Source organism: Thermanaerothrix sp. (assembly GCF_056331585.1).
Map to the genome: position 1 here is coordinate 1 of NZ_JBWGPQ010000010.1, position 57,671 is coordinate 57,671.

Genomic DNA, 57,671 nt, shown 5'->3' on the forward strand with positions numbered 1-57,671 from the left:
GTTTTGGGAGTGGCTAGGGGCTAATGGTTCAACGAATGGTTGAACACGTAGTCAACCAAACTGCGTAATTCCTCAACTGACATGTTGAGATCATTATTGTGCTTTTTTGAACTGGAATACAACTGCGGTGGGTACACGCTTTTTTGGATTGCGGGTTGGTCACTTATTGCGCCGCTTCTCCCCAATTTCGGAAATGTTTATCCATCTCCACGTGTGCCAATGATCAAAGGACTGCTTCAAGCGCTAATGTCATTTGTCCGTCCAATTTGCTTTTTTGTAAAGTGATTGTAAAAACTCAGTGTTTAGGGGATGGATATAATAATCACAGAGTCCTTGGGTGAGACGAAGGTCCCCACTATTATCTCCGAGATGAGGTCGTATATGGTGTCTAAACGCGGTGTTTATCACCAGGAAAGTTCCCTTTCTGATAAGGGTGGTCAATTTTCAACCGGAATTGCCGTAGGGACATTGGCGCTTGGAGCGATTGGGGTCATGCGAGCCGATTGGTGGTTCACCACATATATACCAAGCCAGTGGCCTAGAGCGGATTGGATAGTGCTCCTGATCGGGGCTTTAGCAGGGGCTACATTATGGACACTTGCCTATTATGTTATTGCCTGTTGGGTTGGTACAGCGGGTAATGATTACCAAATGGCCATTCGTCATTTCAATACCCCTCTTGGCTTTGCTGGGTCATTCGTGCTCATGGCTTCTTCAGCTCTTTTTGTGGGAGGGGTTGTCATTGCTTTCTTCCGGAGTTGGTTGCCAGGTTTATTGCGAACAGCGGCTCTAGTGTTACCTCAATACGGGTTGGATTCTCTTTCTGAAGCCGTCCAAGCACCTCAATTAGCCATACTGTTGGGGGTTATTGTTATTCTTGTGGCTTTCCTAACGGTATTGTTCTCGCCGCGAGGCATGAAAGTTTTAATGGTGATGGGCATGGTGTTGGTGGTTGTTTGGGGTATAGCGTGGACGGTTTCTCTTTTTGTGACTCCCACCGGGAAGTTTGCACAAACGTATGAAGGGTTATATGGGAGCGGAATCATTGATCGGCAGATCAATTTGGCGGTTTCGTTTGGGTTGATTCTGACTCGGAGCCCTTGGTCATCTTTTCTACTTGGAATGGGATTTAGTGTCTGGCTGTTTCAAGGGATAGTGGTCCCTCTTTCAGGACTGAGTCTCAACCGTGTGAAGTCCTCTTCGTTATTAGGATGGCTTATTGGGGAGCTGATGCTTATTGCAATGGTGATTGGGGTAACCGTTTTATTTTTACAAAGGAGTCTACCCCCTAATCTTTTAGCGGCCCACGGTTGGTTGTACCTTCGGCAAGCGACTCAACCCGAATTCTTCTTGCCTTGGGCCGTGTTTTATTTTGTTATCACCCATCCTTCCCTTCTGTTGGTCATTGGCATTGTCCTTACGTGGAGTGTGTGGCTTATTAATTTAGTCCAGGCCTATTTTTTTGCGATTGCTCAGGGGATTGCAGCATGGGCAAAAGATGGTCTGGTATCGTCCAGTTGGGGCTACCAGCAACGTGGGCAACAAGTACCCGCGGTGGGGCTGTTTGGAGCGGCCCTTCTGGCGCTGTTGGGAATGGCAATTAGTTTAGGTGGTAGTTGGATACATCTTGTGCTTTATTATCCTTATGCCTTTGCCATGGCAAGCATTGGGCCGTTGATTGGTTTGATCCGATACGCGTGGTATCAACGTAAGGGAACCGGCACCTCCTCGAAGGAAATTCAAAACAGTAGGGGGTGGATATGGGCTTTTCTCGTTGGAATAGCGGCATTAGCAATTATGATTGGAGTTATTGGAAGCGCATGGGGGTTGCCGCGAGAAATGCAAATCTCTCGCCAGTTCGGGGCTGGTCTCATTTTACTGTGGGTGATCGCTTTGGGATGGTATTGGCGTCGGGTAAACTTCTGGCGCCAGCGAGGCGTCAATCTGAATGAAACCTTGCACAAAGCATCGAGCCATTCCGGGGGGTAATTTTCTCCCACTAGGGTTGACCAGCAGTGTAACCCAATAAGGTTATGACTCAAAACCCGCGTGAGAGGCGGGTTTTGATATAATTGCGTGGGTTTGAATATGCCAAAGTGAGGGCTTACGTTATGGAAAAACAAGAGTACTTAGACCTTTATTACCAAATGGTAGTCATTCGCCGTTTGGAAGAACGCGCTGCTGAACTCTACCAGCAAGGAAAGATCGGTGGATTCTTGCATCTCTACATTGGACAGGAAGCCGTAAGCACGGGGATCATTTCGGCGCGGCGTCCAGAGGATCGCGTCATTACAGCCTACCGTGATCATGGCGTGGCCATTAACTGCGGGGTTTCGGCCAAAGAAGTGATGGCGGAGTTGTTAGGAAAAGCTACAGGTTGCTCCAAGGGGAAGGGCGGTTCCATGCACTTGGCGGATGTCTCCAAGAATTTTTGGGGCGGTCACGCGATTGTGGGTGCGCATTTACCTATTGCCGCAGGATTGGCTCTAGGGGATGTTTACCAGAATCAAAAGGCAGTGACAATTTGCATGTTTGGCGATGGGGCAACCAATATCGGCTTTTTCCATGAGGCACTCAACCTTTCAAAGGTCTGGAACCTCCCTGTGTTGTGGGTGTGTGAGAACAATAAGTATGGTATGGGCACGGCAGTGGAACGCGCTTCTGCGGTGCCCGAGATTGCGCTCAAAGCCGAGGGCTACAAGATGAAGTATGCCCAAGTGGATGGTATGGATCTCATGAAAGTGCGTGAGGTGGCGGCTCAAATGATTGAAGAGATTCGCTCCGGTAGTGGGCCGCAATTCTTAGAGGCATTTACATATCGGTTTAGAGGGCATTCTATGGGTGACCCAGAGCGCTACCGTACCTCAGATGAGGTGCGTAAGTGGCAGCAGGACGACCCAATTGGAATTTATCATAACTTCCTCCTACAGCAGGGAATTGCTACTGAAGAGGAATTACAACGGGTTATTCAAGAGGCGGAAGAAGAGGTGGAAGAGGCCGTACGTTTTGCTGAGGCCAGTCCAGAACCAGCGCCCGAGGATCTTTACAAACATGTTTACGTCTCAGAAACTTGCTGATCAGGGGATGATACTATGGCTAGACTGACAATGCGAGAAGCCATTTCCCAGGCCTTGTGGGAAGAGATGGAACGAGATCCCAAGGTCTTTATCATGGGTGAAGAGGTGGGCGTTTGGGGGGGAACTTACGCTGTCACCCGTGGTTTTTATGACCATTTTGGGCCTGATCGTGTGCGTGATACCCCTATCTCGGAAGCCGCAATCGTGGGTGCGGCCATCGGTGCGGCTCTGGTGGGGTTGCGTCCGGTGGCTGAAATCATGACCATCAACTTTGCCTTTGTGGCTATGGATCATATTGTCAACCAGGCGGCAAAACTGCACTATATGTTCGGTGGGCAGATGGTCTTGCCGCTAGTCATCCGCACCGTAGGTGGAGGTGGGCGGCAGCTGGGAGCGACTCATTCCCAAACTCCCGATGCGATTTTTGCCCATTTTCCTGGGTTGAAAGTAGTGGCACCGGGCACACCGGCGGATGCGAAAGGGTTGCTCAAGGCGGCGATTCGATGTGATGATCCGGTGTTGTTTATCGAGCATGCTACCCTCTATCAATTGCGGGGCGAGGTACCTGAAGGTGACTACACCGTTCCTATTGGACAATCCAAAGTGCAGCGCGAAGGTCGTGATGTGACGGTTGTGACCTATAGCAAGATGCTGGACACCTCATTGAAGGCAGCCGAGGAACTTGCGCGTGAAGGGATCGAAATTGAAGTCGTAGATTTGCGCACCTTGCGCCCTCTTGATGTGGGGCCTGTTTTAGAGTCGGTTAAAAAGACCAACCGCGCAGTTGTCGTCGAAGAAGGTTGGAGATCTTACGGTGTAGGGGCGGAAGTCGCATCACGGATCTACGAAGAGGCGTTTGATTATTTGGATGCACCGGTCAAACGTGTTGCCCAAGTTGAAGTGCCTTTGCCTTATAACCGAACCTTAGAGCAGATGGCCCTGCCTCAGGTTAAGGATGTGATCCAGGCGGTAAAGGAGGTGCTCTAATGGCAGAAGTTATTACTATGCCCAAGCTGGGCTTCGATATGGCCGAAGGCACGCTGGTACGTTGGTTAAAAGGCGAAGGTGAAGCCGTCACCAAAGGTGAGATCCTCGCCGAAATAGAAACGGACAAAGCTACGGTTGAAGTTGAATCTACTCACAGCGGCGTAGTACGGCGTTTATTGGTGGAAGCTGGCGCTGTGGTACCGGTGGGCACACCGATTGCGATCATCGGTGCGCCAGATGAGAGCATCGAGGATGTTCTCCCAGGGGAGAAAAAGGGCGAACAGGCTGAAGAGAAAACCCCTACGCCGGCGGTATCTTCTGAGACTGCCGAACTGACACCTGTGCCAGTTTCCGAATCGGGTGTTCCCATTGCAGAAGGGCGAATTAAAGCCTCGCCATTGGCGCGACGAATGGCACGGGAACATCAGTTAGACCTGCGTCAGATCCGCGGTAGCGGGCCGGGTGGACGGATTGTGCGCCGTGATATCGAAGCCGCATTGGCGGCACAACCTGAAGTTGTGACACCACCAGCGGTCAGTGCTAAGCCCAGTGAGGTGGTTCCGCCAACATCAGTTGCGTCGGCTTGGAAACCAGTGGGGGAGGTGCCAGAAGACCAGCGTATTCCTGTGGATCGCCTGCGCAGCATTATCGCCCGCCGTATGGTGGAAGCCAAACAGCAGGTGCCCCATTTCTATATTACCCGCGAGTATGATATGGGGGCATTGATGGAACTCCGCAAGGCGCTCAATGCCGAGTTACTGGAGGAGCAGAGACTCTCGGTGAATGATTTTGTCATTAAGGCTGTAGCACTCACCTTACGCCAGTTCCCGGCTCTCAACGCCGCTCTGGTGGGCAACGAGATTGTCCGCTATGGGCATGTAAATGTCGGAGTAGCGGTGGCACTGGAAAGTGGGCTGATGACAGTCGTTTGCCGGGATGCGGACTTGAAACCGTTGCGTCTTATCTCTCAGGAGATGAAAGACCTGAGTGCCCGGGCGCGCCAGGGCAAGGTGCGTCCCGAAGATATCGAAGGTTCTACGTTTTCGATCAGCAATTTGGGCATGTTTGGGGTGGAACACTTTGTGGCGATCATTAATCCACCTGAGGCAGCCATCTTAGCCGTAGGGGCAGTGCGAGAGGTGCCCGTGGTGCAAAATGGCGCGTTAGGAATTGGCCTGCGCATGAAGGCAACGCTCTCAGCCGATCATCGCGTAACTGATGGCGCAGAAGCCGCGCGCTTTATGCAACTCTTGGCTGACTTTTTGGAGCACCCATACCGTTTAGTGCTTTGAATGGAATGCGCTAATTAAGGGCAAAATAAGGTTGGGCGAAGGCTTAAGTAAGCCTTCGCCTTGTTTTTCACGGTTTGCGCTCATAGATCCGAGTGTAAAGTTCGAGGAACTCGGCAACTTGACGGATGTAATTTTGCGTTTCGGGGAAACGAATGATTTCGAGGAAGAGATCGGGATCACCCCCAGCCAGATCAAGCCAAATTTTGGCGTTGCCGGGGCCGGCATTATAGGCGGCTAAAGCGGCGTACCAGTTGCCATTGAAATAATCACGCTGCAAAGCCAGATAGCGTGCCCCTAGGCGGATATTGACTCCCGGGTTGAGTAAATCTTGTTCCTGAAAATCCGGTGGCCAACCATAGCGGTTGGCAAGATCAGCCGCGGTGGCGGGCATCAGTTGCATCAGTCCGTAGGCACCGGCTGAGGATTGGATAAAACTCTCGAAGAACGACTCTTGACGAATAAGGCTGAACAGCAAGAGGGGGTGTAGGTTCTCCCGAGTTGCAGCTTCCATGATCAAGGGTTTGTAGTAGAGACCAAAACGAATATGATTGAAAAAAGAGGGGGCCTCCAGGGTTTGGGCTGGGGTTAGGCCCGCTAGATCTAATAAACGCCGGGCTGCAAAAATAGCTGTGCGATAAGCACCTAGTTCAAGTGTGTGATTCATCAGACGATAAAGATTGACCGGATCATTTTCAAGCGACTGCCGCAGCGCTTCAAACTCACTTCGGGCTTCAATGAAATACCCGAGCCGCCAGAGAAGATCAGCCCGTTGGAATTGAGGCGAATTAGCCAATTCGCCCAGATCCTTTAGATCAATTTCAGAGGCAATTCCGAACTTCTCGCGCAACCAAGCCTCGGCCGAGGGGCGTTCTTGTTCTAGGTCATAGCCGAGGTCGTAATTGGTGGGTCCGGTAAAAGGAGGGGCATCGTTAAGAAGTTGTTGAGCGCGGATGCCGTAATATTCAAGCGCATCTACAGCCGCGGCTTCCTGCCAGGCCTTATGGGCTTCTTCTAGGTTGCCGTTTGCAAAATGACATTTTCCAATCCAGAGCCAGGCGGCTGCCCGGTCAGCAGGTGCATCTCCTAAAACTAAATAGCGCTGAAGCGCTGTAAGTGCCTGAGCATACTTTTGGGCTCGATAGTAAGTAATTCCTGCCAAGTAGAGCGCGCGGTAACTAAGGTCTGAGGAGGGGTAGTCGCTAATCAGGTTTTCCCATAGCGTTGCTGCTTCGGTGAGGTAGCCTCCGCGCTCCAGGATGCGGGCTGTTTCAAAGCGGATCTCGATAGCATCGGCAGCTGTGGGGACTTGCTGAAGGTAGGCTTTTAGGGTATTCGCAGCGGCTTCGTAGTTCTCCAGGTAAGCCCACTGCGTATAGGCAAGTTCGCGCCAGGCATTAGGCCAAAGCGGATCGTTGGGATGGGTCTGGATTAGATTTTGGAGTTCTTGCACGGCTTCTGGGATCTTCCCCAGTGCGCGCCAAGAGAGGGCACGATAATAATGAGCCCTACCGTCATGGTCAGGAGTACTGTTTATATAGCGCGTGAAGGCCTCAACGGCGTAACCGTATTGTCCAGCGTAGTAATCCACCAGTCCACGCTGAAGCTCGCTTACGGGCTGACCTGCATTGACTAATGCCACTAAACCTGAATAAGAATCATAAGAACGGGGAAAGTTATTAACGGAATCAAGAAACCGTGCATAAGCCTGTTCGGGATACCCGAGCTGGAGATAAATTTGCCCAATGCGCAGATTCATTTGGGCTTTAATGTAATCGTTGGTAGAACCTTCATATACGCCTAGGAATTGAGTTAGGGCATTAGAATAATCGTTAGCCGCGGCGTAAGCTTCTCCGATTTTAATTTGTAATGCTGTGGTATCCCCTGTTGTTGCCTGAATCGCCGCCTGAAAGGCTTGAATGGCTTCCGAATAGTTCCCTGCCTTCATTAAGGCATCCCCGCGCAAGGTTTGAGCGAGGTCATCGATGATTCCGGGCTTGTGTTCCAAAAAGCGGGCGTAGGCTTCAGCAGCATTAGTATAGTTACCCTGGGCATCATAGACGCGTCCTAACCAAAAGTAGGCTTCAGGGAGAACTGTTGAGGGTGGGTGTTCTTCAATGATAGTACGGAACGTCTCTATGGCCTCAGTCAAGTTGTTTTCTTGATAGTAACTTTGGCCTATTCCTAAGAGGGCTCGGGCTTGTATCTCTACATCAGAGGTATTTAGGGCGACCTGGCGAAATTCTTCCCGTGCCTGTGCGTAGTCGCCTAGAAGCATTAAGGACATCGCATTGCGGAGGTGCTCGGAAGGTTGGGGAGTAGATGTTGATGTTGGCATAGGAATGGGATTACCAGAAAACGCCCCCGATTGAGCTGGGGCTCCGTGTTGAGGCATGCCAGGTGTGGATTCTAAGGCGCTGAGGGGAAGATTACAGGCCAACGCAATTCCAAGGAGTAGTTCAATGATTATAAGAAATATGCGATTTTTATGCATAGCAACTGCCCTTATACTTGAGGATTGCGCTTATGTCAACCATTAACTTGAAGCTTGCTTAGCGAGATTGACGGTAGAATTAATTTCAAGGGGTGATACTCGTTAGTGAACATTAGCGGTTAGTTTTAAGCGAAAAATCAGTTGTTCGTTCGATGAAAATTGAGGATCATAACGATGATTCTCTTTTGGTAAGGGAGACAGCATGGACAATCAAGCCCTCTTACTTTCACAATGGCAGTTTGCGATCACTTCGGTTTATCATTTCTTTTTTGTTCCGTTGACCTTAGGTCTTTCGGTCTTAGTTGCGCTTATGGAGACTATTTATGTGCGTACCGGAAACGACCTTTATTTGCGAATGACGAAGTTTTGGGGAAAGTTATTTGTCATCAATTTTGCAATGGGGGTGGTTACCGGCATTGTGCAGGAATTCCAATTCGGGATGAACTGGTCCGAATATGCCCGCTACGTTGGTGATGTATTTGGGGCGCCATTAGCCATTGAGGCGCTATTGGCTTTCTTTATTGAGTCCACCTTTTTAGGCGTGTGGATTTTTGGTTGGGATCGCCTTTCAAAGAGTATGCATGCTCTGTCCATGTGGTTAGTCGCTTTGGCATCGAATCTCTCGGCTTTTTGGATCTTGGTGGCCAATTCTTTTATGCAGGCGCCGGTAGGCTATGCAGAACAAAGTAACCGGTTGATTTTGAAGGATTTTGCCGCATTGTTGACCAACCGCTATGTGTGGGGGCAATTCCCCCATACTGTGTTCTCCGGTTTTACTACGGCGGCATTTTTTGTGCTTGGGATTAGCGCTTATCATTTGCTACGTAAGCGTCATGACGAAGTATTCAGACATTCGTTCCAGATCGCCACAGTGTTCGGGATTATTTCCATTTTCATGGTGATTCTTATTGGGCATACCCAAGCCCAGCGGATGGTTGAGTTTCAACCCATGAAGATAGCAGCGGCGGAGGCCTTGCTTCGAACCGAGAACCCGGCTTCATTCTCGCTCTTGAGCCTGGTGGATCAATCCAACATGCGGGAGATTATTTCTATACGGATACCACGTGTACTCAGTCTGTTGGCTTACAATCGCCTTGATGGCGAAGTGAAAGGGGTGATTGATCTTCAGAAAGAATACCAAGCCCGTTTTGGCCCGGGGTACTATGTGCCGGATATCACGGTGACCTATTGGTCGTTTCGACTTATGGTGGGAAGCGGATTCCTGATGTTCTTTCTGGCGGCTTACGCGCTTTGGCGAGTCATGCGCCGGGAGATAATGCAATCTAGATTCAAACTCTTGAATGTTTATCCTTTGGCTTTGTTCCTTCCATATTTGGCGAATATCAGCGGTTGGTTGCTGACTGAGATGGGCCGTCAACCCTGGGTTGTTTACGGAAAGATGCGTACAGTGGATGCAGTATCCCCCAATCTGAGTGGTAGTATGGTGCTGACGACACTAATCGGTTTTACTCTGGTTTACGGTTTACTGATGCTGGCCGATATTTACCTGCTTGCCAAGTATGCCAAAGCAGGTCCGGAGCCTAAGGCAGCTGGTCATCCACTTGAAGAACAGGTTTATTGGGAGTAAGGTGAAAGGAGGTGGCGCATGGACCTAAATACGCTATGGTTTGTCCTCATCGCAATTTTATTTATCGGCTACTTTGTGTTGGACGGCTTTGACCTTGGGGTTGGAATTCTTTTGCCTTTCCTGGGTAAGAATGACACCGAACGACGGATGATCATTAATGCAATTGGGCCACATTGGGATGGAAATGAGGTTTGGCTGATTACCGCCGGGGGAGCGATGTTCGCGGCTTTTCCTCTTTGGTATGCTACGTTTTTTAGCGGATTTTATCTGGCCCTCTTTTTGCTCTTATTAGGGTTGATTGTTCGTGGTGTGGGTTTGGAGTTTCGAAGTAAGGATGAAAATCCCCTCTGGCGGCGCTTTTGGGATTGGGCCATTTGTATAGGCAGTTTTTTACCGGCACTGCTGTGGGGGATAGCATTGGCTAATTTTGTGCGTGGTGTTCCGATCAATGCAATGAAGTATTTTGTGGGCGAGTTTGCCGATTTGCTTAATCCGTATGCTTTGTTAGGTGGGGTGGTCTCGCTTTTAGGGTTTACCTTACACGGGGCTTTGTTTCTGGCCCTTAAAGCAGGTGAGCCCATACTTAACCGTGCACGCCAAGCGGCACGAAGGATGTGGTGGCCGACTGTAGTAGTTGTGGTGAGTTTTGCTATAGCGACTTATGCCTTTACGGACATTTATCAGCGATTGGGTGTCAACCCCGGCCTGGTGCCTATTGGTGCTGTTTTGTCGTTAATGGTAGCGGGATGGTTTATTTATCAGAAGCAAGACGGTTGGGGATTTGCCATGACCACAATAACTATTATCCTCGCGGTCAGTACGATTTTTATAACCTTGTACCCGCGGGTGCTTGTTTCCAGTCTGGATCCCAATTTCAGCCTCACGATTTATAACAGCGCCTCGGGAGTCACCACCTTGCGCATTATGACCATGGTTGCCCTTCTATTGGTGCCATTTGTATTGGTTTATCAGGGGTGGAGCTATTGGGTCTTTCGGCGCCGGATTACAGGGCGGCAGGAGGAATTGCACTATTAGCCTGGTTACTAGATGTATGATGACTTATGCGTAACCTTTACCAATTGCCCCTGGTGGCGTAGAATTATGCAGGCACTTCGCGACTGATGAGGTGAAGTATGAGTTATTGGAGTAAACAACCAGTTATTGCCAGCAATGCACCCAAGGCAATAGGTCCTTATTCTGTGGCCGTTAAGGCGGGGCCGTTTTTGTTTGTTTCGGGTCAGTTGGGTCTTGATCCGGCCACCGGAGATTTGGTCACCGGGGGGGTGGCGGCAGAAACACGCCAGGCGTTGTCCAATCTCAAAGCAATTTTAGAAGCCGCCGGGTGTGGCCTGGATGCGGTGGTCAAGACCACGGTTTTTCTGCGCGATATGGGTGAATTTTCTACCATGAATCAGGTATATAACGAATTTTTTTCCCAAACCCCCCCCGCACGGTCGGCGATTCAAGCCGCTGCTTTGCCCCGAGGTGCGGCGGTTGAAATTGAAGCCATTGCCTTACTTCCAGAAGGCGGGGCATGAGGTCACGGTTGAACGCGAGAACGTGCAAGTTCTATCTCTCAGATAAGAGATAGAGGCGCGGGTTGAATGAAGTCCGTGTCGGTGATTGTCCCTTGCTATAACGAAGAAGCGCATATTGGAAATCTTTTAGAAGCGCTAACTTGCCAAACATATCCTCTGGAATTTTTGGAAGTAATTATTGCTGATGGTATGTCTACCGACCGCACGCGGGAGGTAATTCACCAATTTGTCCAAAATCACCCGCAGTTGCGGCTCAAGATTGTGGATAATCCTAGGCGAATCATTCCCGCTGCTTTGAATGTCGGTTTAACTGTGGCTCAAGGGGATTACATTGTGCGGTTAGACGCGCACTCAATCCCCGCCGCGGACTACATAGACCGCTGTGTGAACGACCTAGAGGCAGGGCTGGGTGATAATGTGGGGGGCATCTGGCTTATTCGGCCTTCACGGCCGCATTGGATTGCGCGTGCCATCGCCATTGCTGCCGCTCATCCCTTAGGGGTTGGGGACGCGCGCTATCGTCATGGCAAAACCCCGGGCCTCGTAGATACTGTGCCTTTTGGCGCGTTCCGGCGCGAGTTGTTCGATCAGGTAGGAGGGTTTGACGAAACACTCCTAACCAATGAGGATTACGAGTTTAATGCCCGGCTACGTAAAGAAGGGAAACGAGTTTATCTCGATCCAGCGATCCGCTCAGAGTATATCGCGCGTCCAACGCTGAGAGCGCTGGCCCGTCAATACTGGCGCTATGGGTATTGGAAGTTCCGTATGCTGCGGCGTTATCCTAAAACGCTGCGTTGGCGCCAGGCTCTGCCTCCAGTGTTTGTGCTGGGTATAACTGGATTATTGATAATGAGCTTTTTCTGGTCTTGGTCTCTCTATCTTTTGCTAAGAATCTTAATGATTTACCTGGTAATGTTGTTTATAGGGGCGATTCCTGCGGTCTGGAAGAACAAGGATGCCCGTTTGCTAATCGGAGTTCCATTGGCCATTACCACAATGCATTGGGCCTGGGGGGCAGGGTTTTTATGGAGTCTGATAACTTGGTTAGGAAAAAGGGAACCCTGAACAATGAGCACAGAGCCTGATTTAGTTTCAATACAACCCAAATGGCGTCTACGCCCCTCAGAACGGCGCTCAACGCTTTTTATTGGTGATCTGCTCATTGCCGTGGGATCTTTAGTCTTTGCATTATATTTCTGGGCTTCAGGGGGGGAGTTCCTATCTTTTTCGACCGACTTTTTACGTTATCGCGTTCCGTTTTGGTTCTATCTGCTACCGGTTGTGTGGTTGCTGATGTTGGTTGAATCTTATAACCCTAGTCGGGTGAATATTCGATCTGAAGCCTATCGTGAAGTAACGGTTGCCGCTATTGCTGGCTTTGCTTTCTATTTGATCGTCTTTTTCTTCTCAGAGCCCAATTCTCTTCCCCGCCGTGGCGTAGCGGCATTCTTTGCCTCAGCCTATGTGCTGACTTTGCTCTGGCGGTTTATTTATATCAAATTGTTTACCCTTCCGCTATTTATGCGACGGGTGCTCATCATTGGTGCAGGGAGAGCAGGATCTCACCTGGCGCAGATCATTCGGGATATGTGGCCCCCTCCGTTCTATCTGGTGGGACTGGTGGATGACGATCCGGAAAAAATCGGTACAGAGATCGCAGGATTCCGCGTTTTGGGGAGTGGAAATGATCTCTTTCGCCTGATTCGTGAGCATCAGGTAACCGACTTGGTGATTGCGATCTCGGGTGAGATGAATCCCCAATTATTTGCCACCCTTTTGGAAGCCGAAGAGCAGGGGATCGAAGTGACCACCATGCCCACCTTATACGAGGAGCTTTTAGGTCGTGTTCCTATCTTTTTGCTTCAGTCGGATTGGGTGCTGCGTTCATTTGTTGACCAAGCTCACATGGGGGGCTTTTTTGAACTCTCTAAACGATTACTAGATATCCTTGGCGGCCTTATCGGAACTTTGCTCATGTTAATGCTGTTTCCTCTTATTGCGCTGGCCATTTATCTGGAGTCGGGGCGTCCCATCTTTTATACCCAAACCCGTTTGGGTAAGAATGGACGCCCTTATAAGATTATAAAGTTTCGGACGATGGTCCAAGATGCTGAAAAAGATGGCATTCCGCGTACCACAGCCGAGAACGATCAACGCACCACCAAAGTGGGGCGATTCCTGCGCCGCAGCCACTTGGATGAATTGCCCCAGTTTATAAATGTGTTGCGTGGTGAAATGAGTTTAGTGGGCCCACGATCTGAACGGCCGGAGATTGTCCAAGAATATCAAAAAGCGCTTCCGTTTTATCGTGCCCGATTGTTTGTAAAACCCGGTATTACCGGATGGGCGCAGGTTAACTTTGGTTATGCCGAGGACGTGCGGTCAAATGCCATAAAACTTGAATATGATTTATACTACATCAAGCATCGCAGTCTGACCCTGGATCTGCTTATTTTAATCCGCACTGTTGGCACGGTAATCGGATTGAAAGGACGCTAAGTTGTGAAAAATAAACCCTCTCTGAGTAATCGCTATGTTTTGGTGGGGGATTTGATTCTCGTTGTTATTTCGGTACTGGGTTCCTATGCCTTGCGACTAGAACTTGGGCCTCAGTTTTTTGATTACATGCCCTCGGCGTTGTGGATGATCGGGCTAGCCTTTATCATCAAGCCCGTGGTTTATTACCTCTTTGGTCTATATCAGCGGATATGGATCTATGCCAGTGTTGAGGAATTGAAACTTATTGTGGCTGCTGTTACAGCAGCCTCCGTTTTGTTGGCCGGGGGTATGGTCGTTGCACTCTCTTTAGGTGCTTTTGTTGGGCTACCCCGATCTGTTTTGGTTATTGATTGGTTATTGTCATTGATTCTTGTGGGGGGCCTGCGTTTCTCATTTCGGTTGATGGCCGAGAGCCATGGACCGGCAGCAATCTTGGTTACTCAACCGCGACGTGTGCTAATTGTGGGCGCAGGCGATGCAGGGGCATTGGTCGTCCGTGAAATGCAAAAAAATCCCCAACTCAATCTGCAACCCATTGGTTTTCTGGATGATAATCCGGCCAAACAAAAACAGCAAATTCATGGTGTACCTGTTATTGGTACTTTAAGCGATTTACCTCAGGTATTGGAACGACAAAACGTAGATGAGGTTGTCATTGCCATTCCCAGTGCACCCGGGCGTGTTGTGCGGGTAATTGCCGATATCGCGCGGCTAAAAGGTGTACCTTTCCGCACGATGCCGGGGATCTATGAACTTTTAGGCGGTAAGGTAAGTGTGAGTCGCCTGCGCGAGGTGGACATTAGCGATTTACTGCGCCGCGAGCCTCTGCAGGTGAATGAAGGGATTGTGGGAGAGGCGCTGAGCGGCCGTGTGGTCCTGGTGACGGGAGCTGGTGGCTCCATCGGACGCGAATTGTGTCGGCAAATTGCCCGTTGGGGGCCGAAATTGTTGATCCTGCTTGGGCATGGAGAAAATAGTATTTTTGAAACTCTGCTCGAATTGCGTGAAAGTTTTCCTACCCTCAATCTGCAACCGATCATCGCGGATGTTCGGGATCGGCCTCGGTTAGAGGTTGTCTTTAACGATTTTCGTCCTGAAGTCGTGTTTCACACTGCGGCACATAAACATGTACCACTCATGGAGCTCAATGTTGAAGAAGCGATAACCAACAATGTTTTGGGAACGCTAAATCTGGTTGAGGTTTCATTGACCTACCTCGTGGAACGGTTTGTATTTATCTCTACAGACAAAGCTATTCGCCCAGTTAATGTCTATGGTGCTACAAAGCGTCTGGCTGAAATGATTGTCTTAAACGCTGCGCAACGTTCGGGTGGGCGTTATTCGGTGGTACGGTTTGGAAATGTTTTGGGTAGCCGTGGCAGTGTCGTTCCGATCTTCAAGCGCCAGATTGCGCAGGGAGGACCGATAACAATTACCCATCCAGATATGAAACGCTATTTTATGACCATTCCCGAAGCTGCCCATCTGGTTTTGCAGGTGGCTGGCATGGGGCGGGGTGGAGATACGTATTTGCTCAATATGGGGCAGCAGATAAGGATTCTTGACCTGGCCGAAGACCTCATTCGCCTTTCGGGTTTGGAGCCGGGGCGGGATATCGAGATCGTTTTTACCGGGATCCGGCCAGGGGAAAAACTGAGCGAAGATTTATGGGATGAGGGGGTCTCTTTGCGGGTAACGGATCATCCGGATATCTTCCGAGTTGAACATCAGGAAGTTTTAGAGGGGGAAGCACTTTACCGGGTAGTAACCGAGTTAATAAAATTGGCTCGGGAGGGGGAACGCGAGCGGATTGTCGCCTTGTTAGATGATGTTATTCCTGGCTCTGCAATTCGTAGCACTCCTCCACCAGAACTGACCTCGGTGGTCTGATGGCTTGGTTGAACCGCGCTGAATGGGATGGGTTTCTTCAACATCACCCTGAAGCCCACCTTTTGCAAACCTCAATGTGGGGAAATTTCAAAGCCGAATTCGGCTGGAAGGTGGCCTGGGTGGTTGCTGGAAAAGCAGGTGCGCAGGTACTGTTGCGGCAGCTACCCCTGGGATTTAACATTGCCTATGTTCCCAAAGGACCAGTGGGAGAGGATTGGCGGGCGCTGTGGCCGGAGGTTGAGAGGTTTTGCCGCCGTTCACGGGCTATTTTCTTGAAAGTGGAGCCAGATGCTTGGGAGCCGATGGCATTTGATCCTGAGGTTGAACTGCCCGGTTTTAGACCCTCAGAAACCATCCAACCTCGCCGTACCATTGAGATCAGTTTAGAGGGGGATGAAGAGGCTTGGCTAGAGCGCATGAAGCAAAAGACGCGCTATAACATCCGCCTTGCCCAGAAAAAAGGGGTTGTCGTCCGTGAATCCCAGGACCTGGGGGTTTTTTATGAACTGATGCAAGTCACTGCTCAACGCGATGGGTTTGGTATCCATGCGCCTGAGTATTACGAACGGGTTTATCACTGGTTCGCGCCCGAGGGGCATTGCGTGCTTCTCATGGCAGAGTACGATGGCCAGCCATTGGCGGGGTTAATGGCATTTGCATGGGGAGACCGGGCCTGGTACTTCTACGGGGCATCAAGTGATCAAGAGCGGCAACGAATGCCTACGTATTTATTACAATGGGAAGCGATGCGTTGGGCAGCGCGGCGGGGCTGTCGTGTTTATGATTTATGGGGAATTCCCGATGTTGATGAAGCGATTCTAGAGGCCGAGTTCGCTCAGCGTAATACAGGTTTGTGGGGTGTTTACCGCTTTAAGCGCGGGTTTGGAGGGGTCATTCGAAGATCTGTAGGGGCATGGGATCGGATTTTCCTGCCAAACCTGTATCGCATTTATCACTGGGTGAGGCGATTACGTCACCGTGAGGAACCAGCATGATGATTGTTGAGCGCATTCAGCGAGGTGAAGAATGGAATCGTGAGCTGATGCAGCTTCCAAAGGCAAATATCTTGCAAACTTGGGAATGGGGAGAGGTAAAGTCAGCCTATGGGTGGCAGCCCTACCCGCTGGTATGGCGTGAAGGCAATGGGCAGATACGCGCAATGGCGTTGATCTTACGCCGTTCATTGAGTATTAGAAATAAGCCGACATCATTCAGCGTTATGTATATACCACGCGGGCCTGTCATGGATTGGGGGGATACTGACTTAAGACGGCATGTCCTGGATGATTTGAAACGCTTGGCGCAAGCAGAAGGGGCAATTTTTTTAAAGATAGATCCCGATGTGGAGTTGGGTTGGGGTTTACCGGAGGAGCCCGAGGCGCGGGGAAATCCTATTGCGGGTGATGTGATGCAGGACTTACACATCAGAGGCTGGTTTTTATCTCCTGAACAGGTGCAATTTCGAAACACATTTATCTTGTCCCTCGAAGGTGATGAAGAGGTTTGGTTAGGCCGTATGAAACAGAAAACCCGCTATAACATACGCCTGGCTCAGCGTAAGGGGGTTACCGTACGGCGGGCAGCTTCTGAGGATTTTCCACTTCTTTATCGCATGTATGCGGAGACCTCGGTGCGTGATGGCTTTGTTATTCGCCCAGAATCTTACTATCATCATGTGTGGGGAACTTTCTTGCGCGCGGGTATGGCTGAGCCTCTGATTGCAGAGGTTGAGGGGACGCCGGTAGCAGGTTTAGTGATGTTTGTGTTTGCCGGGCGTGCCTGGTATTTTTATGGTATGTCGCGTCAGTTGCATCGCGAAAAGATGCCCAATTATCTTCTGCAATGGGAGGCCATGCGGCTGGCCCGCTTGCGTGGATGCCAGGTTTATGATTTATGGGGGGCACCGGATGAGTTCCGAGAAGACGACCCAATGTGGGGTGTGTTTCGCTTCAAGCAAGGATTGGGGGGACAGGTGGTGCGTTGGATTGGAGCCTGGGATCTGCCGGTGCGCAAAAATTGGTATACTTTGTACACGCGGGTTATTCCTCGTCTATTGGCATGGATGCGACGGCATAGCCAAGCCAGACTTCGCCGAGAGGTGACAGTATGATCCCTCGAATTCGTATTGCCCATTTACCGACGCCTATCGAGCCATTACCTCGGCTTAGTGCCGTTCTAGGTGGTCCACAACTCTGGGTTAAGCGAGATGATCAGACCGGGTTGGCGCTGGGTGGTAACAAGACTCGAAAATTGGAATTTGTAATGGCGGAAGCGCAAGCCCATGGCGCTCAAACGCTAATTACGGTGGGCGCGGTGCAATCGAATCATTGTCGACAAACCGCAGCGCTGGCAGCTCGGTTTGGCCTGAAGTGCACCTTGGTGCTTTTCGGGGATGTGCCTCAGACTCCCAGTGGAAATTATTTGCTGGACCGCCTTTTCGGGGCTGAGGTTGTGTGGACTAAGCGTGAAGACTATGAAGAGGTTTTGCAAGAGGTCTTCCATAAAGCCTGGTCAGAGGGAAAGCGGCCTTTTCTCATTCCTCTAGGGGCTTCAACCGCAACCGGTGCGGTAGCTTATACCTATGCGTTCAAAGAGTTTATCGAGCAGGGAGGAGAGGCTGATTGGATGGTATTGGCTTCGTCTTCAGCGGGGACCCAGGCCGGTTTAGTGTTGGGAGCACGATTGAGTGGATGGCATGGACGCATATTGGGGATTAGTGTTGATCATCCGGCGGATTGGGTCAAGGCGCGGGTGGCCGAACTGGCAACCCAGGCTGCGGAGCGCTTGGGTAAAGCGATACACTTTTCTGCTGATGAGATTGACGTCAACGATGATTATATCGGTGCGGGGTATGGTGTGCTGGGAGAAAGAGAAATCGAGGCTATTCATCTTTTTGCGCGCTACGAAGGCCTTTTATTGGATCCTGTCTATACCGGTCGCGCTGCCGCGGGTTTGATTGATCTAATCCGACGTGGTTTTTTTAAATCGAAGGATCGTATTTTGTTCTGGCATACCGGAGGGGTACCGGCTCTATTTGCTGAACGCTATGCGCCTTACCTGCTTTAATATCGGGTTGTTTTAAGGATATGGTTGACGAAGAGGAGGACGCCAGGCAGCCCCAAAGTCGAAGTCCTTGTCGGTGGTTAGACGAATGCGGTTGCCACCATTGATGGTCATGAGATAGATATCGTGATTGGTGCCATCGGGCCAGGATTCAAACGCTAACCACATCCCATCGGGGGACAAACTAACCTTTGAGACCGGACCGACATCAGGTTCATTTTTAGGGGGAATGCGTACTTCGTTGGGAGTATTGCGGTCCTCATAGCGCAGGCTCATCAGCCAGGGCACATTAGATGAGGGTTTCATCTGGCTGTAAAAAATCACACTTCCATCCAGACTCCACGCAGGCCACAGATTATTGAATTCACCACTCATAGTAAACCGCTGGGGGTATTGACCAGTATCCGACATAAGCCAGATTTGACCATAAGGTGCTTCGCGGACGAAGGCAATCTGAGTGCCAGTAGGGGACCAGGCGGGTTGTTTCTCCACATAGCGTGTATCAGTGAGGCGGAGCAAGATGCCATTTTCAAGATTATAGACGTAAATATCCGGCTGACCCCCTCGTAAAGAAGTGAATGCAATTCTACGACCATCAGGGGACCAGGCGGGATCAAAATCGGCGGCTGGGCTGGGGGGCAAGGGAAGTGGTTCGGGTGTTCCACCGTCAGCAAGATCCAAGATATAAATTTTGGTACCCTCATAGAGGTTGCGTTTTTCGCGACAGGGTGAGATAAATGCTAAGCGTTGACCGTCTGGTGACCATGCGGGTTGGCAAGCGCCATCGGGTAAACTGGTGATGGGTCGCTGATTGGTGCCATCGGCATTCATTAGCCAAATTTGCATGATACCGGTGCGGTTTGATGCAAAAGCAATCTCGCCGCTCCCACCGAAAGGAGTCGGGGATGAAGTTGGGGTTTCGGTGACCCAAAATGAAGTGGGAGAAGGCGTGATACCCTCAGGCGAAGGGGTAAAGAAGGGAGGGGTGGTGGTTGTGGTGGGGATATCTTGAGCAACGGAGAAGACACTGGTCTGTGATGGTTCAAGTGGTTGAGTGGGCTGGGGGTAAGTTGGCGCGGGCGGCGTGAGGAAGGTTAACCCGTTCGGAAGCACTAGAATTTGGCCTCGTACCCATTGTGGAATCGCTGGGACCAAGAAAAATAAAAGGGTGATTAGGATAACCATTCCGATTGTCCCAAGCACGCGCCAGATACGACGACGATTTTTTCGAAGAACGGGCCGTGGTGTTGAGTGGTAAATAGGACTTGAGGTGGGGATGGGTTGGGTAAGGATCTTCTCCCCTTGCTGAGCAGGGCTCGCAACGGGAAGAACAGGCACAACCTGAGGCGGGGGAACAACGGTCAATTCGTCCAAGAGAGGGGGTAAGTTGCTGGCATCCATCAGGGCCCGTTTGAATTCTGTTGCGGTTTGAAAGCGACTTTCAGGTTCTATAGCCAGCGCTTTTTCTATCGTGTTGGCTAAGCGGCGTGACACTTTGGGTGCTAATTGTCGAATTGGGGTTAGCTCAGCGTGGCTAGTGAGGCGGGCCAAGCCATCTTCGGGGATAACACCTGTCAGAGCCGCATATAAAGTTGCCCCGAGGGAGTAAATATCAGTTCGAGCATCGGTGGGAGCAACCCCATATTGTTCAGGAGGTGAGTAGCCTGGCGTCATGGCACGAGCACCCGCGGTTGTGCGCTGATCTTCCAACATGAGTTTGGCCAGGCCAAAATCAACCAATACCACTTTCCCTTCGGGGGTGATCTTTATATTTCCGGGCTTGATGTCGCGGTGGATGATGGGGGGCTTGCGTGAGTGGAGGTATTCTAAAGCGTTGCAAATGGCGATGCCGATCAGGACGACTTCGTTTTCATTCAACGTGCCCAAACGTTCAATGCGTTGGCGTAAATCTTCACCCTCAATGTAGTCCATAACCAGGTATTGACCCTGGTTGGGTATAGAAAAATAGTCTATAACCCGAGGGAGATTAGGGTGACGCAAGCTGGCAAGAATATTGGCTTCGCGCTGGAATTGGCGCGCATATTCTTCAGCCAAGAACAGATTTTCCTTAACGGCTACTTGAATTCCTAAGTTTTCGTCAACAGCGTGATAGATGGCCCCCATTCCCCCTTGGGCTAAGATTGAGGTTATCCGGTAGCGTCGGTTGAGTAGCGTGCCTGGAGTCAGTGCCATCGTTTCAATTTTAACGGTTTCCTGGCAAACCTCACAATAAACTTGAGATTAAGTTTATCGGTTCTGCTAGGGGTTTAAGAATGCTTTTCAACCCATGCTATAATCGAAAAGCCATTTTAGGAGATCATTCGCCTATGTCCCTTGATATGCCTATGTCCCTTGATATTCGTTCTGCTGTTCAAACCGTCCTTTTCCTGTTGGTGTTGGGTCTGATCTTAAGTTTCTGGCTAGGGGTGCGCACGATCAAAGGCGCACGTCGTTTGACCTATTTCCGCATTCGCCGTGCGCGGGTGGCGCTAGGGTGGCGACTCATCTTTCTGGCTTTGGCTTTAGGGGGCATGGCTTTCTTGACCAACCGATACGCGGAGCCCGCCCTTTATCGCGTATTTCCTCCCTCGCCAACGGTTACGCTTACCCCAACGATTACGTTGACTCCTACGATTACCTTGACCCCAACCATCACCTTAACCCCTACAATTACGGATACTCCTTCGATTACGCCTACACCCTTCTTACCCGAAGATATTGCAACTCAAATCCAGAACACCATTACGCCGAATCCGGGCGCGGTGTTCAGTCCATTGCAGTTTGCCCGTGCGGTAGATGATGCTTTTCAACCAGTCAATCCTCGGGTGGAGTTTCAACAACCCATTAAAACGCTCTATGGCACATTTTCGTATGATCAAATGGTGCCGGGTTCACAGTGGACGGCTATTTGGTATCGTCTTAGTGATGGGCAGCGAATCTGCTATGAGACGAAACCCTGGGATGGTGGAACCGGGGGGTTCGGCTACACCGATTGCTCACCGCAGCCGGAGGATTGGCAGGCTGGTGATTATGAGGTCCAGATTTTTGTGGGTTCGCAATGGAAGACTTCGGGTCGCTTTACAGTGATTGGAAACCCACCCACCTCGACGCCAACTCGTTCTCCCACACCAACGGTGAGTGTTACACCAACGATAACACTCACTCCGACCTCAACCCGAACTCCATTACCTTCGCCGACTCCGACCGTTACACCAACACCACGGCCTTCGCTGACACCGACGGCAACGCGGACGCTTCCCCCAACCTCCACACCCCGACCGACTTTAACACCACGCCCGACCGATACCCGCTGGCCAACGGCTACGTTTGTTAGCCCTTAGGTTAGTGGATTAGTTGTATTTTGATCTAGGCACTATAGAGGGGGCGCGGTGTGTAAAGAGAATGTGCAATCTGGGCGGCCAATTGGGCATTATTTTTAAGCAGGGCCAAATTGGCTTTCAGGCTCTCGCCCCCGCTGAGTTCACTGACCCGTGCCAGCAAGAAGGGGGTGACTTCAGCACCGCGGATGCCTCGGTCTAAAGCCTCGTGGACGGCCCGTTGGATGATTGCTTCAATAGCCGCTCGAGGAAGGGCGGTTTCGTGTGGGGGTGGATTGACCACAAGAATGGCGTTGTTCAACTGACACTCCCACTGCGCTTTAGCGATTGCGGCAATGTCCTTTGGATCTTCCACGCGCACGTTGACGGGTAAACCGCTTTCACGGGAATAGAAAGCCGGGAACTCATCTGTTTGATAGCCGATGATCGGCACCCCCATGGTTTCTAATACTTCAAGAGTGGCTGGCAGATCTAAAATCGCCTTTGCCCCTGCCGAAACAACAACCAGGGGTGTTTTGGCGAGGGTGGGGAGATCGGCTGATACGTCAAACGGGGCTTCACGGTGGACACCACCGATGCCACCGGTGGCAAAGACTTTGATGCCACTCTGGTGGGCGATATGGAGGGTCGCGGCAACTGTGGTTCCGCCGGCTTCTTTGCGCGTCAGGGCAATGCCGATATCGCGAATACTGATCTTGCGTTTTGGGGTGGCGGTGGCTAAGCGCTCCCGTTCTTCGGCGCTTAAGCCAACCTGAATGAACCCATCCAAAAGGGCAATGGTCGCTGGGATGGCCCCTTCTTTGCGAATGGTTTGCTCTAGTTCCTCAGCAAGTTGAACGTTTTCGGGATAGGGGAGCCCGTGAGTGATAACGGCGGACTCTAATGCTACAACAGGTTGTCCATACTCGAGGGCGTGGCGGATCTCAGGATGGATACGGAGATAATTTTTCATAATTAGATGATTAACCTTTCATAGAGACTTTCAAGCGAAAGTTGAGGGGAAACTGATCCCGGGTGACTGAGGGTTAAACTGGCGGCAGAAACCCCCAAACGGACAGCTTCATCAATATCCATCCCGTTGGTCAGTCCGAAGATGATGGCTGCGGTCATGGCATCACCGGCACCGGTTGGGTCAATGACACGTGTACGGATGGCCGGCACGTGCCCACTGGTTTCAGAGGTGGCATAGCATACCCCAAACTCGGCCAAGGCGATGATGGCAATTTGTACTCCCATACGAATGAATGTCCGTGCGGCCTCAAGGGCTGAGAAACGATCGTTAACCTCAATAGCACCCTGTAGAAGCGCAGTGGCTTCTAACCGGTTAGCGGTGAGGAAGGTAAGGCGAGGTAAAAATGGGAGTAGTTTCGGGGCGAGAGATACTGAAGTTGCATCTGCGAAGATGGGTAATTTTGCCCGTCGAGCCAATTGAAAGACGGCTCGTAATGCCGGTGTAGAAAGGTTGGCGTCTACGAATATAAGACTGGCGCTTTGGAAAAGGGCTGCCTGGGATTTTATATATTCTGCGCTCAGGCAGGAAAGGATGCGCATATCATCCAATCCATACCGCAGGTCACCTTCTTTACCCAGCAGGGCGACATAGGATGCTGTTCCATAATCCCTTACCCTGAGGCATGCCGAGGTGTCCACACCTATCTTGGCGGTGTATTCTAATAACTGTCGCCCGATTGGGTCATCCCCAACAGCGCTGATCAGACTTACCGGCAAGCCCAATCGGGCCAGATTTTCGGCGACATTGCGGGCCACTCCTCCAAAGGATGGCCGAACTTGACCGGGAACCGACGTCCCGGGTTGTAAATTCTCAAAAGAGCGGCCAACCGTATCCAAAGTGGCTGCTCCTAAGACAAGTAGGCGTTTATCCATCGAGAGAGTCTGATTCATGATAAAAATCGAACCTGTCCATGTTGATCCATATAAGCATCCAAACACTTTTTTATCATATCCAGAGCGTTACGAACCTCAGGAGGAATTGATGCCTGATTATAGCGTTCGAGGGTATTTTTGAGGAGGCCATAATAGAGGCTCAATAGTTGAAACAAGCGCTCCTCGGGCTCAGCAGTAGGTTGACTTAAGACTGCAGAAATCATAATGAGGGTTTCGCGGAGGTGGTGGGCGAGGGCTTGATTGGTATTCTGCTCTCTCCATTTGCGTAATGCAACGGGATTTCCCAGACGCAAATTCTCGCGGGTGATTTTCAGCGCTTCGAGGTGTTGTTCCCAGATAATCGGTTCAGGGGTATTCCAGGCTCCAACGTTGATCCATTCTAACCGTACACCTTTGTTAAGAGCCATTTGAGAGAATTCAAGTGCAAAATCATCAAAGAAGCGTGTGAGGTCGGGGCGCGTCAGACGGTTGGGAATGGAGATGGGCGGGGACAATTCAGCATCGTAGATGAAGCGGAGGGGACGCTTCAGTGGATTAGCCCATTGAATTTGGGTGATCCGGGTTTGCAGCTCAACAAATTGGCGAATTTCGGGCTGACCAATTCCGGCAAACAGCTCCCCAAAGGGGCGTGACTGGATCTGTTTCTGGATTTGGCGCATGACGAGGTGGCGCATTGAATTGGTCCAAGGGCCGGGTAATTGCCAGAATGTGAGTCGGTAAAGATTTTGGTAATAAGTCGGGAAAGGATTTTGAAGATTGTGAGGTTGGGGAAAGCGGCGCCAGATACAGAATAAAGCTCGCACATCTTGGAGTGAGATACGAATCCCATCTCGGCTGCGCCCTTGAATGTCCTCGTATTGGCATACATGATCTCTCAAATCAAAGGTTTGACGCAAGCGTTCAAAAGGTGCAATCTTCACCCTTGTACCTGGAAGGATAAAATGAGGTGTGCCGTCGGGACGTTCAAAGACAGCAGCCATTTCAGCAGAACAGGTTACTACACCGGGGCCTCCTATCAACAGTATTGGGTTTTGCTTGTGATGTGTGCTGGGCTCTTCACTATTGATATTTAAAGATGGTGGAGGCGCAAGACCAAGGCTAGTATAGAGTAAAAAGTGGCGACTAATACCCGGCTGAGGCAGAGAAAAGATTTCGCTTTGGTAATGAGCCGCCCATTCCAATCCTAGCCAAAACGGCAGGAAGACCACCACCAATACATGAGGTGCGAACATGGAAGTCACTAAAAGGCGCATGGTTTGGTGCAGGGGATCTTGCCCTATTCCCAAAGGAGAGGATAGTAAATTAATCCACGCAACGCCCAACCAAAAGCAGAGCCATATGGGTATCAGAAGCAGAAAGCGGCGAATGGGTGGGGTGATTCTCATAGGTATCGGGCTTCAAGGAGCATGATTAATTCTTTAATTTGATTTTCCTCATCATAGGTTAAGGCCTTTAGGTTTGGACGGTCATGAAGGAGGGTAAGGTGACCGTGCAAGAGACAGAGTAAGGTTGAACGCATGGTCTCGGTAAGGTTAGCATTGAAATTGGAACCGTGGGGTGAAGCGAGTAAGGGAACGGGGGAAGATGGTAATATCTCATCGGCAAAGTTGCGAGTTGCAGATTCGATAAAAATATTCCAGGCCTGATTGCGGGCTTCTTCGACCAGGGTTCGACGCAGGATGTCAATTTGCTCGCGCTCCTGGCGGGCGTAGGTAAGCCATTCTGCACTCCAGCGATTGACGAGTTCTCGGTCTGTTTCAGGGCGCAATTTTACGTTAAGAAGGTTAACCGAAAACACCTTAATCCCTCGATTTGCGAGGATTTGATATTCTCGACTGGGCACTTTACCATTTTTTTGATTACCAGTGACATCAAGGTCCAATACTTCCGGTTGGGTAAGACGCTCATTGATTATTTGAACCACGTTTGCTAAGCCCTGAACCCGTTGTTTTTTGAGGGTGAGGGGAAAAAGGTCATCCAGGGTCAAGCGTGCAACTAGGTCACGCCATACCTCAGCTGCTAATTGTGCCGGCAGTTGATCCCAGCGGATCAATCGGTTGGGGGTATCAAGAGGAAGGTTGGCATTGACAACTTGCCCAAGGATAGCCCGCTCAACCGCTAAAGGGTCATAACCAAACTCAGAATTACCCAAGCCCGGACGAGTATCGAGGCGGAAAATCACCTCAATTTGGGGAATTATTTCGAAGTTATCTCGTGTGACGGCGCGCGTTTCATTGCTGCGGCGTACACGGCTTTCGTATTCTGCCTGGCTTTCTTCTGGTTGACGGGGGGCAAAAGGATCTTCATTAGGTCTGGGGCCAATTATTTGACCGCAGAGCCGCAAATCCACCACATCGGCAATTTGTTCTCTGGGTTGAGTGAAAACGACGCCGGGACCCACTGCCCGAGTAAAACGCTGGTTTGTACGTAAAAGTGCTGCACTGGCCGTATCCAATACCAACAATCCTGGGCCATTTGATCTTTTCGAGACCGGACGAGGATTTTGACCGTTTTCGATAAATGCAATTGGACCATGAATACCAGTAACATAGTATATGAGGTGCAGAAATGCGTTGATCCGGTCTTGGAGACCCCGAACAGGAAGCGTAAATTGAGAGAAGAAAGCCAGCCAAAGAACTGTTCCTATCCCTAAAAGGGTCAGGTTAAAAATAAATCTCAAAGACCTCTGTATAAGTCCCTCAGGGGCAAGTAGAAATGACCCAAGCAAAATTACGAGTCCAAAAATTATGGGTAAAAAAATAGTTTTATAGCGCTTGAATCCGCTTCTCATGCCCTATCCCTGTCTTCGATATAGATTTTATCAAATTAGAATTGAACAGGCGGTTCAAAAACCGAGGAATTTTGTCACTGGGCAGCGGTAAGAATTGGTCATACAATGATAAAGGCAACGCTTAGAAAATCGCTTCGCCATCAAAATGAATTCCCGATAGAAAAGAGGATCAATGTATGCTGCGTGCATTGTTGATTTCCCTTTCGAAAGCCGAATGGGCCAAACGCTTAGTGACGCGTTGGAAAGTGGCTTGGAAGGTTGCTTCTCGCTTTATTGCGGGGGAGACCTTGGAAGAAGCTATGCAGGTTATTCAGAACCTCAATGCAGCAGGGCTGAACGCAACGGTAGATTACTTGGGAGAGCATACAACGGATGCCGAAGAGGCTCACCGAGCGACCGAGGCGACGCTAGCCATCCTTGAGGACATTGCCAGCAGAAATTTGCACGCTAATGTATCGGTCAAGTTGAGCGCCATCGGTCTGACGGTTGATCGGGCTCTCTGCCGTCAAAACCTAGAGCGTATTGTTTCCCACGCCAAGTCTTTAGGGAATTTTGTACGCGTTGATATGGAGGATTCTTCCTTGGTGGATGCCACACTCGACCTGATCCATTGGTGCTATGATCAAGGATATACCAATGTGGGAGTAGCTATTCAGTCCTATCTTTACCGTAGTGAACGGGATACCCGACGCTTAGTCGAAAGGCGGGTTCCCATTCGTTTGGTCAAAGGGGCCTATAAAGAGCCTCCCGAAATTGCCTATCCACGTAAGCAGGATGTGGATGCTAATTTCGATCGTTTGACCGATGTGTTACTCCAAGGTGTTGTGGAAGCAGGTGTTCCTCAAATCAGTGCCGATGGACGTATTCCTCCCATTCCAGCACTGGCTACCCATGATGAAGCCCGAATTCGCTATGCTCAACAGCGCGCGGAACGCCTGGGATTACCTAAAACCGCTTTGGAATTTCAAATGCTTTATGGCATTCGGCGTGATTTGCAGCAGGAATTGGTTCGCGCGGGCTACCCGGTGCGCATTTATGTGCCCTTTGGTACCCATTGGTATCCCTATTTTATGCGCCGATTAGCTGAGCGACCGGCTAACTTATGGTTTTTTGTCTCTAACTTTTTCCGCCGCTGAGGTAGCGATATGGCAGCGCCATCGTCTTACCCTTTAGCCTTGATCTTAGGGGCTTCGGGAACCCTGGGAAGGACGATTGCGCAGGCATTGGCGGAACATGGGTATGCGATGGCGTTGCATTATTTTCGCTCTCGGGAAAACGCATTGACGTTGGCCACCCAAATTGAGAAACAGGGGCGGCCAACTTTTTTGGTCTCGGCCGACCTTAGAGAGGAAGAGCAAATTGGATTGTTGTTTGAACGGGTGCAGTCTTGGGGATATCCGTTGCAAGTCTTGGTTTACGCCGCTGGCCTTATTTCGCGAGGAACACTATTAGAAACCTCTTGTGAAACATGGGAGGATGTGTTTTCACTTAACTTGCGCGGGGCATGGCTATGTGCTCGCGCAGCAGTTCCATTGATGCAAGCATCGGGTGGGGTTATTATTAACCTTACCGATTGTGGCGCGCAACGCTTGTGGACGACATATGGGGCGTATGTGCTCTCTAAAGGTGCTTTAGATCACCTCACTCGGTTGCTGGCCAAAACTCTAGCGCCAGGAATACGGGTCAATGCGGTTGCTCCTGGAATGATTACACCTGGAGTTGAGATGTCCAGTGAGGAATGGGATCGGTTGAAGCAACGTTTACCCTTGGGTCAGCCTGTTCGTCCGGAGGCTGTAGCGCAGGCAGTGTTGTTCTTAATCGAGAACCCGCAAATCACAGGCCAAACCCTATATGTAGATAGCGGCTACCATTTACTCTAAGGGACACCCATGCGCAGATTCCTCGCTTCTCCGTTATGGCAATGGATTCGTGTTGTTAATCCTCTTGCCTTAATGGCTGGGATTTTGTTCTTTGCGTTAGGTGCCGGGATCGTTAATTTTCGTAACCAGCCCTTTTCGGGGGTTGATTATTGGTTGGGTCAGGCCTGCATCACGTTACTACAGATGAGCAGTGCCTTATTGAAGGCGTTTTATGATCGAGCTAGCGAGAACGAGTCTTTACTTTCATCTCGACAACCTAATAACAAGAAAGAAAGTGAAGAAGAGCAAGAGAAGATCCCGGAGGAGGCTGTATTGCCCCGGTCGGTTTTCCTGCAAACCGGATTAACGACCCTCAGTATCGGGGCGGTAATAACCGTTTTACTCTTAACGCGGGGGGCCCTTAATGTCTCGGCCATGTTACTTCTGGGGGTGGCGTTTGGGGTAACGTTCTTTTACAGTGTTCCCCCTTTACGCCTGGCATACAGCGGGTATGGGGAACTGTTGATGGCTTTTTTTCTGGCCAATCTAACCCCGGCGTTTGCGTTTGCCCTGCTTTCAGGCGAGATAGATGCGCATTTACTGGGTTTGCTTACCTTCCCTCTAACGTTATTGTGTTTAGCCACGATGATGGCGCTATCGCTGGAGCATTATTACCGCGATCTAAAGCAGGGGTATACGACTATGATGGTGCGGTTAGGATGGCAACGAGGTATGTTGGTGCATAATATCTTGGTACCGTTAGCCTATCTCTTATTGGGAATCTCTGCCTTGATGGGCCTTTCCTGGTCGGTGCTTTGGCCTACCATGCTGACTTTGCCATTGGGTGCCTTTCAGGCGTGGCAGATGTGGCAGATTGGCAATGGAGCACCGACGCGTTGGCCTTTACTGCGACTCACCGCCTATGCGACGGTGGGCTTGACGGTTTACTTATTGACCTTTTCTCTTTGGATGGGGTAACCGATGAGAGAGTTTCTCACCTTGCTTTCCCCTCAGGCTGCGCTGGAACGTTGGTTGAATGCTCTTTCTGACTCTGAACCGGACGGAGAAGACATTCCAACCACAGAGGCATTGGGTCGGGTGACTATCGCGGGTATTCGTGTGCCAGAGCCGATGCCGTCTTTTCCGCGTAGCACTGTGGATGGGTATGCAGTGCGCGCCGCGGATACCTTTGGGGCGAGCGATAGCCTGCCGACCTACCTGAGGCTGGTGGGTGAAGTAGGGATGGGAAAGGCGCCTGATTTCGTCCTGCAACCTGGGCAAGCCGCCTTGATTTATACCGGCGGAATGTTGCCGGAAGGGGCGGATGCAGTGGTCATGCTTGAGCATACCCAAGTGACACTGCCGGGTGAGATCGAGGTCTTGCGCGCAGTGGCGGTGGGTGAAAACGTGCTCAAAGTGGGCGAGGATGTTCAGGTAGGCGACGAGGTGATCCCGGCGGGGGTGCGTTTACGCCCGGCGGAAATTGGAGGCCTGATGGGGTTAGGAATCACAAAATTGCGCGTAGCCAAGAGACCTCGGGTGGGAATTATTTCTAGCGGCGATGAGGTGATCCCGCCCGATCAACCTCTGGGTATGGCACAGGTACGGGATATCAATAGCTATTCTATCGGTGCTTTGGTAGACATGCTTGGAGGAATTCCCCAGCGCTATGGTATCGTCCCTGATCGCGAAGAAGCATTGCGGGAGGCATTGAACCGTGCTCTAAGTGAAAGTCAAATGGTCATCATCTCCGCGGGCTCTTCTATTGGTACGCGCGACCTGACCGCACGGGTAATGGATGAAATGGGGCCGCCGGGGGTTTTAGTACACGGTATCAATATCCGGCCCGGAAAGCCCACGATATTAGCCGTCTGCAACAGGAAGCCTGTGTTGGGACTGTCTGGCAATCCGGTAAGCGCCTTAGTCGTGGCCAGTTTATTTCTTCCGGCGGTGTTGGATAAACTGTCGGGGGTTAAACTACGGCGACCGCGAGCCCGGGTGCAGGCTCGGTTGACCATTAACCTTCCCTCCCAAGCCGGGAGAGAGGATTATGTCCCGGTGCGGTTAATTGAAACTCATGAAGGTTATCTGGCCGAACCCATTTTTTACAAAAGCAACTTAATTTTCTCTCTCGTGCGTGCAGATGGAGTGCTGCGTATCCCCGCGGATGCCACTGGGTTGGGGTTGGGCGCTGCCGCTGAGGTGTGGTTGTTATAAGCTTGTATTTATAGAAGAGGAACTTCGCAATGGCGGTCTATCTTTATGATATTCCATTAACCGAAGCCCAAAGGCGTATTCGTGAGGCTCTCCAATCGGCAGGATTGTGGGGGGTCTTGGGGAAGGAAACTTTGCCTTTATCCGAAGCCCTGGTGGGGCGGGTAACTGCTGAACCCATTTGGGCTCGCCTTTCCTCCCCTCATTATCATTCCGCAGCCATGGATGGGTTTGCCATTCGTGCTGAAGACACTGCTGGGGCTATGCCAACAGCACCAATTACCTTGCTGGTTAGTTCCCAAGCCGCTTATGTGGATACGGGAGACATTTTACCGCAATGGGCGAATGCGGTGGTGCCGATTGAGCAGGTAGAAGCCTTAAACAGCGCGGGGCAGCCGGCAGATGATCCACGTCATCCTTATATGATCCGTCTTAGGGCTGCCCTGACACCCTGGAGCCACGTGCGCCCGATGGGTGAGGATATTGTGGCAACTCAGTTGGTCCTTCCAGCCGGGCATGTTTTACGAGCGGTAGATTTAGGGGCAATTGCCGCGTGTGGGCATACAAAGGTGACCGTTACCCGCAAACCACGGGTTGCGATTATTCCAACCGGGGATGAACTCATCCCGATTGGGCAGCCAGTGAAGCCGGGTGACATTATTGAGTTTAATTCCTTGGTTCTGGCCGCTCAGGTGACCACCTGGGGAGGGGAGCCAATTCATTTTCCGATCACCCCGGATGACGAGGAATTGATCCTGGAACAAGTGCAGGAAGCGGCTCGTGAGAGTGATTTGATTTTGCTCAATGCGGGTTCTTCGGCGGGTTCCGAGGATTTCTCGGCACGGGTAATTGAACGATTGGGGGAATTGCTTTTCCATGGTGTAGCCGTTCGTCCCGGTCATCCGGTGATTTTCGGCATGCTCTCTCGCCCCGGCGCGCCACCGGGAGATAAAGTCCCAATTTTTGGTGTGCCTGGCTATCCGGTCTCAGCGGCTCTGACGGGTGAAATCTTCATTGAACCGCTGCTTGCTCTGTGGACGGGACGTTCCCCTGCCCAACCTGAAGAGATTGAAGCCATATTGACACGAAAGATTACCTCCCCTGCAGGTGATGAGGATTATGTGCGCGTGGTTGTTGGCGAGGTCGGGGGACGAGTCGTGGCGGCACCGTTAGCACGAGGGGCTGGTGTTATCACCTCATTGGTGCGCGCCGATGGTTTACTGGTGATACCATCAGGCGTTCAGGGCATCGAGGCGGGGGAAAAAGTGTGGGTACGGTTATATACCTGTAGCCGTAATCTGAATCGCACCCTTTTTGCGATTGGCTCTCATGATATGTCGCTTGATCTCTTAGCCCAGTTTTTAGCCGAGCGAGGGTTGCGACTGGTCTCGGCCAATGTGGGTAGTCTAGGCGGGTTGGTGGCTTTGCGGCGTGGCGAAGCCCATCTGGCTGGTTCTCATTTATTAGATCCGGAGACGGGGATTTATAACATACGTTATGTGCAACAATATCTACCGAATGAGAAGGTGATGATTGTGCGGTGGGTGGAACGCGAGCAAGGGTTGATCGTCCAGTCGGGCAATCCCAAGGGCATCCGGGGTTTAGAAGACTTAACGCGTCCCGACGTGACATTTGTCAATCGGCAACGCGGGGCAGGAACGCGTGTGTTACTAGACTATCATTTAGGTCGTCTTGGGATCAATCCCGAGGTCATTCGGGGCTACCAGCAAGAAGAATATACTCACCTGGCGGTGGCTGCCGCTGTGGCCTCGGGACGTGCAGATTGTGGGTTAGGGGTAACAGCGGCGGCAAAAGCGCTGGATTTAGATTTCATTCCTCTATTTCAAGAAGCCTATGATTTGATTATCCCCTGCAAGTATGCCGATGAGGAGCGCATTCGCGCTATTTTCGATTTGATGGGTGATTCGCGTTTTCGCCACGCCGTAGCCCAACTGCCCGGTTACAACGTTGGACAAATGGGTGTCATTGTGCAAGCCTGCTGATAAGATTATTAACCGATCAACCGATAAACTTGATGGAGGTGCCTAATGACTTTAGACGTGAACATGCCCGCGCCCGATTTTACGTTACCGGATGAGACGGGAACGCTACGTTCACTCCAAGAATTCCGCGGTAAACCCGTGGTGCTCTATTTCTACCCTAAAGATGATACCCCGGGGTGCACCAAGGAAGCCTGTTCTTTTCGAGATGATTATCAGGTCTATGCCGAGGCAGGGGTAGTGATCCTCGGGGTAAGCCCGGATTCGCCGGCTTCCCATGCTCGGTTCAAGCAAAAATATAATCTGCCCTTTACACTGCTTTCTGACAAGGATCACCAAGTGTCCCGTTTGTATGAGGTATGGGGAAAGAAAAAGTTCATGGGGCGAGAATACGAAGGCGTCCTTCGCACCACGTTTTTAATCGATGAGAACGGTCTTATCAAGAAAATCTTTCCTAACGTGAAACCCGAGGGACACAGCGCCGAGGTTCTCGCTGCTCTGCGCGCTTGAGTGTTTGTAAAGCCCTGAAGAATGAAAGCGGCTCTAATCGATAGTAAAACCGCTGTTTTCTATCGTTGTGTTTGCAACTTGGGTTATACAGAGGTCGTGGGTTGGCAGGTTTCAAGCGAGATATTGAGCATCTGAATCTCTTGGAGGATGCTCTGAGGCGATTGCCTGGCGAGGTCATTCAGGGTTAGACATTCTAAGGTTTCGTTAATGGATTTTTGTAGGCTGGCCCAAATGGGCATGAACAAGCAGGTATCCTGGCGCGGACATACCGAGGAATCTTCTAGACATGGTGAAAGTCGAATGGGCCCTTCCAAGGCTTCCATGATTTCCCGCATGGATATCGTATTAGGGGCACGGTTCAGACGAATGCCACCGTGCGGGCCGGGGGTGGTTCGAATGAGCCCCTTTTGCATTAATGTATGGATAATCTGGTGCATGAATGGAAGAGGGATATCCAACTGCCGAGAAAGGGTGGCTGTGGCAATGGGCCGCCGATCAGCAGTTGAAGCCAATGCCAGCATGACCTGTAAACCATAATCAAAGCGTCGGCTGATTTTTAGCATGTTCAATCCTCTAAGTGGAATTTATCGAAAATCTTTACCAAAATAGTATGTTTTACGCGTTTTAGGTAGTGACGAATTCACAAATTTGACACGAATAATGTCTTAATCATGATTAAGGTTGATCTAGAATTCACCCTTCCTCTCCTCTTTTTCTTAATTGAACAAAGGATATAATCAATATGTAAGTGAAATCGTTCACCTGTCCAAAGGAGGACCTATGAAAAAATTTGCCTTTGTGGTGATCTTGTTGATGTTCAGTGCGCTTGTATTGGCAGCTTGCGGTGGCAGCGGGGGTGGTGGGGAAGCACAGGAGAGTCGTCCAACGCCTCCGCCCGAGTATGCCGGAAAAACCAGCCCCTATACTACCAATGATGCCAACGCAGTGGCGGCGGGAAAGACCATCTATGAGCAGCGCTGTGCTTCTTGCCACGGTGAGAAAGGGCTAGGGGATGGACCTGCGGGGCAGGCTCTGGATCCACATCCCGGCAATTTGGCCGAATTGGTCAAGGTGGCTAAGGATGATTACATGTTCTGGCGCATTTCTGAGGGCGGCGCAATGGCACCTTTTAACTCATCTATGCCGGCCCAGAAAGGCATCTTGACCGAAGACGAAATCTGGCAGGTTATTACTTACATCAAGACCTTCAAATAAACCAAAGTTCTTTACGAGAGTTAGCCCGGCATGATGATGTGCCGGGCTAACTTTATATAAAGGATCGTCAGAATACGATAAGTGGGATTAAAATAGAAGCATGTCAAATCTAGGTAAGAGGACTAAATTAGTCCGAATACACCAAAACACATGGATTGGCTTGTTTGTCTTGGGTGCCCTTCTGACCGCCCTAAGCTTTCTGAGTTTGTTGGGGTTTCTTGAACTACCAGCGATAGGTTTGTTGCTGGGGGTGGGTTCGGGTGTTGTGTCGTTATGGTTTTGGCGGCATCGCGAGAAGAGTCCAAGTTTGAGTCTTAGGGATGATGAAGTTCAATTAAAGACGTGTGAAACTTTTCTGCAGAATATAAATCACCTGCTCAGTTTGGAGGATGAAGAGCGTTTTGTTCGTTCCGCATTGGAGCAGGCAACTGCGCTCAGTGGGGCTAAAGGCGCAACGTTTATTCCGTTAGATGAATGGAATCATCCGCTGCGTGTCTATGCTGTAGGAATAGAAACGGAACTAGAACGGGAGAGCTGGGAAAAGTCTCTGGCTCGAGGGCAGATCCGCGTCACCTGTAAACAGTGTCAGGTATATCGAGCAGGTTTGGAACAAGGGTGTTTCCTGCTCCAAGGGGGAGTACCCGGAGCCAAGGTGGTTGAGTGTATTCCTTTGAAGCAAAATGGACGGATGGCAGCCGTTGTCAACCTTTATATGACGGAAACAAACTCTGAGGTATCGGAGAGTTTGAAATATTGGCTGGAAGGCCTTTTTACTATTGTGATGACCGGTTTGGAGTTGCGTCGCCTGAAAGCCCGTGAAGCAGCTGTCTATGCTCAGGTTCTCGGTTCCCGAGTGGGTCATCCCGATGTGGAGAGTGTGCTTAGGCCGATTTTATGGCGCATGATGCAGACGGTGGAATGTGAAGGTGTTGCTCTCTACCTCGGCCAGGGCGGGATGCCAACATTTCCTGTTTTTCTCACTCTGGGACAGTTACCATTTACAGTCCCCGAGGTTATGAGTCGAATCCATGCGCAAATACATAGTGATACTTTGGGAGCATCTAATCATCTCCAACCGATAGCTTTAGACATAAAAGGAACTTCTGGATGGGCGCTCCCACTTGTTGGCTCAGAGGGGAAAGTAATTGGAACATTGCTACTTTACCCCGCTAAGGATTCTTCTTGGGATCCGTCCATCAATCAGGTGATGGAGCTCTTATTAGAAACTTTGGTTCGCATCATTGAGAACGAGCGATTGCATTACGATCTGGCGTTTCGGGTCGTGATGATGGAGCGTTCGCGTCTGGCACGAGAGATCCATGACGGTTTAGCCCAAACCTTGGCCTATCTCAAACTAAATACGGCGCAGATGCTCAACCTATTGAATCGGGAAGACTTTACACGCTTAGAAACCGTGCTTCAGCAGCATTACCAAGCTCTAGCCGAGATTTATCTTGAGACTCGACAAGTCATGGATAACCTGCGCTTTAACCCTCAAGATGATATGAATGCTTGGATTCGTCAAGTGGCGACCAGCATGGCCGAGCGTTCTAATCTTCAAATTGAATGTTATCTTCCCGAGGAGTCCCCTGAACTTCCTCTCGAAGTCCAGGCACAACTCTTACGAATCGTTCAAGAGGCTTTGAATAATATTCGCAAGCACGCTCATGCCTCGCGGGCTTGGATCTCGCTTAGCCTCTGGAATAATGAGTGGATCTTAGAAATCGGAGATAATGGGATTGGGTTTTCCCCGGATGAGGTTCCTCATTTTTCACAGCATGGGTTGCGAGGTATGCGCGAACGGGCAGAATTGATTGGGGCTGAATTTCAGATTATCAGTCGGCCTTATCAAGGCACCGTTATTCGTTTACAGGTACCATCTCGAGTAGAGGAGTCACTGGTATGAGTACGCGAGCAGTTCGTGTTGTAGTTGTGGATGATCACGCGCTTTTCCGGCGTGGGTTAATTGAGCTTTTACGCGATATGCCGGAACTTAAAGTCGTAGGTGAAGCCGGCAATGGGCAGGAGGCGCTCGAAGTTATTCGCCATGCCATGCCAGATGTCGTTCTACTGGATATTAATATGCCCCATATGGATGGCTTACGTACATTGGAGGTGTTGCGCAAAATTCCATCTTCGCCGAAAGTCCTGATGCTTACGGTTTCACAGCATGAGGAAGACCTTATACAAGCCATCCGCAGTGGTGCAGATGGATATTTGCTCAAGAATGTGGAACCAGAAGAATTGCGTAAGGCGATTTTGCGTGTTTATCAGGGAGAAGGTGCTCTTTCTCCTGAAGTTACCGCGCCGGTGCTCCGTGCAATCGCCTATCAATCCGAGATCGCGAATCGCCAGATCCTCAGCGATAGAGAACTGGAAGTGCTGGAGTGCCTGGCAGATGGTCAAACGACGGGTCAGATTGCAGCCAAACTGTATATTTCGGATAACACTGTGAAGACTCATGTTCGTCATATCTTAGAAAAACTTGAGGCGTCTAACCGCACCGAGGCGGTGAGTAAAGCCATCGCGTTGGGTTTGATCCGCCGCCGCGAGGGCTAAATCAAAACCCGTATCTGAGTCGTAAGTGGTGATAAAAATATCCCCCATTTAGGGGGATATTTTTAACCCACTTTAATGTCTATCAAATCTCGACATTATTGGGGGAAATTGTGTATTTTATTAGTGGGTAGGTACAAAAGGTTCGGGTTAGAGGTCTTCGGAGTAATGAGTTTTCATCAGGTAGATGGAGTGCGCAGGGTATTGATTGCTTCAGCCAATCCGCTCTTCGGGCGGGGGCTAGAACGTTTGATTCATCAGCAGTGGAAGGGTCGCCAATTTGAGATTCGGGTTGTGGCAACGATGGAGGAAACTCTGCTTCTTCTCGAGTCTTGGTTGCCCGACCTAGTCATCCTTGATTACGATGACCGCTCGCTAGACCGCAAACGCTTTATGGATCTATTTATCAGTGGCAATCGGGCGATGCAGGTGATGTTGGTTTCATTACACGAGGGCGGGTCGGTCGTTGTTTATGATCGCCGCATCCTTACCCCTTCCCAGGCAGAAAATTGGCTTTCGTTACCGGGTAGTCTAGACTCACAGCCTCGAACTTCAGGAAAGGAGCGCGTTTCGACGATGAAACATTTCGCGATTGCCGGGTTTTTGGTCATTGTGTCTACATTCGTGATGAATTACTTGTTAAATACGATTCGCATTCTCCCTCTCCAGGCCAGTGCCCAAGCTCAGCCAATTGATCGCCTCTTCAATTTGCAGTTTATGCTAATCGCTTTCTTCTTTTCGCTGATTGTGGTTTTCCTGGGCTACAGTTTGGTGGTATTCCGCCAACGGAATAAAGATGGTGAAGAGGAAGGGGCTTATCTTAAGGGCTCTACCGGCCTGGAAGTGGTGTGGACAATTATCCCGATTGGAATCGTGATTTATCTCTCTTATCTTGGTTCTCTGGCATTGGCCGAGACGCGGCGGGTGGATCCGCAAGCTGTTGAGGTCAAAGTGGTGGCCGGCCAATGGTTTTGGCGCTTTGAGTATCCGCAATATGGTATTGTCTCCAATGCATTGTACTTACCGGTTAATCGTCAGGCGCATTTACGTTTGACCTCGTTGGATGTCATTCACTCATTTTGGGTACCCGAATTTCGGGTGAAGCAGGATGCGCTCCCTGGCGAGAACCTCGAACGGGAATTGCGTGTTACCCCAACGATGATCGGCGAGTTCAAGGTGCGTTGTGCGGAACTTTGTGGCACCTCGCACGCTTACATGGAAAGCCCGGTCGTAGTGGTTTCCCAAGCGGATTTTGAGGCTTGGATCAGTGAACAATTGGCTGCTATTGGCACCGACCCGGCGACACGCGGGGCAAAGTGGGCGCAAACCAATGGCTGTCTTTCATGTCATTCGGTGGACGGTTCACCAGGGGTTGGACCTACCTGGAAAGGACTTTTTGGCCGTACCGATCATGAATTAGCGGATGGCTCCGTGGTTGCCGTGGATGAGGCTTATCTGAAAACCGCTATTGTCAATCCCAATGCACAAATTGTTAAAGGATTCCCGGCGAATGTCATGCCAGGCAACTATCAGTCACTCCTTTCCGAACAACAGATCAACGACATTATTGAATATATCAAGACACTGCGCTGATTTCGACACTTGATGGAGGTCATTATGAGACGTTTATGGGCAATTGGGCTCGTTCGAGGGTTGATTGGTCAGGTGATAGGCTTTCTTCTTGGTGTGGGATTGCTGAGTGCCGTGCGGATGGCATTGGGGTTGCCGTGGAAGGCTGAACCGGCCTGGGTGGTAGGTGGGTTTGGAGGCGTTTTGGGCTTTATGATTGCGCTTGGCGCCTTTAGGGATTGGTATGCCTGGGCTTTAGGACGCGAAACACCTGATATTGAGGATATTGAAGAGACTCCGGGCTGGCAACGCTACCTGGGCTATAGTTTGGATCATAAGGTGATTGGAGTTCAGTACGGTGTGCTCTCTCTACTATTACTTGCGATTGGGGGTACATTTGCGCTGATCTTTCGCACCGAATTGGCTCAATCCGGGATGCAGTTTCTCTCGCTGGATTTCTTCAACACCCTGATCGGGATGCACGGTATGGTGCTGATCATCTCGATCTTACTAGGTTTCGCGGCCATGGCCAACTTCTTAGTACCGCTCTTGATTGGGGCTAGGGATATGGCCTTCCCGCGTCTGAATGCTTTCTCTTTTTGGATCGCGGTTCCGGCATCTATTACGTTGCTGAGTGCCATTTTCTTGGGGGGTTTTGATACCGGTTGGACGGCTTACCCTCCGTTGAGTATTCGGGCTCCGTTGGGGATGCAGATGTTTTTTGTGGGTGTGTTCTTCAATGGTTGGTCATCCATTTTGGGGGCTTTGAATCTGATTACTACGATCATCCGGTTGCGGGCGCCGGGGATGACTCTCTTCCGGATGCCTATTTTCGCCTGGGCAACCCTGGCCACCTCGATAATTGCGCTGACGGCGACGCAGTTGATCGGCCTTTCATTTCAGATGGTGATGTTTGAGCGTTTATTTGGTATGGGGTTCTTTGAACCAGCCAAAGGTGGAAATCCGATTTTGTTCCAACATCTCTTCTGGTTTTACTCTCATCCAGCGGTATATATCTTTGTATTGCCAGGACTGGGGGTAATCAGTGAGTTACTGCCAGTATTTGTGCGTAAGCCGCTCTTCGGTTACCGTTGGGTAGCGATGTCTTCGTTAGGGATTGCGTTGGTGGGCTTTCTGGTATGGGGGCACCATATGTTCACCTCTGGCATGGAAGAGTACCTGCGGGTGCCGTTTATGTACAGCACGCTTTTGGTCGCCGTACCCACCGGAATCAAGTTTTTCAGCTGGGTGGCTACCTTATGGCAGGGGCGGATTCGCACGCCAGTACCAATGTTGTTTGTCCTGGGTGCGATTGTAGTGTTCCTCATGGGGGGATTAAGTGGCCCGCCTAATGGGGTAGTCGCGACTGATTTGCACTTGCATGACACCTATTTCGTGGTCGGCCATTTTCACGACACGATGTTTGGAGGGTATATCTTCCCTCTGTTTGCAGCGATCTACTATTGGTTTCCTAAGGTGAGTGGGCGCAAATTAAACGAGACTCTGGGGCGGCTGCATTTTTGGTTGATGACTCCTTCGTTTCTGGTTATGACATTTGGTCAAATGTGGGTGGGTATGATGGGCATGCGCCGCCGCATTGCCGATTATGACCCAGCACAAGGGTTTGATACCGCACATTTAGTGATCACGATTGCCGGTTTCTTGATTGGTTTATCGGTGTTGATTTTCTTTATCAACTTGGTGATGAGTCTGCGCCGCGGAGAAGTGGCGGTAGGAAATATCTGGCAATCGCGTTCACCGGAATGGCAGTTATTACCCTCGCCGGCACCGATGCACAATTATCCTCAGCCGTTCCGTGTGGTGGGTGACCCTTACGACTATGGTCTAAAGGGGTCGCGTTATGTTGAACCCTTAACGCAACCGGCAGGAGATTGAGGAGGTTGGCGATGAAAACATCTTCAAAGGCAATTTCTGAAGTACGTCGCGGTGTGGTGGTGTTCATCGTTTTGGCCGTCTTAACCGGTATTGAGTATTATATTGGAATTCACGAAGCACCGAGTGTCATTCTGTGGGCTATTGCCCTGCTCAAAGCGGCGGTGGTGATTCAGTTTTACATGCATCTAATGCGCATTTTCCGCTCACAGGAGGAGCACTGATGAGTACCCATGAGATGAGCCTTGAGGCCTATCGGCAACGTGTTGCCACTAACCGCATCGGTTTATGGTTGTTTATCATTTCGGATGCTTTCATGTTCGGCGCGTTGCTCGTTACTCGGTTCTATTTGCTGGGAGGTCGTCGCCCCGAACTGGATCAGACATTGGGCTTAATCGTGACCTCGGTGCTGTTAACCAGCAGTTTCTTTATGAATCGGGCTGAAGCGATGATTGCGGCCGGAAATCGGCGTGGTTTCCTGTCCAGTACCTTGATCACTATGGTGCTGGGAATAGCGTTTTTAGTAGGGGTGATCGGGTTTGAATGGCGTCTGGCTCCGTTTGGGCCGGCAGATGGTGCCGAAGGTGCCGTCTTCTATATGATGACCGGAATGCATGCCTTCCATGTTTTGACCGGTGTCATCTTTCTGTTTGTTGTTTTTCGAAATGGCTTGAAAGGGCATTACTCTCCCGAACGCCACTGGGCGGTGGAAGCGTGCGCTAACTACTGGCACTTTGTCGACGTGGTTTGGATTTTCTTCTATCCCGCTCTCTATCTTATCGGAACGCTCTAGGTGGGGCATGCGCCAATATAGTCTCTTGATGGGGATTGGCATTGTAGCGGTGACCTTGGTTGCTGTGGGGCTTTTGCTCCCCCCCCAAGGTCAGTTCCGCGGATCATTGCTTGATCCCCCGATCCCTGCGCCTGATTTTTCTCTCACTCAGGCGAATGGGGAAAACTTTACTTTGAGTGCGCAAAAAGAAAACGTGGTTTTGCTGTTCTTTGGTTACACTTATTGCCCTGACGTTTGTCCTACGACATTGGCTGATCTTGCTCAGGCTATGAAACGCCTTGGTCGCCAGTCAGAGCGGGTCAGGGTGGTCTTTATTTCGGTTGATCCCCAGCGAGACACCCCGGAACGTGCTCAGTCCTATGCTGCTGCATTTGACCCGTCTTTTATTGGGCTTTCAGGCACCGAGGCTGACTTGCAACCAGTATGGAATGCCTATGGTGTTTATCGGTTGGTGCGGGACAGTGAAAGTCGTGGAAGCGATTATTTAGTGGATCACTCGGCACGGGTTTACCTGATAGATGGCAAGGGAAATTTGCGCTTGACGTATTCCTTTGGCACTCCGGTGGAAGATCTGGAAAATGACTTGCGTCTCATCTTAAGGGAGAAATAACGTATGACCGCGACAACCAAAGCGGTACTTGTTCGCCTTGGGGTTACTCTTCTGTTGGGATTACTGGTAGGTGTTTTGGTCGGTGAGGGGGCTTACTGGTTGTTGCGCGGAGAAAGCGAGAATGAACCACGTGTTATTGAAATTGTCATTCCTGCCGGTACGGCGCGACAAATTGCTATGGGGGAGCCAGGCCCGGCCCTCCCCTCCATGATTTTTACTGTGGGTGATGTTTTGATGGTGCGAAATGAAGACGAGGTTAGTCATCAGTTGGGGCCGCTGTGGATTCCACCCGGAAGCACCGCCTCGCTAAATCTGGATCGTCCTAGTGCGTATAGCATGGCATGTACGTTTCAATCCTCACAGGTATTAGGGTTGGACGTGCGTCCGCGCATCCGTCCGATAGACCGTGTGCAGGGAATCCTGGCAGTGATGATCCCAACGTGGATGTTGTTGTGGGTCTACTCATTGGTGGCAGTTCCCCTACCGGAAAGCGGTCCAACTGCTTCATCAGTCCACCATCGTTCTTGAGAGCGAGATGCGCACGCGGGGGTTTTTACATTGGGTCTTAACCACCCTATTTGTACTTGCGGCAATAGCCGTGATGGTTCGCCTTGGTTTCTGGCAGTTAGATCGCTTGGCGCAGCGGCGAGCGTTTAACGCTCGCGTTCTGGCGGCTCAGGCTATGCCGGTTTTGAACTTAAATGAGAACCTACCCCTAAGCGATCTCGCAGCTATGGAATATCGTGAAGTGGTTGTCGAAGGGACGTTTTTATTTGAGGATGAGGTACTACTGCGGAACCAGGTTTGGGAGGGACGGTTGGGGTTTCATGTGTTGACGCCGTTGCAAATTCGAGGTTCGACCTGGGCGGTGCTGGTAGATCGCGGCTGGATACCTTATGAAGAAGCCCAACTTCCAGCCCGCCGCCTTGCCTTTCAGGAGCAGGGGATGGTAACCGTAAGGGGGATCATTCGTCGCGGTCAGGAACACCCAGATTTTGGTGGTGTACCCGATCCTACGTTGACGCCTGGACAAACCCGCTTAGAGGCGTGGAATCTGGTCAATATTCCGCGCATTCAACAGCAAACCCGTGCTTCCCTGTTGCCAATTTATATACAGCAGGCACCAGATCCGGCGTGGCAGGGACTACCTTATCGGGCGTTACCGGAAGTCGAAATTAGTGAAGGCCCTCATTTGGGTTATGCTATTCAGTGGTTTACGTTTGCAGCAATTTTAGGGATTGGTTATCCATTTTACGTAAAACGGCAGTTGCATAAAACTGGCGGATATCCTGCAAAGCCAATGGAGGATGAAGACGAATGAAACAAAAAACCTTGAAGCGAGTTTACGGCAGTGTGGTCGTTCTTCTGCTATTGGCGGTGTACAGCGGCTATGTGGTCCGCTTTATGGATCCTTTCGAGTTCTGCGTTCCGATTACGAAGTGCGTTTTCGTATTGGGGCGGCCGGATACTTGGCTACCCTGGATTGCGGCGATGCATCCAAGCCTCGCACTCGTGGCCGGGCTTTTGGGGTTTAGTGTGGGTTTGTGGCGATTAATTAGGGGGAGGGTTCTTTCTCCGATTGAACGGTGGGGACTAATAGCTGGGATAGCCACGTTGCTGCTCCAAGGCTTACAAACGTTCTGGTCTGGAAATAAAATTCGGGATTATTCTGACTTGATTCATCTTTCATTGGGGTTGCTTGCCCTAACGGCATTTACGGTGGCAGGGCTTTCCGTCCTTCCTTCATTCCAAGTCCTTCCGGATGCCCGATCCTCAAAGCGCAAAAATGTGAGATTTCTGGGGATCGGACTTCTGTGGGTCACATTTCTTTTGCTTATCAGCGGTTATGCGCAGGGATTAGATCCATATAGCCGAGCATGTGGAGGTTGGCCATTTTGTTCTAGCGGCTGGGCGTTGAGTCAATGGGGGTGGCTTACACTCTTACATCGGTTGCTAAGTCTGCTTGCCTTAGGTGGGGTCACCGGGATGCTTCTCATAACCTGGCGAGGTTATTCGCAAGACACAATAGTCCTTCCAGCAGCTACAGCCCTGGCGATCCTTGTTCTGGGTCAGATCGGATTAGGGGGTGTCATGGTCAACCGCGGCTACCGGCATGAACTGGTGGCTTTGCACGCTTTTAATATTGTGGCATTGTGGCTGACATTAAGCGTATTAGTTTTAAGGGTGTGGGTATGGTCACCTCATTCCGAAAGACAATCTATAGCCACGGTTTCATGGCAGACACGTTTGAAGGCTTATTTTCTTCTTAATAAGCCGATAATTGTGGTGCTTCTTTTGATCACAACGTATGCGGGCATGGTGTTAGCTGCAAAAGGTATACCGGACGCTCGTTTGACTTTCTGGACCCTTTTTGGGGGAGCGCTGGCGGCAGGGGGAGCGAGCGCCATCAACCAATATATTGATCGTGAAGCTGATAAGCAAATGCAGCGAACGGCCAAGCGCCCGATACCGGCCGGCATTATTACCTCGGCACAAGGTCTGGCCTATGGGATAGCGGCCTGTTGGGTTGCCTTTTTTATGTTGGCGATTATGGTTAATCTGCTTACCGCGCTTTTAGCGTTGGCGGGGATAATCTACTATGTGGGAATTTACAGCCTTTGGTTGAAACCTGCTACACCTCAGAACATTGTGATCGGTGGCGGGGCTGGCGCTATTCCACCGCTAGTAGGATGGGCTGCGGTAGCGAACGATCTTCAGGTGCCGGCGCTTTTTTTGTTCGCGATTATCTTCCTTTGGACGCCGCCGCATTTCTGGGCATTGGCATTGGTGCGGCGGAAGGATTATGCTCGGGCTGGGATTCCGATGTTACCAGTAGTACGGGGCGAGCAAACAACGCGACGGCAGATTTTCATCTACACTTTACAATTGGTAGCCCTGACGTTGTTGATGCCCCTTTTAAACCTGACTGGTTACCTTTTTTTGTTGGTTGCACTGGTTCTAGGGGGAGGATTGATTTACGCCGCTTGGCGGGTTTTGCGCATGCCCGGCAATCGCCCGGCTTACCAGATGTATCGCATGTCTAGCATGTACCTTGCATTAATCTTTTTGGCGTTGGTCGTGGATGTCCTGGTTTAGAGGAAAAGGGGCGCTCAGGACCAGGAACCATTGTTTTGAGCGCCCCAAAAACTCGCTCTCTTCCCGTCACGCTTCTTGAATTGGAATGATCAAGTCAAGAGGATATTCGGCTAATCGGGTGATTTCACCATTAGGTAGTACAGCATAGGTATCTTCTAAGCGAACTCCCATCTCCTTCTCTGGGTAATATAGCCCCGGTTCAACGGTGAAAACCGTACCGGGGACAAGAATATCGCGCGACTCTTTGGCATAAGCACCACTAACCGGATACTCATGCACGTGTAATCCCAGCCCATGCCCGAGGCTGTGGACATAGCCTTTCTGGGTGGTCGGATCGGTGCGCACGGTGGGATGCCCCATGGCTTCAAACAATTCGCATGTACGATCATGATAGGTCTTGAAGAACGTATTGGGTTTCAGTTCCTGGGTAATTTGGCGATATACCGAGAGTACTTGCTCATAAAGTTTCAGGGCTTCATCAGTTGCATATCCCAAGCACCAGGTGCGGGTGAAATCATAATAGTAACCGCCGCCAGCCTCACAAGGGAAAATATCAAAGACAATGGTCTCGCCCAGGCGAAGCACGTCATCAGGGTTACCGGTGCTGTGAGGGACTGCCGCGTCGCGTCCAATAGCAAAAATGGTGCCTTCGGGGTTATCCACACCCTGTTCAGCCAACCACAGATTGATCTTCCGCTTAACCTCACCGATGGTCAATGGGTTGCCATCCTGTTTGATCAAAACGCCGTTTTTAGCGCGATGGTGGGAAAGAAAATCGGCGGTTTGGGCAACGACCCAGGTGGTGATCTGGCCCATACGCTCGATTCGCTTGATCTCATTTTCGTCCTTCGTCATCATGGCCAAAAGCAGAATGGGATCTTCAGAGAAGCCAAGGAATTCTACCGCGGGCAATAATTGTTGTAGGCGTTGGGTTAAATCGAACTGCGGCCCGAACTCAATCTTCCCATATAAGGCAATGCGACCATGGTCTAAGCCGAGGTCGGATAAGATTTTTTGGAAACGCAAAGCGGATGCCTGGGCAACATCTCCACTAGCCTGCTCATAGAATGTCTTGTAAGGATACTCATCATAGCAACGAGCGGTTAAACCCGATTTAGCCGCCTCATCACGCTCCATTGAGCGATAGAAAAGCAAGGGCGGCTGGTCGCGCCGCTTGAACAGATCAGCGCTGGTAAGGGAGGCGTCACCGGTGAAATAGCGCATGGCAGGGTTGTGTGTGGTTGGCCCCATGATCCACAGCGCATCTACCTGGTAGGTATGCATCAATTGATCGAGGTCGCGCTTCATGGTAGTCTCCTGAGATTATAGGCTCGGATTATAACGACGGATTGTTCTACGTCAGTAAATGACGTAATTCATGCAGTAGAATGTCTTCCTGTTCTTCCAATACCGTGCGGGGGTCTAAAACGATATGGTCATTTTCAATGCGTGCGACGATAGGATAAGGGCGATGGCGTAGCCATTTGAGAGCCTGAGAAGGAGACTTCACTCCAAGCGCAAGCACATATGTGGGCAGGGTTTCGCCGGGGAGACTGCCCCCGCCAATTGTAGAACGACTAGAAATTACGCTCCCTACTTGTAGAGCAGCTTGCCAACGATCGGCTCTGGTTTTAATGGTTTCTGCCGATTGGGCAATCATGTGCCAGACGGGGATGGCTTGCTCCCAATCGCCTTTCAAATAGTGCTGCAGGGTCGCAGAGAGAGCAACCAGTGTGATCTTGTCAGCCCGTACCGCGCGCGCGAGGGGATGGCGTTTGATTTTTTCGAGCAAATCTTTGCGTCCCAGGATAATCCCGGCTTGGGGCCCGCCAAGCAGTTTATCACCCGAAAAGCACACCAAATCGGCGTTGGCAGCCAGGGATTCTTGAACCATAGGTTCATGCGTCAAATCATATTTGGTGGTATCCACCAAGGCGCCAGATCCCAGGTCATCTACAAGCGGAATCTGATAACGGTGGGCCAGATTCGCTAACTCAGTTAGGTCGGGTTCTTCGGTGAAACCGATGATTCGAAAGTTGGAGTGGTGAGCCCTAAGGATTAAGGCGGCCCCGCTCTCTTGCAACGCTCTTTCGAAGTCCTCAATCCGGGTGCGGTTAGTGGTACCGACCTCAATTAAGCGCGCTCGGGATTGGCGTAGAATTTCGGGGACGCGAAAGCCACCTCCAATTTCGATAAGTTGGGAGCGGGCGACGAGAACATTCCGCCGTGCCGCCAATGCGCTGAGCACAAGCAAAACGGCAGCCGCGTTGTTGTTGACCACCAGAGCGTCTTCTGCACCGGTCAGTTGAATTAGCAGTTGGGTGGCATGGAGATGTCGCGATCCCCTGCGTCCGGTCTCGAGGTCAAATTCAAGGTTGCAGTACCCCGATGCAATATGGGAGATGGCTTGCAAGGCGCTGGGACTTAGTGGGGCACGTCCTAAATTTGTGTGCAGGATGACCCCGGTGGCATTGATCACCGGCTTGAGCGAGAAGGTAAACCAGGTATTGAGCAAGTTCTGGGCCTGGGTTAGGATGGACTCGGGGGTGAGATCTACGATTTTCCCATGAAGAAGACTGTTGCGCAGGGTGTTTAGCGTCTCCCGCAGGGCCCTTAAGGTCATCATGCGACCGAATGACTCGATAAGCCAAGCGGTTGTAGGTAAATGGAGCAATTGATCTACAGAAGGGATTTGGCGTAGGTCAGGAGTCATGTGGGGTATCGTGAGGGCGCCATTGCGCGCGCTCAATAAGGCGGAGTGAGAACTCAAGAATGAAGACGCCTAAGAATAAGATCATGCCTAAGGTGATGGTGAGAACCCGTTCCAATTGCAACCAGGCGAGTAGATCAAAGAGAATGCCCATCCACAGTGCCTCGCGGACAAGAGTACCTGTTGAGGGCAGTGAGCTGCTTGAGGAAAAGCGCCAATTCAGAAAATAGACGATGGGAAGTGCGATTCCAGTGACACCCAGAGTGCTCAAGAAAAAGAATAACCACCGCGGTAATAGTGTGGGTAGCGTTTGGGTGATCACCAGGGCTAATCCACCTAATCCTAACGCGCCTAAGATGAGAAAAGGTACGAAAATCTCAGAGAAAGGGGGGAATTGTTGACTTCGATTCACGTCTTACTCTCCTTCTTCGAAAAGATTATAACGCACTTCGAGTTAACGTTTAGACCTTGCAAATAAGGAGTTTTGTAGTAGAATTTGCTGCAACAATTAAATAGCCAGAGCCGTTCTCTGGCGCTCATCCAGAGAGGTGGAGGGACCGGCCCGATGAAGCCTCGGCAACCGCTGAAGATCTCAGCAGGTGCCAATTCCGGCAGAGCCCGCGAGATCGCGGCAACTCTGGAAGATGAGAGCCTGTTTCTTGCCATCAAGGCCTCTCTTATCCAGAGAGGCTTTTTTATTAGCGTGAGGAGTTCCTATGAACGAACAACACACACATCGCAAGTTCACAAATCGGCGTTACCTGGATGCTCTCAATGAGCGAGTGCTCATCTATGATGGTGCCATGGGCACCAATTTGCAAAAAATGAACCTGACCCCAGAGCACTTTGGGGGTGAACGGTATTTTGGGTGTAACGATTATCTGGTGATTACCTACCCACAAGCGGTGGAGCAGGTTCACAGGTCGTTTTTGGATGTGGGGGTGGATGTCATCGAGACCTGTACATTCCGCTCAAATCGGATCACCCTGGCAGAGTATGGCTTGCAGGATAAGGTTATTGAGATCAACCGGCAAGCCGCTCAACTGGCACGACGGCTTGCTGATGAGTACAGTACCGAGGGGTATCCGCGCTTTGTGGCCGGCTCGATAGGACCGACGGGAAAATTGCCCTCGATGGATGACCCCGAACTTTCCAACATTAGTTTTGACGAATTGGTGGATGTGTTTCGAGAGCAGGCTGTTGGGTTGATCCAAGGTGGGGTGGATGTACTTTTGATCGAGACCTCTCAGGACATTCTGGAGGTTAAGGCGGCCATTTTGGGGATTCAGAAAGCATTTGAGGAAACCGGCATTTATCTGCCGATTCAAGCCCAGGTGACGTTAGATACCACCGGGCGCATGTTGTTAGGGACAGATATCTCTGCTGTACTGGCAATTCTGGAAGGTTTAGCGGTGGACGTGATTGGTCTCAATTGCTCCACCGGGCCGGATTATATGCGTGAGCCTATCCGTTATTTAGGGGAACATTCCAGCCTGCCGGTTTCGTGTATCCCGAATGCGGGCTTGCCGCTTAATGTGGACGGCCAGGCGGTTTACCCGCTGGAACCGGAGCATTTTGCCGAGGAACTGGCCGAATTTGTCGAAAAGTATCACATCAACGTCGTCGGCGGTTGTTGCGGTACAACCCCTGCGCACCTCAAGCGTTTGATAGAGCGTCTGGGACGGCGTCCGGCGCCTCCACGCCCAATCTTGAACATTCCTCAGTTGGCCTCGGCGATCCAGGCAATGCCAATGCTCCAGGAGCCCAAACCCTTTCTGATCGGGGAACGCTTGAACACGCAGGGGAGTCAGAAATTCAAGCAATTGATTCTTGAGGAGCGTTATGACGAAATTTTGACTTTGGCGCGCCAGCAAGTCAACAGCGGGGCACATGCGCTAGATATCTGTGTTGCCCTTACCGAGCGCGGCGATGAGGCAGAGACGATGCGCAAGGTGATCAAACGCCTTGCTCCGCTTGTGCGGGTGCCGTTAGTGATTGATACCACCGAGCCTGAAGTCATGGAAGTGGCGCTTAAGACCGCTCCCGGACGTTGTATGTTGAACTCGACGCATCTGGAAGGGGGACGAGCAAAGGCAGATCGCGTCTTTGAGTTAGCCAAACGCTATAATGCCGCCGTGATCGTCCTGACTATAGATGAGAACGGCATGGCAAAGACCGCTGAAAACAAACTGGCCGTGGCTAAGCGCATTTACCAGATCGCCGTTGAGGAGCACGGCTTACGTCCACAGGATTTGGTGTTTGATGCGTTGACCTTCACGTTGGCAACGGGGGATCCGGAGTTTGCCCGTTCGGCGATTGAAACCCTTGAAGGTATTCGTCTTATCAAGACCGAACTTCCTGGTGTGTTAACATCCTTGGGGATCAGTAATGTGTCCTTTGGGTTAGCGCCGCGAGCGCGCGCGGTGTTGAATAGCGTGATGCTTTACCATGCCGTGCAGGCTGGGTTGGATATGGCGATTGTCAATCCGGCTCACATCAAGCCTTATGCTGAGATACCAGAGGAAGAACGCCGACTAGCAGAGGATGTGATCTTCAATCGTCATCCGGATGCCTTGCAGCGTTTTATTACCTTTATGGAGAGCACTGCTGCCGATGGGACCGAAAAGCGTGAGAGCGAGCAAGGTGCACTAGGTGAGAAAACCCCCGAGCAACGCTTGCATTGGCGTATCTTGCATCGTCAAAAAGAGGGGGTTGAACAGGATATTGATGAGATCATTCAGCGAGAGGCGCCGCGCTCACAGCATGACGTTGCTGTGCAGATTTTGAATCAGGTGCTTTTACCCGCAATGAAAGAAGTGGGGGACAAATTCGGAAGCGGCGAATTGATCCTACCGTTTGTATTGCAGTCAGCAGAGGTGATGAAAAAAGCAGTTTCTCATCTAGAGCGTTATTTGGAACGCAAAGAGGGTGTTAGTAAGGGGCGCATGGTTCTGGCGACCGTTTACGGTGATGTCCATGATATCGGTAAAAACCTGGTTAAGACCATTTTATCCAATAACGGCTATGAGGTGATTGATCTGGGCAAGCAGGTGCCGGCTGAAACGATCATTTCTAAGGCCGTAGAAGTTCAAGCCGATGCTATTGGCCTAAGTGCTTTGTTGGTTTCTACCAGTCGGCAGATGCCCTTGATTGTCAACGAACTTCATCGCCGCGGTTTGAAGTTCCCGGTGCTGATCGGCGGGGCGGCGATTAACCCGCGCTTCGGACGGCGCATCTTGCAGACCGAGAGCGGTGAGTTTTATGAGCCGGGCGTCTTTTACTGTAAAGATGCCTTTGAGGGTCTGGAAACCATGGATGCACTAATGGAACCCGAAGCGCGCCAGCGTCTGCTTGCCCGTATTCGCGCCGAGGCAGAGATGGAACTGGGACGGCAGGTTGTATCCACAGCACGGGCTGGTGTGCGCCGTTCGAATGTGTCACTGGCTGAACGCATTCCGCGCCCGCCCACTTGGGGTGTGCGGGTGGTGCGACAAATGCCCTTGGAAAGCGTCTTCCAATGCTTATCGAAAAACGAATTGTTCCGGCTTTCATGGGGAGCGAAGAACACCCACGGTGAAGCCTGGGAACACCTGTTGGCGGACTATGAAGCCCGATTAGACGCAATGCGCCGCGAGGCTCTGGTCGAGGGCTGGCTTAAACCCCAGGGGATTTATGGCTACTGGCCAGCTCAAGCAGATGGAAACGATTTGATCATTTATGATCCGGCCAGTGTGCAGGCCGGCTCACCCGAAGAAATGATGCGTTTCACCTTCCCACGTCAAAGTATGGGTGAATTTCTTTGCCTGGCTGATTATTTTGCGCCGGTAGATTCCGGGATCATGGACGTTGTGGCATTCCAAATCGTTACTGTGGGGCAAACGGCTACTGAGCGAGTTGAACGACTGCAATCCCAGGGGCTGTATACAGAGGCGTATTTTACTCACGGCTTAGCCGTGCAGATGGCAGAAGCTACGGCAGAATACCTCCATCGCCATATTCGGCGCGAGTTAGGATTGGCTCCGGATCAAGGAAAGCGATATTCATGGGGATATCCGGCGATCCCCGATTTAGCCGATCATTGCAAAGTGTTTGAATTGCTTCCGGCAGAAACAGAACTAGGGATGAGTCTGACGGCGGCGTATCAACTGGTGCCGGAGCAGTCCACGGCTGCCATTATTGTCCACCATCCTCAGGCTAAATATTTCAATATCGGTGAGAGCCGTATTGAGCAATTGATGCGGGCTCAAGAGGGGTAGGTTGCGGATGAGACGAGAGGCGTTTTTTGAATGGCTTTCTTCCCAAGGACGCCCGATCCTGGCCGATGGGGCGATGGGGACACTACTCAATCAGCGAGGGGTCAAGTTTGAGGAATGCTTTGATCTGCTGAATCTACAAAAGCCGAATTTGGTGGCTGATATTCATCGCGAGTATGTGGAAGCAGGTGCTCGGATTATTCTCACCAACACCTTTGGTGCCAACCGTTATAAACTGGCCCAGCACGGTTTAGAGGGCCAGGTTTCGTGCCTAAATAAGGCGGCGGTTGATATTGCGCGGCAGGTGATTTCATCGTCCTCACATCAGGTGCTAATCGCCGGGGATGTGGGACCATTAGGGGTGCGCTTAGCGCCGTTTGGGCGGGTGCAACCCGAACAAGCGCGGACGGCATTTCGGGAGCAGATTGAATCTCTGGTTGCGGCAGGGGTGGATTTTATCGTTATTGAGACAATGGCTGATCTTTATGAGGTGCGTGAAGCGGTGCTGGCGGCGCGAGAGATCGACCCTGAAATGCCGGTGGTGGCTTCGGTCACCTTTACCCGCGATGATCGCACCTTATTGGGTGATGACCCGATACGAGTTGCCCGATATATTCACGAATCCGGCGCCGATGTGATTGGGATCAATTGCTCGGGAGGTCCCAATCAGCTACTTCGCATCCTTAAACAGATGCGCTCTGCCGTTCCCGAAGGACGGTATTGGGTTAAACCTAATGCGGGGTGGCCTGAACGCATGAGGGATCGCATCATGTACCCTGCGGCTCCCGACTATTTTGGCGATTACGCCGTAGCCTTTTGGAAGGCTGGGGCTGCGGTGGTGGGTGGGTGCTGTGGAACAACGCCCGAGCATATTGCAGCCATGAATAAGAAATTGCAGGAAACAGATCTCACCACCTACGAGAACGGTCTCAGTATCACCATTGTCGAACGCGATGAAGGCATCGGAGGGGTGCAACAACCAACGCGGTTGGCCCAACGTCTGGCAGAGAGAAAATTCGTCATTGCTGCTGAGGTGGATCCGCCGCGCGGGCTTTCCACACAAAAATTGCTCGCCGGGGTGCGGCTGTTGAATGAAGCCGGTGTGGATGTCATCAATGTAGCGGATAGCCCAATGGCGCGAATGCGGATGAGCCCTTGGGCAGTTTGCCGTCTTATTCAAGAAGAGGTGGGTGTAGAAACCGTCTTGCACTTTCCTACCCGTGGACGGAATCTCCTCCGTGTTCAAGGGGATCTGTTGGCAGCCCATGCGTTAGGGGTACGTAATGTTTTTGTAGTTATGGGTGACCCAACGGCGATTGGGGATTATCCCAACGCCATGGATAACTACGATTTGGTGCCCTCAGGGCTAATTAAGTTAATCAAACAAGGCTTTAATACCGGTGTTGATCATGCAGGCATGGATATCGGCCAACCCACGTCGTTCTTTGTGGGTTGTGCACTCAATCTAAATCCTCCAGACCCAGAGGCAGAAATAAAAAATCTGCGGCGAAAACTGCGCGCGGGAGCCGACTTTATCATGACCCAACCCATTTTCGATCCTGAAGCTGCGCGCGCGTTTCTGGGGTATATTCATGAGGTGTTAGGAGGGCTGAACGTACCTGTTTTAATCGGGATTTTGCCCCTGGCGAGTGAGCGACATGCGGCCTTCCTGCATCATGAGGTGCCAGGTATCACCATTCCGAATGCAATTCGACAACGTGTGGCAAACGGAGGGGAGAAAGCCGCTCGTGTCGGGATAGAAATTGCGATAGAATTAGCCTTAGCGGCGAAATCTTTTGCGCAAGGCATTTACCTGATGCCGGCGTTCAATCGTTTTGACTATGCCGCCGAAATCATTGAAAACGTCCGGAAAGGTGGTTGATCTCTTTTATGCTTTTGACCATTGACGTCGGCAACACGAATCTAACTATTGGTCTTTTTGAGGGCACAAAATTAGGGGCACGGTGGCGTCTGGCTACAGACCATGAACGTATGCCAGACGAATATGGGCTTCAAATGTTGGGGCTTTTACAACATGGTGGGTGTTCGCCGGCACAATTAGATGGCATTTGCGTGGCTTCGGTGGTGCCGCCATTAACTCCGCGAATCTTGCAGGCTTGTCGCAACTACCTTAGCGAGGATATATTGGTGATTGATGAGACGGTTGAGACGGGGATCAAAATCTTGTATGAAGACCCTCGTGCGGTTGGGGCGGACCGCATTGCCGATGCTGTTGCAGTTTGCGCCTTATATGGTGGACCGGCCTGTGTAGTAGACTTTGGTACGGCGACGACTTTTGATGCGATCACCGCCGAAGGTGAATACCTGGGCGGGGCGATTGCGCCTGGTATTGGGATTGCAGCAGAAGCGCTGTTCATGCGGACGGCCAAATTGCCGCGGGTAGATATTCAGGCGCCGCCTTCGGTTGTCGGGCGCAACACCGTGCATGCGATCCAGTCGGGATTGGTCTATGGCTATGTGGCTTTGGTTGAGGGGATGGTGGAGCGTTTTCGGCGAGAATTGGGGCCGGACATGAAGGTTATCGCCACAGGAGGGTTGGCTGAGGTGATAGCAAACCACACCAATGTGATTCATCATTTTGCTCCCTGGCTAACCCTGGAAGGGTTGCGTATCTTATGGGAGAGAAACCGCTCGCGCCATGAGTAATCCCGTATCTAATCGCCGCATTGTTTTGGGGGTAACAGGTTCTATTGCCGCATATAAAGCCGGAGAGATTGCATCTCGGTTAACTCAATGGGGCGCCCAAGTGGATGTTATCTTAACGTCGGGAGCGCTACATTTTATAACGCCGTTGACATTTCAGTCCCTAACCTCGCGTAAGGTTTATACCGATGATGATCTATGGGGCGGCGAAGGCCATGTGACCCACGTGGGATTGGGGCGTGGTGCTGAACTTATTGTGATTGCCCCGGCTACAGCCAATACTCTCTCCAAGTTGGCGTACGGTATTGCTGATAATCTCTTGGTGTTGACCGTACTTGCTTCTCAATGCCCTTTGCTGGTGGCGCCGGCGATGGATGCCGGGATGTTTCAGCATCCGGCAACTCAGGAAGCCGTTAGGATTTTGGAACAACGTGGCGTGATGTTTATTGGGCCAGCAGAGGGACGTTTGGCCTCTGGTCTGGTTGGGCGTGGGCGCATGGTAGATCCTGCCGAGGTACTGGCGGCTATCCGTTGGGGGTTGGGACGTTCAGGACCTTTAGCGGGGCGCAAGGTGGTTGTCACTGCCGGTGGCACCCAGGAACCGATAGATGCGGTGCGTGTGATTACCAATCGTTCTTCGGGTAAACAGGGGTACGCACTTGCCCAGGCAGCGCTAGATGTGGGGGCTGAGGTTGTTTTAATCACAACCCAGACAGCACTAACACCACCTTATGGGGCTCGGGTGATCACAGTGCGAACCGCTGCTGATATGTTGGAAGCGGTACTCCGTGAAATCGAGGACGCCGAAGCCTTGCTGATGGCTGCCGCTGTGGCTGATTTTCGCCCACGAGTTGCCCACGGACAAAAGATAAAGAAAGAAGACGGCATCCCCACATTGGAATTGGAGGCAACCCCCGATATCTTAATGGCCGTTGCCGAGCAGCGGGCTCAGTTGGGTTACCCACGGCGGGTAATCGGCTTTGCTGCCGAAAGTGATGATCTCTTAATTCATGCTCAAGAAAAACTTCAACGCAAGCGCTTAGATATGATTGTGGCTAACGATATTTCAGCTGTGGACGCTGGCTTTGAGGTGGATACAAATCGGGTAACTTTATTGTTTGCTGATGGACGCATACAGGCACTGCCACTGATGAGTAAGGAAGCCGTAGCGGAAGCCATTATCCAGCAACTGGTGGCTATGCTTACATAAACTATTGGGGTGTTCATCTATGCGAGTATTAATTATTTCAGACGTTCATGCTAACCTCCCTGCTTTGGAAGCCGTGCTCAAGGATGCCGGTTCGGTGGATGCGGTTTGGTGTTTAGGGGATTTAGTGGATTACGGGCCAGATCCGAACGAGTGTGTAGATCTTGTTCGACAGCAACCCAATTTGGTGTGTTTGCTGGGTAACCATGATGCGGCGGTATTGGGGAGACTGGATCTTTCGTTTTTTAATCGCGAGGCCTTATTTTCGGTGCAGTGGACACAGCAAGCTCTGAGCGAAGACACGCGACAATTTTTGGAGCAATTGCCGGAACGAATTGTGGTGGAGCCTTGCACTTTGGTTCATGGTAGCCCACGCAATCCGCTATGGGAGTATTTGCTGGACTTGAGCGTCGTGGCGGCTAGTTTTGCTCATTTTGATACGAAGTACTGCTTAGTTGGGCATACGCATATTCCGGTGATCTTTCACTACAATGGTGAATGGATTGAATGGGTATTACCCAAAGATGGAGAAACGGTAACTTTGAAAACGCCAGCGATTGCTAATCCCGGTTCGGTGGGGCAACCCCGAGATCATGATCCGCGTGCGGCTTATGCCATTTTTGATCCCGAAGTAGGGATGTGGGAGTTCCATCGGGTTGAGTATCCGATTGACCAGGTTCAAGAGCGCATTATCAAAGCTGGATTGCCCACGTACCATGCGCGCCGGCTTAGTGAAGGGGTTTGAAGCAGGGAACCTTGGGCGCTCGAATACGTCTAGTAAGTAGCCACCCCACCTGAAAGAGGAGAAGACGAGATGACAACCAGTATGCGCCCAATTCTGATGGCAGTTTTGATCCTGGGGCTATTTGCTTTATTGGCGTGTGCACCGAAAAGCATCGCTTCGCTTGAAAATGTCGTACCGGCAGAACGCGGTGCAGGGTATCCTGGGAGTATAGCGGCCCAGCCCACGATGGCGCCCCTAGCCGTGGATAAGATGGCTTACCAGGGAGCGGCAGAAGTGGCTCCAGAAAGCTCAGCTGGTGACCGAATGGTTATCCGCTCGGCAGAACTCTCAATTGTTGTGGAAAATCCTGCTCAGGCCATGGAGGCCATCATTCGCCTGGCGAGTGAAATGAAAGGGTTTGTGGTCAGTTCTAGCCTGTATCAGACGCAAACTCCAGAAGGGGCTCAGGTGCAAGAGGGTACCATTACCATTCGTGTCCCTGCTGAACGGCTAGATGAGGCGCTTGGGCGCATTCGTGCCTTGGTCGAAAACCCCGACACCGATATTCTCTCTCAGAACATTTATGGCCAGGATGTCACCAAAGAATACACCGATTTGCAATCACGCTTACGCAACCTGGAAGATGCGGCAGAACAACTGCGAAAGATTATGGATACGGCGACCAAGCCCGAGGAAGTACTTCAAATCTATAATGAACTGCGCCAGGTTAATGAGCAAATTGAGGTTCTGAAGGGCCAGATCAAGTATTATGAGGAATCGGCGGCAATGTCGGCGATCACCGTAACCCTACGCGCTAAGGAAGCCGTTGCGCCGATTACCATCGGTGCCTGGAAGCCTGAGGGTGTGGCACGAGACGCTATCCGCGCCTTAATTCGTGCTTATCAAGCGCTGGTTAGTGGTGCCATCTGGCTTGTGCTCTTCTGCCTGCCGGTGGCTTTACCGATTGCGATTGTTGGATGGTTGATCTGGCAGGGATTCCGCCGCTGGCGACGGACGCGAAAACAGACGCCAAAATCCGAGGCTAAACCGTCTGAGTCATAAATCATTCGATCCGGTGAAAAAGTCGTGATTGCCCGGCGATAGAATAAGTCGGGCAATCCTTATTAAGGCTGATTACCAAGCCATCGTCAGGGTTACGCCAGAAGTAGAAAGGCGAACTGGGAAACCATAAACATGAGGCAGAATTTCACGCCCCTGGAGAGAGGTCTCATCTAATCGAACTTGCTGAGGAGAGAAGGGTAGGTAAAAATAGGCGTTACCTTCGGCTTCATGGTGGATATCAATACGACAGGTTAGGAAAGAGGATTCTACCTCC

Annotated in this window: 48 protein-coding genes and 1 riboswitch (1 of these 49 running past the window's edge); of the genes, 37 read left to right on the plus strand and 11 right to left on the minus strand. The window is 51.0% G+C overall.

Annotated elements, in window-relative coordinates; genetic code table 11:
• Positions 1-381 precede the first annotated feature (381 nt).
• The 4 genes from AC01YT_RS05355 (at position 382) to AC01YT_RS05370 (ending at position 5,356) form a co-directional block, all read left to right on the plus strand.
• Positions 382-1,989 carry a hypothetical protein gene (locus AC01YT_RS05355; protein ID WP_476673382.1) on the plus strand — a complete coding sequence of 536 codons (1,608 nt, stop codon included), beginning with the start codon at positions 382-384 and terminating at the stop codon, positions 1,987-1,989.
• 122 nt (positions 1,990-2,111) lie between these two features.
• On the plus strand, positions 2,112-3,077 hold the full coding sequence (pdhA, locus tag AC01YT_RS05360) for a pyruvate dehydrogenase (acetyl-transferring) E1 component subunit alpha (protein ID WP_476673384.1): 966 nt from the start codon (positions 2,112-2,114) through the stop codon (positions 3,075-3,077).
• A 15-nt stretch (positions 3,078-3,092) separates the two neighbouring features.
• Positions 3,093-4,064, plus strand: a complete 972-nt coding sequence (locus AC01YT_RS05365; RefSeq protein ID WP_476673386.1) for an alpha-ketoacid dehydrogenase subunit beta — start codon at positions 3,093-3,095, stop codon at positions 4,062-4,064.
• Positions 4,064-5,356: a dihydrolipoamide acetyltransferase family protein gene (locus AC01YT_RS05370; RefSeq protein WP_476673388.1), complete on the plus strand. Its 1,293-nt coding sequence runs from the start codon at positions 4,064-4,066 to the stop codon at positions 5,354-5,356. The genes AC01YT_RS05365 and AC01YT_RS05370 overlap by 1 nt, the downstream gene beginning before the upstream one ends.
• Positions 5,357-5,423: 67 nt before the next feature.
• Here the strand turns inward: AC01YT_RS05370 and AC01YT_RS05375 are convergent, their stop codons facing one another.
• Positions 5,424-7,691: a tetratricopeptide repeat protein gene (locus AC01YT_RS05375; RefSeq protein ID WP_476673390.1), complete on the minus strand. Its 2,268-nt coding sequence runs from the start codon at positions 7,689-7,691 to the stop codon at positions 5,424-5,426.
• A 358-nt stretch (positions 7,692-8,049) separates the two neighbouring features.
• On the opposite strand from AC01YT_RS05375, the gene AC01YT_RS05380 reads away from it, so the two are divergent.
• From AC01YT_RS05380 to AC01YT_RS05420, 9 genes are all read left to right on the plus strand, one after another.
• A complete protein-coding gene (locus tag AC01YT_RS05380; RefSeq protein ID WP_476673392.1) occupies positions 8,050-9,435 on the plus strand; it encodes a cytochrome ubiquinol oxidase subunit I in 1,386 nt (461 codons plus the stop codon).
• Positions 9,436-9,453: 18 nt separating this feature from the next.
• Positions 9,454-10,470, plus strand: coding sequence for a cytochrome d ubiquinol oxidase subunit II (gene cydB / locus AC01YT_RS05385; protein ID WP_476673394.1), 1,017 nt, complete (start codon positions 9,454-9,456; stop codon positions 10,468-10,470).
• Positions 10,471-10,568: 98 nt separating this feature from the next.
• A complete protein-coding gene (locus AC01YT_RS05390) occupies positions 10,569-10,973 on the plus strand; it encodes a RidA family protein (protein ID WP_476673396.1) in 405 nt (134 codons plus the stop codon).
• Positions 10,974-11,039: 66 nt separating this feature from the next.
• A complete protein-coding gene (locus tag AC01YT_RS05395; protein ID WP_476673398.1) occupies positions 11,040-12,041 on the plus strand; it encodes a glycosyltransferase family 2 protein in 1,002 nt (333 codons plus the stop codon).
• A gap of 3 nt (positions 12,042-12,044) precedes the next feature.
• The gene (locus AC01YT_RS05400) at positions 12,045-13,475 is read left to right on the plus strand and encodes a sugar transferase (RefSeq protein ID WP_476673400.1); all 1,431 of its coding nucleotides are present in this window, start codon (positions 12,045-12,047) and stop codon (positions 13,473-13,475) included.
• Between the two features lie 3 nt (positions 13,476-13,478).
• A complete protein-coding gene (locus tag AC01YT_RS05405) occupies positions 13,479-15,365 on the plus strand; it encodes a polysaccharide biosynthesis protein (protein WP_476673402.1) in 1,887 nt (628 codons plus the stop codon).
• The gene (locus AC01YT_RS05410) at positions 15,365-16,360 is read left to right on the plus strand and encodes a lipid II:glycine glycyltransferase FemX (protein WP_476673404.1); all 996 of its coding nucleotides are present in this window, start codon (positions 15,365-15,367) and stop codon (positions 16,358-16,360) included. The genes AC01YT_RS05405 and AC01YT_RS05410 overlap by 1 nt, the downstream gene beginning before the upstream one ends.
• Complete coding sequence (locus AC01YT_RS05415; protein WP_476673406.1) at positions 16,357-17,475, plus strand: lipid II:glycine glycyltransferase FemX; 1,119 nt, start codon at positions 16,357-16,359, stop codon at positions 17,473-17,475. The genes AC01YT_RS05410 and AC01YT_RS05415 overlap by 4 nt, the downstream gene beginning before the upstream one ends.
• Positions 17,472-18,431 carry a D-cysteine desulfhydrase family protein gene (locus AC01YT_RS05420; RefSeq protein WP_476673408.1) on the plus strand — a complete coding sequence of 320 codons (960 nt, stop codon included), beginning with the start codon at positions 17,472-17,474 and terminating at the stop codon, positions 18,429-18,431. Before AC01YT_RS05415 ends, AC01YT_RS05420 begins: the two co-directional genes overlap by 4 nt.
• Before the next feature lie 12 nt (positions 18,432-18,443).
• Here the strand turns inward: AC01YT_RS05420 and AC01YT_RS05425 are convergent, their stop codons facing one another.
• A complete protein-coding gene (locus AC01YT_RS05425; protein WP_476673410.1) occupies positions 18,444-20,621 on the minus strand; it encodes a WD40 repeat domain-containing serine/threonine protein kinase in 2,178 nt (725 codons plus the stop codon).
• A 134-nt stretch (positions 20,622-20,755) separates the two neighbouring features.
• Between AC01YT_RS05425 and AC01YT_RS05430 the strand changes: the two genes are divergently transcribed.
• Entirely contained in the window at positions 20,756-21,769 is a 1,014-nt protein-coding gene (locus tag AC01YT_RS05430) for a hypothetical protein (RefSeq protein ID WP_476673412.1), read from the plus strand.
• Positions 21,770-21,794: 25 nt separating this feature from the next.
• Here AC01YT_RS05430 and AC01YT_RS05435 read toward each other — a convergent pair whose 3' ends face one another.
• Genes AC01YT_RS05435 through AC01YT_RS05450 form a run of 4 tightly spaced genes read right to left on the minus strand, consistent with a single transcriptional unit; the run spans position 21,795 to position 26,126 of the window.
• Complete coding sequence (locus tag AC01YT_RS05435; protein WP_476673414.1) at positions 21,795-22,718, minus strand: pseudouridine-5'-phosphate glycosidase; 924 nt, start codon at positions 22,716-22,718, stop codon at positions 21,795-21,797.
• 2 nt (positions 22,719-22,720) lie between these two features.
• The gene (locus AC01YT_RS05440; RefSeq protein WP_476673416.1) at positions 22,721-23,668 is read right to left on the minus strand and encodes a carbohydrate kinase family protein; all 948 of its coding nucleotides are present in this window, start codon (positions 23,666-23,668) and stop codon (positions 22,721-22,723) included.
• A complete protein-coding gene (locus AC01YT_RS05445; protein WP_476673418.1) occupies positions 23,665-25,056 on the minus strand; it encodes a hypothetical protein in 1,392 nt (463 codons plus the stop codon). The genes AC01YT_RS05440 and AC01YT_RS05445 overlap by 4 nt, the downstream gene beginning before the upstream one ends.
• Positions 25,053-26,126: a hypothetical protein gene (locus AC01YT_RS05450; RefSeq protein WP_476673420.1), complete on the minus strand. Its 1,074-nt coding sequence runs from the start codon at positions 26,124-26,126 to the stop codon at positions 25,053-25,055. Before AC01YT_RS05450 ends, AC01YT_RS05445 begins: the two co-directional genes overlap by 4 nt.
• Positions 26,127-26,638: 512 nt before the next feature.
• On the opposite strand from AC01YT_RS05450, the gene AC01YT_RS05455 reads away from it, so the two are divergent.
• Genes AC01YT_RS05455 through bcp form a run of 6 tightly spaced genes read left to right on the plus strand, consistent with a single transcriptional unit; the run spans position 26,639 to position 33,045 of the window.
• On the plus strand, positions 26,639-27,598 hold the full coding sequence (locus tag AC01YT_RS05455; RefSeq protein WP_476673422.1) for a proline dehydrogenase family protein: 960 nt from the start codon (positions 26,639-26,641) through the stop codon (positions 27,596-27,598).
• Positions 27,599-27,607: 9 nt separating this feature from the next.
• A complete protein-coding gene (locus AC01YT_RS05460; RefSeq protein WP_476673424.1) occupies positions 27,608-28,342 on the plus strand; it encodes an SDR family NAD(P)-dependent oxidoreductase in 735 nt (244 codons plus the stop codon).
• 9 nt (positions 28,343-28,351) lie between these two features.
• The gene (locus AC01YT_RS05465) at positions 28,352-29,299 is read left to right on the plus strand and encodes a UbiA family prenyltransferase (RefSeq protein ID WP_476673426.1); all 948 of its coding nucleotides are present in this window, start codon (positions 28,352-28,354) and stop codon (positions 29,297-29,299) included.
• 3 nt (positions 29,300-29,302) lie between these two features.
• Positions 29,303-30,538 (plus strand): molybdopterin-binding protein, encoded by a 1,236-nt coding sequence (locus AC01YT_RS05470; RefSeq protein ID WP_476673428.1) that lies wholly within the window; start codon positions 29,303-29,305, stop codon positions 30,536-30,538.
• Between the two features lie 29 nt (positions 30,539-30,567).
• Positions 30,568-32,538, plus strand: coding sequence for a molybdopterin biosynthesis protein (locus AC01YT_RS05475; RefSeq protein WP_476673430.1), 1,971 nt, complete (start codon positions 30,568-30,570; stop codon positions 32,536-32,538).
• A gap of 45 nt (positions 32,539-32,583) precedes the next feature.
• Positions 32,584-33,045: a thioredoxin-dependent thiol peroxidase gene (gene bcp, locus AC01YT_RS05480; protein WP_476673432.1), complete on the plus strand. Its 462-nt coding sequence runs from the start codon at positions 32,584-32,586 to the stop codon at positions 33,043-33,045.
• Positions 33,046-33,128: 83 nt separating this feature from the next.
• Here the strand turns inward: bcp and AC01YT_RS05485 are convergent, their stop codons facing one another.
• The gene (locus tag AC01YT_RS05485) at positions 33,129-33,608 is read right to left on the minus strand and encodes an RrF2 family transcriptional regulator (protein ID WP_476673434.1); all 480 of its coding nucleotides are present in this window, start codon (positions 33,606-33,608) and stop codon (positions 33,129-33,131) included.
• Between the two features lie 217 nt (positions 33,609-33,825).
• Between AC01YT_RS05485 and AC01YT_RS05490 the strand changes: the two genes are divergently transcribed.
• The 11 genes from AC01YT_RS05490 (at position 33,826) to AC01YT_RS05540 (ending at position 44,777) form a co-directional block, all read left to right on the plus strand.
• Entirely contained in the window at positions 33,826-34,260 is a 435-nt protein-coding gene (locus tag AC01YT_RS05490; RefSeq protein WP_476673436.1) for a c-type cytochrome, read from the plus strand.
• Positions 34,261-34,525: 265 nt separating this feature from the next.
• Positions 34,526-36,166, plus strand: a complete 1,641-nt coding sequence (locus tag AC01YT_RS05495) for a GAF domain-containing sensor histidine kinase (protein ID WP_476673438.1) — start codon at positions 34,526-34,528, stop codon at positions 36,164-36,166.
• Positions 36,163-36,819 carry a response regulator gene (locus AC01YT_RS05500; protein ID WP_476673440.1) on the plus strand — a complete coding sequence of 219 codons (657 nt, stop codon included), beginning with the start codon at positions 36,163-36,165 and terminating at the stop codon, positions 36,817-36,819. Before AC01YT_RS05495 ends, AC01YT_RS05500 begins: the two co-directional genes overlap by 4 nt.
• Positions 36,820-36,984: 165 nt before the next feature.
• Positions 36,985-38,409: a cytochrome c oxidase subunit II gene (coxB, locus tag AC01YT_RS05505; protein ID WP_476673442.1), complete on the plus strand. Its 1,425-nt coding sequence runs from the start codon at positions 36,985-36,987 to the stop codon at positions 38,407-38,409.
• Between the two features lie 24 nt (positions 38,410-38,433).
• Positions 38,434-40,281 carry a cytochrome c oxidase subunit I gene (locus AC01YT_RS05510; protein ID WP_476673444.1) on the plus strand — a complete coding sequence of 616 codons (1,848 nt, stop codon included), beginning with the start codon at positions 38,434-38,436 and terminating at the stop codon, positions 40,279-40,281.
• A gap of 11 nt (positions 40,282-40,292) precedes the next feature.
• Entirely contained in the window at positions 40,293-40,502 is a 210-nt protein-coding gene (locus AC01YT_RS05515; protein WP_476673446.1) for a cytochrome C oxidase subunit IV family protein, read from the plus strand.
• A complete protein-coding gene (locus AC01YT_RS05520) occupies positions 40,502-41,071 on the plus strand; it encodes a cytochrome c oxidase subunit 3 (RefSeq protein ID WP_476673448.1) in 570 nt (189 codons plus the stop codon). Before AC01YT_RS05515 ends, AC01YT_RS05520 begins: the two co-directional genes overlap by 1 nt.
• A gap of 7 nt (positions 41,072-41,078) precedes the next feature.
• A complete protein-coding gene (locus tag AC01YT_RS05525) occupies positions 41,079-41,681 on the plus strand; it encodes an SCO family protein (RefSeq protein ID WP_476673450.1) in 603 nt (200 codons plus the stop codon).
• Between the two features lie 3 nt (positions 41,682-41,684).
• On the plus strand, positions 41,685-42,209 hold the full coding sequence (locus tag AC01YT_RS05530) for a hypothetical protein (protein WP_476673452.1): 525 nt from the start codon (positions 41,685-41,687) through the stop codon (positions 42,207-42,209).
• Positions 42,210-42,216: 7 nt separating this feature from the next.
• A complete protein-coding gene (locus AC01YT_RS05535) occupies positions 42,217-43,002 on the plus strand; it encodes an SURF1 family protein (protein ID WP_476673454.1) in 786 nt (261 codons plus the stop codon).
• Positions 42,999-44,777 (plus strand): heme o synthase, encoded by a 1,779-nt coding sequence (locus AC01YT_RS05540; RefSeq protein ID WP_476673456.1) that lies wholly within the window; start codon positions 42,999-43,001, stop codon positions 44,775-44,777. Before AC01YT_RS05535 ends, AC01YT_RS05540 begins: the two co-directional genes overlap by 4 nt.
• 66 nt (positions 44,778-44,843) lie before the next feature.
• On the opposite strand, the gene AC01YT_RS05545 is transcribed toward AC01YT_RS05540, so the two are convergent.
• The 3 genes from AC01YT_RS05545 to AC01YT_RS05555 are packed head-to-tail and all read right to left on the minus strand — an operon-like array spanning position 44,844 to position 47,899.
• On the minus strand, positions 44,844-46,085 hold the full coding sequence (locus tag AC01YT_RS05545; protein WP_476673458.1) for a M24 family metallopeptidase: 1,242 nt from the start codon (positions 46,083-46,085) through the stop codon (positions 44,844-44,846).
• A gap of 46 nt (positions 46,086-46,131) precedes the next feature.
• Complete coding sequence (gene selA, locus AC01YT_RS05550) at positions 46,132-47,490, minus strand: L-seryl-tRNA(Sec) selenium transferase (RefSeq protein ID WP_476673460.1); 1,359 nt, start codon at positions 47,488-47,490, stop codon at positions 46,132-46,134.
• The gene (locus tag AC01YT_RS05555) at positions 47,480-47,899 is read right to left on the minus strand and encodes a hypothetical protein (protein ID WP_476673462.1); all 420 of its coding nucleotides are present in this window, start codon (positions 47,897-47,899) and stop codon (positions 47,480-47,482) included. Before AC01YT_RS05555 ends, selA begins: the two co-directional genes overlap by 11 nt.
• Positions 47,900-48,020: 121 nt before the next feature.
• Positions 48,021-48,138: riboswitch (SAM riboswitch) on the plus strand.
• Positions 48,139-48,203: 65 nt separating this feature from the next.
• Between AC01YT_RS05555 and metH the strand changes: the two genes are divergently transcribed.
• The 6 genes from metH to AC01YT_RS05585 all read left to right on the plus strand — a co-directional run bounded on the left by metH (position 48,204) and on the right by AC01YT_RS05585 (position 57,397).
• Positions 48,204-51,743 (plus strand): methionine synthase, encoded by a 3,540-nt coding sequence (metH, locus tag AC01YT_RS05560; protein ID WP_476673464.1) that lies wholly within the window; start codon positions 48,204-48,206, stop codon positions 51,741-51,743.
• A gap of 7 nt (positions 51,744-51,750) precedes the next feature.
• The gene (locus AC01YT_RS05565) at positions 51,751-53,622 is read left to right on the plus strand and encodes a bifunctional homocysteine S-methyltransferase/methylenetetrahydrofolate reductase (protein WP_476673466.1); all 1,872 of its coding nucleotides are present in this window, start codon (positions 51,751-51,753) and stop codon (positions 53,620-53,622) included.
• An 8-nt stretch (positions 53,623-53,630) separates the two neighbouring features.
• On the plus strand, positions 53,631-54,407 hold the full coding sequence (locus AC01YT_RS05570) for a type III pantothenate kinase (RefSeq protein WP_315623167.1): 777 nt from the start codon (positions 53,631-53,633) through the stop codon (positions 54,405-54,407).
• A complete protein-coding gene (coaBC, locus tag AC01YT_RS05575) occupies positions 54,400-55,614 on the plus strand; it encodes a bifunctional phosphopantothenoylcysteine decarboxylase/phosphopantothenate--cysteine ligase CoaBC (RefSeq protein ID WP_476673468.1) in 1,215 nt (404 codons plus the stop codon). Before AC01YT_RS05570 ends, coaBC begins: the two co-directional genes overlap by 8 nt.
• A 19-nt stretch (positions 55,615-55,633) precedes the next feature.
• Positions 55,634-56,356, plus strand: a complete 723-nt coding sequence (locus tag AC01YT_RS05580; protein ID WP_476673470.1) for a metallophosphoesterase family protein — start codon at positions 55,634-55,636, stop codon at positions 56,354-56,356.
• Positions 56,357-56,425: 69 nt separating this feature from the next.
• The gene (locus AC01YT_RS05585) at positions 56,426-57,397 is read left to right on the plus strand and encodes a DUF4349 domain-containing protein (protein ID WP_476673472.1); all 972 of its coding nucleotides are present in this window, start codon (positions 56,426-56,428) and stop codon (positions 57,395-57,397) included.
• A 72-nt stretch (positions 57,398-57,469) separates the two neighbouring features.
• Here AC01YT_RS05585 and AC01YT_RS05590 read toward each other — a convergent pair whose 3' ends face one another.
• A protein-coding gene (locus tag AC01YT_RS05590; protein WP_476673474.1) for a glycoside hydrolase family 36 protein crosses the window boundary here: on the minus strand, positions 57,470-57,671 show its final stretch. It continues 1,883 nt past the right edge of the window; 202 of the gene's 2,085 nt are visible here — the last part of the coding sequence; its start codon lies off the right edge, out of view — the gene reads right to left on this strand; its stop codon occupies positions 57,470-57,472.

Bases quoted from the DNA above. Each gene is read 5' to 3' on its own strand.
- AC01YT_RS05355 (WP_476673382.1), top strand. From the start codon at position 382: ATGGTGTCTAAACGCGGTGTTTATCACCAGGAAAGTTCCCTTTCTGAT.
- pdhA (WP_476673384.1), top strand. From the start codon at position 2,112: ATGGAAAAACAAGAGTACTTAGACCTTTATTACCAAATGGTAGTCATT.
- AC01YT_RS05365 (WP_476673386.1), top strand. From the start codon at position 3,093: ATGGCTAGACTGACAATGCGAGAAGCCATTTCCCAGGCCTTGTGGGAA.
- AC01YT_RS05370 (WP_476673388.1), top strand. From the start codon at position 4,064: ATGGCAGAAGTTATTACTATGCCCAAGCTGGGCTTCGATATGGCCGAA.
- AC01YT_RS05375 (WP_476673390.1), bottom strand. From the start codon at position 7,691: ATGCCAACATCAACATCTACTCCCCAACCTTCCGAGCACCTCCGCAAT.
- AC01YT_RS05380 (WP_476673392.1), top strand. From the start codon at position 8,050: ATGGACAATCAAGCCCTCTTACTTTCACAATGGCAGTTTGCGATCACT.
- cydB (WP_476673394.1), top strand. From the start codon at position 9,454: ATGGACCTAAATACGCTATGGTTTGTCCTCATCGCAATTTTATTTATC.
- AC01YT_RS05390 (WP_476673396.1), top strand. From the start codon at position 10,569: ATGAGTTATTGGAGTAAACAACCAGTTATTGCCAGCAATGCACCCAAG.
- AC01YT_RS05395 (WP_476673398.1), top strand. From the start codon at position 11,040: ATGAAGTCCGTGTCGGTGATTGTCCCTTGCTATAACGAAGAAGCGCAT.
- AC01YT_RS05400 (WP_476673400.1), top strand. From the start codon at position 12,045: ATGAGCACAGAGCCTGATTTAGTTTCAATACAACCCAAATGGCGTCTA.
- AC01YT_RS05410 (WP_476673404.1), top strand. From the start codon at position 15,365: ATGGCTTGGTTGAACCGCGCTGAATGGGATGGGTTTCTTCAACATCAC.
- AC01YT_RS05415 (WP_476673406.1), top strand. From the start codon at position 16,357: ATGATGATTGTTGAGCGCATTCAGCGAGGTGAAGAATGGAATCGTGAG.
- AC01YT_RS05420 (WP_476673408.1), top strand. From the start codon at position 17,472: ATGATCCCTCGAATTCGTATTGCCCATTTACCGACGCCTATCGAGCCA.
- AC01YT_RS05425 (WP_476673410.1), bottom strand. From the start codon at position 20,621: ATGGCACTGACTCCAGGCACGCTACTCAACCGACGCTACCGGATAACC.
- AC01YT_RS05430 (WP_476673412.1), top strand. From the start codon at position 20,756: ATGTCCCTTGATATGCCTATGTCCCTTGATATTCGTTCTGCTGTTCAA.
- AC01YT_RS05435 (WP_476673414.1), bottom strand. From the start codon at position 22,718: ATGAAAAATTATCTCCGTATCCATCCTGAGATCCGCCACGCCCTCGAG.
- AC01YT_RS05440 (WP_476673416.1), bottom strand. From the start codon at position 23,668: ATGAATCAGACTCTCTCGATGGATAAACGCCTACTTGTCTTAGGAGCA.
- AC01YT_RS05445 (WP_476673418.1), bottom strand. From the start codon at position 25,056: ATGAGAATCACCCCACCCATTCGCCGCTTTCTGCTTCTGATACCCATA.
- AC01YT_RS05455 (WP_476673422.1), top strand. From the start codon at position 26,639: ATGCTGCGTGCATTGTTGATTTCCCTTTCGAAAGCCGAATGGGCCAAA.
- AC01YT_RS05460 (WP_476673424.1), top strand. From the start codon at position 27,608: ATGGCAGCGCCATCGTCTTACCCTTTAGCCTTGATCTTAGGGGCTTCG.
- AC01YT_RS05465 (WP_476673426.1), top strand. From the start codon at position 28,352: ATGCGCAGATTCCTCGCTTCTCCGTTATGGCAATGGATTCGTGTTGTT.
- AC01YT_RS05470 (WP_476673428.1), top strand. From the start codon at position 29,303: ATGAGAGAGTTTCTCACCTTGCTTTCCCCTCAGGCTGCGCTGGAACGT.
- AC01YT_RS05475 (WP_476673430.1), top strand. From the start codon at position 30,568: ATGGCGGTCTATCTTTATGATATTCCATTAACCGAAGCCCAAAGGCGT.
- bcp (WP_476673432.1), top strand. From the start codon at position 32,584: ATGACTTTAGACGTGAACATGCCCGCGCCCGATTTTACGTTACCGGAT.
- AC01YT_RS05485 (WP_476673434.1), bottom strand. From the start codon at position 33,608: ATGCTAAAAATCAGCCGACGCTTTGATTATGGTTTACAGGTCATGCTG.
- AC01YT_RS05490 (WP_476673436.1), top strand. From the start codon at position 33,826: ATGAAAAAATTTGCCTTTGTGGTGATCTTGTTGATGTTCAGTGCGCTT.
- AC01YT_RS05500 (WP_476673440.1), top strand. From the start codon at position 36,163: ATGAGTACGCGAGCAGTTCGTGTTGTAGTTGTGGATGATCACGCGCTT.
- coxB (WP_476673442.1), top strand. From the start codon at position 36,985: ATGAGTTTTCATCAGGTAGATGGAGTGCGCAGGGTATTGATTGCTTCA.
- AC01YT_RS05510 (WP_476673444.1), top strand. From the start codon at position 38,434: ATGAGACGTTTATGGGCAATTGGGCTCGTTCGAGGGTTGATTGGTCAG.
- AC01YT_RS05515 (WP_476673446.1), top strand. From the start codon at position 40,293: ATGAAAACATCTTCAAAGGCAATTTCTGAAGTACGTCGCGGTGTGGTG.
- AC01YT_RS05520 (WP_476673448.1), top strand. From the start codon at position 40,502: ATGAGTACCCATGAGATGAGCCTTGAGGCCTATCGGCAACGTGTTGCC.
- AC01YT_RS05525 (WP_476673450.1), top strand. From the start codon at position 41,079: ATGCGCCAATATAGTCTCTTGATGGGGATTGGCATTGTAGCGGTGACC.
- AC01YT_RS05530 (WP_476673452.1), top strand. From the start codon at position 41,685: ATGACCGCGACAACCAAAGCGGTACTTGTTCGCCTTGGGGTTACTCTT.
- AC01YT_RS05535 (WP_476673454.1), top strand. From the start codon at position 42,217: ATGCGCACGCGGGGGTTTTTACATTGGGTCTTAACCACCCTATTTGTA.
- AC01YT_RS05540 (WP_476673456.1), top strand. From the start codon at position 42,999: ATGAAACAAAAAACCTTGAAGCGAGTTTACGGCAGTGTGGTCGTTCTT.
- AC01YT_RS05545 (WP_476673458.1), bottom strand. From the start codon at position 46,085: ATGAAGCGCGACCTCGATCAATTGATGCATACCTACCAGGTAGATGCG.
- selA (WP_476673460.1), bottom strand. From the start codon at position 47,490: ATGACTCCTGACCTACGCCAAATCCCTTCTGTAGATCAATTGCTCCAT.
- metH (WP_476673464.1), top strand. From the start codon at position 48,204: ATGAACGAACAACACACACATCGCAAGTTCACAAATCGGCGTTACCTG.
- AC01YT_RS05565 (WP_476673466.1), top strand. From the start codon at position 51,751: ATGAGACGAGAGGCGTTTTTTGAATGGCTTTCTTCCCAAGGACGCCCG.
- AC01YT_RS05570 (WP_315623167.1), top strand. From the start codon at position 53,631: ATGCTTTTGACCATTGACGTCGGCAACACGAATCTAACTATTGGTCTT.
- coaBC (WP_476673468.1), top strand. From the start codon at position 54,400: ATGAGTAATCCCGTATCTAATCGCCGCATTGTTTTGGGGGTAACAGGT.
- AC01YT_RS05580 (WP_476673470.1), top strand. From the start codon at position 55,634: ATGCGAGTATTAATTATTTCAGACGTTCATGCTAACCTCCCTGCTTTG.
- AC01YT_RS05585 (WP_476673472.1), top strand. From the start codon at position 56,426: ATGACAACCAGTATGCGCCCAATTCTGATGGCAGTTTTGATCCTGGGG.